This window comes from Domibacillus enclensis (assembly GCF_900156125.1).
Lineage (GTDB): Bacteria > Bacillota > Bacilli > Bacillales > Domibacillaceae > Domibacillus > Domibacillus enclensis.
Genome location: NZ_FTLX01000006.1, coordinates 230,686 through 288,356, shown reverse-complemented (window position 1 = coordinate 288,356; position 57,671 = coordinate 230,686). Strand labels below are relative to the sequence as shown.

Sequence of the window (57,671 nt, the reverse complement as noted above, 5' to 3'; positions counted from 1 at the left end):
GCCCCTGCCGCTTTTAACGAATCCGCATCTTCCTTGCGCAAATAGCCGACTTTTTCTAATGTCGAATCTTCGTGCGGGTTTCCGACACCGATGATGGCCATGTCCACCTGTGCTCCTTCTTCAAGAACACTTTTAATATCCACCATCTCCATAAAATGGTCCTTCATTTCCTCTGAATCAACAATCGCCGGCGCATACAGGTACGAGCAGGAGGCCTGTGTTTTTTTCGCAAGCTCGTACGCGAGATGGTTCGCATGAATATCAATGGAATCCCGCCCCATCCCGCCTTCAAGGGGCACAATATGCCATTCCGGCCGCTTTTCATACGGGAACTGCTTAACGAGTTCGGCCATTGTCGTGCCCCATGAAATCCCGAGTGTTTGCACATGCTTCGCTTTTTTCGCCGCATAGGACGCGCCCGCTGCGGCTACAGCTCTTTTCATTGAACCGCCATTCGCGTGCTTCTCCGGAACCACCACTGCTTCATCGAGGCCAAAAACCGTTTCCAGCTGTTGCTCCAGAGCCACTGTATGCACGGTTTCATCTTTAATAAAAATCTCGACAATGCCTGTATCCTTTGCCTGCTGAAGAAGGCGGGAGACAATCGGACGGGACAAGCCGATCTGCTTTGAAATTTGCGACTGCGTCCATTCATCATGGTAGTAAAGTGAAGCGGTTTTCACCATTAATCGATGTGCATCCTGCTGCCCCATGCCGTTTCCCCCTTTCTCCTTGGTCGGTCCTTCGGCGCAATTACGGTGGAATTGCGCCGTATCGTCAAGAATTGCGCCGAAAAATAGCTTGTTTTTACGCTTGTTTTCTCAGCTTATTCACCGAATGAACAGCTGCTTCAAAAAATGTTTCCGAAATGGTCGGATGTGGATGCACCATTTTTGCTGCTTCGTCGATGGTGCCTTCTAAATACATGAATGCGGATGCTTCAGAAATCATTTCCGTCACATGCGACCCGGCCATGACGACGCCAATGATCTCACCGTACTGGGCTTCATAGATGATTTTCGTAAAGCCGTCCGGTTCACCGGAAGCAAGCGCCTTGCCGCTGCCGGCAAAATCAAATTTCTCCACGCGCACATCAATTCCCTGTGCTTTCGCTTCCTCTTCCGTCAGACCAACACCAGCGATTTCAGGGAACGTGTAAATGCAGCGCGGCATCACTTTGTAATCCATCGCATCCACTACGCCCGACGCGTTATTTGCCGCAACGACGCCCTCTGCGCTGGCCGCATGAGCCAGCTGCCAGCCACCGATCACATCGCCAACAGCGTACACATTCGGCTGGCTCGTCTCCATTTTTTCATTCACTTGAATAAACGGACCATTCATCGATAGGCTCAGCTCATTAGTTGCCGACAGGTTCGGCCGGCGTCCGGTGCTGACGAGAAGGGTTTCTGCTTCAACAGTGAACTCGCTCCCTTTAGCATCCAGGCATACAACCGTTTTGAGGCCGTTTTGTTCACGGACCGACTGCACCTTTGATTTTGTATGAAGGGTAATGCCTTTTTTCTTGAGCACCTTCGCCAGCAGCTTGCCCGCCTCCGCATCCTCCGTTGGAATAATGCGGTCGGCCGCTTCCACAACCGTCACGTTCGTTTTGAGCGAAGAAAAAATGCAGGCAAACTCCATGCCGATCACACCGCCGCCGATAATGACGACCGATTTTGGAATCTCTGCGATATCAAAAATCGTATCGCTCGTATCAAATTGTACTTTGTCAAGCCCTGAAATCGGCGGAACCGCTGGTGTCGACCCTGTGGCCACAATGACACGGCCGGCCTGAATCGTTTCCTCTCCCGCCTCGGTTTTGACGCGCACACTCCCGTCCTCCTGTACCGAACCAAAGCCGTTGTAGACGTCAATTTTGCCTTGCTTCAGCAAAAAGGCGATCCCGCTGCGAAGCCGTTCGATCACATCATTTTTCCGTTTTTTCATTTTATCAAAGGACAATGTCAGCTCACCAGTTTCAATGCCCCAGTCCTTTGCTTTTTCAATGGATTCGATAATTTCCGCATGCTTCAGCAGTGTTTTGGACGGGATACAGCCGCGGTTCAAGCAGGTGCCGCCTAAAAAATCCGGCTCAATAAGCGCAGCTTTTTTCCCGAGCTCGGCCGCATGAAGCGCTGCCACGTAGCCGCCTGGTCCGCCGCCGATGACGACGATATCGTATGATGCTGTCATGTTCGTTTCGCCTCCTTAAACGAGCAGCTCGTATGGATTTTCCAGAATGTCTTTCAGTTCAGTCAGGAATGCCGCCGCTGGTGCCCCGTCAATAATCCGGTGGTCAAAGGACAGGCTAAGCGTCATCATCGGACGGATTTCAAGCGCCCCGTTTACGGCGACCGGCTTATCCTGCATCCGGCCAACGCCTAAAATCGCACTTTCCGGCTGGTTAATGACCGGCGTGAACATATCCACTGCATACATGCCGATGTTGCTGATGGTAAAGGTCGACCCCTTCATCTGATCCGGACGCAGCTTGTTGTTCCGTGCCAGCTGGCCGATCTCTTTGGCACCCTGTGTCAGCTCTGCCAGTCCCTTTGCCAGCACGTCCTTCACCACCGGCACCATCAGTCCGTCATTGACCGCGACAGCAAGTCCGAGGTGAACGTGGCCGTGCTGAACAATTTCGTCACCTTCAAGCGATACATTAATAGCCGGGTGACGAGAAAGAGCCGCAGCGGTTGCTTTCATCAAAATTTCGGTATACGACAAGCGGAAGCCGGTTTGCTTTTCGACCACCGGCAAAAGCGCTGCGCGCAGCTCCTTCACCTTTGTCATATCGATTTCGCTCGTCATCGTCACGTGAGGAGCCGTCTGCTTGCTTTGCACCATACGCTCGGCGATGACTTTGCGCATGCCGGACATTTTTTTGCGTGTGGAGATGACAGAGGCTGGATCTGTTGTGCGCTTCACGGAAATCACGTCCTGCTTGACGATTTTTCCGTTGGCCCCGCTTCCCTGCACGTTCGATAGATCCACTTGTTCACCTTCCGCGATTTTGCGGGCGAGCGGTGTCGCTTTTGCTTCGGCTGGGCGGCTTGATGTATGAGCGGCAACATCCTTTTTATGCACACGTCCATTTGGCCCGCTTCCCTGCACCTCCTGAAGCGTTATGTTTTCCGTGCGGGCAAGCTGCCGGGCGGCTGGTGTGGCACGTATTTTTTCCCCTTCAGCGGCGGATACTGTTGGTGCCTGCGCTGGTGAAGCTTCCTGAACAGGTTTTTCTTCCTCCTGTTCCGCACCAGACACCCCTGGCGGCTCTTCCGGTACCGCTTCCCCTTCAGTCCCGATGTAGCCGATCACGTGATTGACCGGCACCTGGTCGTCTTCTCCAAAGTATTTTTTTAAAAGAATGCCTTCATCATAAGATTCAACTTCAATATTGATCTTGTCGGTCATAATTTCAAAAAGCGGTTCGCCGATCTCGACGCTGTCTCCCTCTTCCTTGAACCATTGAAGGAGGGTGCCGGCTTCCATCGTGCTGCTCAGCTTTGGCATGAAAATTTCGTTTGGCATCGTGTCTCCCTCCTTCTTATTTGTTTTGAACGGTTTCTTTCACAGCGGCAATAATATCCGGCACTTGAGGTGTTGCAGCTTTTTCAAGCGTCGGGTTGTATGGAATCGGCACAGCGAGTCCCCCGAGGCGCTTTATTGGCGCGTCCAGGTAATCGAATGCTTCACTTTCCGCAATCATGCTGGCAATTTCGCCACCGATGCCGCCGCGCTTAACGGCTTCATGCGCCACGATGAGACGGCCCGTTTTCTTGACCGAGTTGATGATCGCTTCTTCATCAAGTGGCACGATCGTCCGCGGGTCGATCACTTCCACACTGATGCCTTCTTTTTCAAGCTCTGCCGCTGCTTCAAGCGCTTTATGCACCATGAGCGCTGTTGCGACAAGCGTCACATCTGTCCCTTCTCGCTTTATGTCCGCTTTGCCAAGTGGAATCGAGTATTGCTCTTCCGGCACCTGATCAGATGTTTTATACAGTAACTTATGTTCATAAAAAACAACTGGATTGTCGTCATCCATTGCCGCTTTTAATAAGCCCTTTACGTCATACGCTGTGGATGGCTGTACAACTTTTAATCCTGGAATATGCGCCATCCAGGCCTCTAAGCTTTGCGAGTGCTGAGCAGCTGCACCTGTGCCTGAGCCGGACGGGGTCCGGAGTACCATTGGCACCTTTCCTTTGCCGCCGAACATGTAGCGGGTTTTCGCTGCCTGATTAACCATTTGATCCATCGCAATCGTAATGAAGTCGGAAAATTGAAGCTCCAAAATCGGCCGCATGCCAGTCAGCGCCGCACCTACAGCTGCACCGGAAATAGCAGCTTCTGAAATCGGTGTATTGCGCACCCGCTCCGGTCCGAATTCCTCGATCATGCCACGGGTGACACCGAACGCCCCGCCGTACACACCGATATCTTCTCCAAGAATAAACACGTCCTCATTTTGGCGCATTTCCTGACTCATCGCTTCCCGTACCGCTTCTAAATACGTAATCTCTCTTTTTGTCATCGTTTTCACCCCTCCTGTTTTTACGCGTACACGTCTTCTTCTAACGTATCAATCGACGGCTCCGGACTCGCTTCCGCAAACTGGACTGCTTCTTCAATCTCCTGCTTGGCCTGCTCCTGCAAGACCTTCGCTTCGTCTTCGGTCAATACACCTGCTTCAAGCAGCGTTTCCTTGAATCGTTTAATGCCGTCCTTGGCTCTCCACTCGTTTTCTTCCTCACGCGTACGGTACTTTTTCGCATCTGACTTGGAGTGGCCCTTCCAGCGGTATGTTTTCATTTCAATCAGTGTCGGTCCTTTGCCCGCGCGTGCGTACTGAACCGCTTCGTCCACTTCATTCATAATCTCGACCATGTCACAGCCGTCGACGATCTTGCCCGGGATGCCGTATGCCGCCGCCCGGTCCGCAATGTGTTCAACACGCGTCATATCCTTGACCGGCCCGCTCATGCCGTACTGATTGTTTTCACAAATAAACACAACCGGCAGATCCCAAATTGCCGCCAAATTCACCGCTTCATGAAAGCTTCCTTCGTTTGACGCGCCGTCCCCGAAAAAGCAAAGCACCACATACTGTTCCTTTTTCATTTTCGACGTCAATGCCGCGCCAACCGCCAGCGGAATGCCGCCTCCGACGATTCCGTTTGCGCCGAGGTTGCCTTTTTCCACATCGGCAATGTGCATCGAGCCGCCTTTTCCTTTGCAGTAACCGGTTTCACGGCCAAACAGCTCGGCCATCATTTTGTTGACGTCGCCTTCTTTGGAAATACAGTGGCCATGGCCGCGGTGTGTGCTGACAATTTTGTCCTTTGGCTCCAGAACCGCGATCGATCCCGCAGCGGAGGCTTCCTGTCCAACGCAAAGGTGCGTTGTTCCATGAATAAGTCCTTTCGCAAAAAACTGATCGACCTTTTCATCAAAGTAGCGGATCAGCCACATTTCTTTATATAAATCCTTCAGCTTTTCATCCGTGATTGAGGTGGGCAGGCTTAATTTTGTTACCATGATTTTTCCTCCCTTTACTTTTGTTCTTATATGTTACATTTGTAAATATCATAATATGGTCCCTCTATTTCGTCAAGCAAATCCTCATTAATTTTTCAGATAATTAAAAGCGGTTACACGACATTTCAATTGTTCAATGTGCTGGCATTTGCTAGTATATAAGAGGAAAATAAAATGCGAAGGGGATTTTTATGAGCCAAAAAATTATTTTCTTTGATATAGACGGCACGTTGTACGACCACGAAAAACAGCTGCCTGCTTCCACCCGCCAGGCGATTCAGGATCTGAAAGAACTCGGTTATGAGGTGGCGATTGCAACAGGACGCGCACCATTTATGTTCGAGGGGTTGCGTGAGGAACTGGGCATTGAAACATTTGTGAGCTACAATGGACAGTACGTTGTATTTAAAGGTGAGCCTCTTTACCGAAATCCGCTGAACAAAGAAGCCCTGCTCCGCTTAACGGACATTGCGGTTGAGCATAATCATCCGGTTGTGTTCATGGATCACGAAGATATGAAGGCCAATACGCCGGAGCATGAGCATGTAACAGCAGGTATTGATTCCCTGAAAATTAACTACTTCCCGGATCATGACCCAACGTATCATGAAGGACGCGAGCTGTATCAGTCACTTCTTTTCTGCCAGGACCCTGAAGATAAAGAATATGAAAAGCAATTTCCTGAATTCGACTTTGTCCGCTGGCATCCGTATTCTGTCGATATCGTTCCGGCAGGCGGCTCAAAAGCGAAGGGCATTGAAAAAATCATCGAAAAGCTGGATATCGCACCCGAGGATATTTATGCGTTTGGCGACGGCTTAAATGACGTGGAAATGCTGAAGACGGTTGTGAACAGCGTAGCGATGGGCGACGGACATGAGGATGCACGGAATGCCGCCAAGCATGTGACCTCTAATGTGCACGAGGATGGCATTTTAAACGGCTTGAAAATGGTCGGCTTGTTGAAATAAAGCACAAAGCGGCTTCCCGCAAATGGGAAGCCGCTTCTTTTTGTTCAGCCGCCGGATGACCGGATTAAGTGCAAAAACGACCGGATTCGCCGAGCCGATGACCGGAATCCACCTATTCCGGTCATTCATAATGTGTTTCCGGTCTTCTGGGCAATTTTCCGGTCATCCGCGACGGTTTTCCGGTCATTCCAGATGCTACCTCGCTACGCCTTCACGGCGGATTGATTCGCTGCCCGTACTTTGCGAATGTTTACACGGACTAGCAGCGAAATCACCAGTGCCACCACAAAAGCGGCTGTAAAGATATACAGCGTCAGTGAGTAGCTGTTCGTTGCTTCCCGGATGTTCGATGCAACAATAGGCCCAACGAGCCCAGCTGCAGCCCAGGCTGTTAAAATATAGCCGTGAATCGCCCCGAGCTGCTTTGTGCCGAATAAATCCCCAATGTATGCCGGAATAGACGCGAAGCCGCCGCCATAGCAAGACAGGATAATAAACACAACGAGTTGAAAAAGAAGGGCATTTGTTAAATTCGGCAGCAGCATAAACGCGACAATTTGAATGGCAAAAAATGCTGTATATACATTCGGCCGGCCGATATAATCCGAAATCGATGCCCAGCCAATCCGGCCAAATCCGTTAAACAAACCCATAATCCCTACCATTGTTGCTGCTGCAGCCGCTGAAAGACCAGCAATATCCTGGGCCATTGGCGACGCAACCGAGATGACGGCAATGCCGCATGTGACATTAATGAACAACATTGACCAGAGCGCCCAAAAGCGGACGGTTTTCACCGCTTCATTGGCAGTCAGTTCAGACAAATCGGTTTTTCTCGTTTCTTTGCCCGTTTGATCTTCCTTCATGCCTGCCGGCAGCCAGCCTTTTGGTGGCGGAGCCAAGTACAGGGAGGAAAGAATCATGACCACAAAATAAATCGCGCCCAGTAAATAAAACGTATTGCTGATGCCAATGCTGTTAATTAAACGGGCAATAATCGGGCTTGCAATAAGCGACGCAAACCCGAACCCCATAATAGCAAGACCTGTCGCAAGTCCGCGCCGGTCAGGAAACCACTTGACCAGCGACGAAACGGGCGTGATATAGCCGATCCCAAGCCCAATGCCTCCCATGGCTCCGTAAAAGAAATAAAGCAAATACAAGGAATCAATGCTATTGGCAAAGCCTGACCCGATCATCCCGAGACCGAAAAATACCGAAGCAATCAAGCCGGCTTTTCGCGGTCCGTGCTTTTCAACGAAATGGCCCATAAAAGCCGCTGACAGTCCGAGAAAGAAAATCGCAATACTGAATGTGAGCGAGATTTCGGTTAATCCCCATCCGTGCTCCTCGTTTAACGGATTCGTGAACACACTCCATGAATAAACGGAGCCAATGGATAAATGAATGCCCACTGCTGCTGCGGCAATGAGCCACCGGTTTTTACCTTTTTCCATACGCTTATACCCCTTTCGTTTGGCAACCGAGTTGACCGACAAGAGGGAATCCCCCTCGTTACCGGCTTATTTTTCTAGAAATGAGTGCAGCGCCTGCAAGACCCGCTGCGATCATCCACCCTTTCCCATTCCCCTTTGTGATCGATGGTGTCTGACTGACTTTAGAAGCAATCTTGATCACGCCGTTTAGCGTGTTTACGAGCGGACCCAATTCGGCTGCATTCAGCTTTCCAAGTGTGCCAACCATAAGCAGGCCATTTTTCAAAATAGCGGCTGCCTCCGGCTTGTCGACAGCCTTCACGAGTACATCCAGCACACGGTCTCCCTCGCTGAACAAGCTGGACGCCATCTCCAGGCCGCCCCGCTTATCCACTTCCGTCAACAGCTGCAAAAAGGAAGCGAGCGCCTCCTTGTTTTCAATCAGGATCGTTTCGATTTCCTCCAGATCTCGGCGGCGCTGCTCTTCTTCACTTAATTGAAGACGGTGAATGGTTGTGGTTGCTTTAGCCACGACGGTTCGCCCCTTTCTTGACAAGATCACCTGGGAAAATATAATCGGCACGTGCCCATTTTTTCTGAACCTGTACACCGATCTGCGGCTGCGGATTCCCATTGCGGGAGTTGATGCGCGGCAGCGGGCTGTCGCCTTTTGCTTTTAAGATTTCCATTTTAGCGCTTGTTTCCTTGTATGCCGGCGTATCCGTGTCCTTGTCCGCATAACTGCTCGTTAAATAGTTGATCGCACCCTCACCCGAGTCATTCATCGGCAAGTACACTTCCTTGCCTTTTACCCGGTCTGTGACCAGACACGATACTTTCACACTGCCGTACGGCGACGTTAACCGGACAAGCGTGCCGTCTTCAAGACCGCGCTCGGCTGCAAGCTCCGGTGAAACCTCCAAAAAGACGTTCGGTGTTTTCGAGGTAATGCCTTTTGATTTATACGTCATGTTGCCTTCATGGAAATGCTCCAGCAAGCGGCCGTTGTTGACGTGAAGATCATATTCCTCGTCATATTCAAGCGGCTTTGTCCAGTCAACCGGGAACAATCTCGCTTTCCCATCCGGGAACGGAAATTCGTCAAGAAACAGCAGCGGTGTATCGGTTCCATCTGCCGCCACCGGCCATTGCAGGCTGTTGTATCCTTCCAGCCGTTCATACGTTACGCCGGCATAAAGCGGCATTAAGCTTGCGGCCTCTGCCATAATCTCACCCGGATGATGGTACGTCCAGCCGGCACCAAGACGGTTGGCGATGTCCATAATAATCTGCCAGTCCGGCTTTGAATCGCCCTTTGGTTCAAACACCTGATACAGCCGCTGAATCCGGCGCTCTGTGTTCGTGAATGTCCCTTCTTTTTCAAATGACGGGGCAGCTGGCAGCACAACGTCGGCGTACTGAGCCGTTTTGGATAAGAAAATATCCTGCACCACGAAGAAATCGAGCTTCTCAAACGCTTCATGTACATAGTTTAAATTGGAATCGACCATCCCCATGTCTTCCCCTTTTAAGTACATGACCTTCACATCACCTGCATGGATGCCGGACACCATTTCGTGGTTGTTCATGCCAGGCTTTGCCGGAATGGTTACGCCCCAGCCCTTTTCATATTTAGCACGAACGGCGTCGTCTGCCACTTTTTCATAGCCCGGAAAACGGTCCGGCATACTGCCAAAGTCACTCGCACCCTGCACGTTGTTATGACCCCGAAGCGGATAGCTGCCCGCCCCCGGCTTACCGTAGTTTCCGGTAATGAGAAGAAGGTTGGAAATGGCGGTGCTCGTATCGCTGCCGCCTAAATGCTGTGTAACACCCATTGCCCATAGCACGCTCGTTGTAGGGGATTCATGAATGGCGTTCGCCACCTGAATCATCGTTTCTTTCGGAAGGCCTGTCACCTGCTCTGCGTAGTCCATCGTATACTTGTCCAGGCTTTTTACATACTCATCAAGTCCGTTAACACGGTTCATTAGAAACGCCTCGTCCGCCCAGCCTTGATCCACGATGTACTTCGTTACAGCAGACAGCCAGACAAGATCGGTTCCTGACTTCGGCTGAATAAACAGGTCCGCGCGCTCTGCCATCTCATGCTTTCGCAAATCCGAGACGATCAGCTTTTGTCCGTTTAGCTTGTGCGACCGCTTCACTCTCGTCGCTAAAACCGGATGAGACTCTGACGTGTTGGATCCTACGACGATGATCAGCCCTGCCTGCTCGATATCTGTAATCGATCCGGAGTCGCCGCCGTGTCCGACCGTACGGAACAAGCCCATCGTCGCCGGTGTCTGGCAATAGCGCGAGCAGTTGTCGATATTATTCGTCCCAATCACTCCTCGGGCGAGCTTTTGCATTAAATACGATTCTTCGTTTGTGCATTTGGAGGACGAAATAAACGCCATCGAATCCGGTCCGTAGGTGTCCTTTGCCTGCTTGAATTTCCCTTCAATCAAGGCAAGCGCCTCTTCCCATTCCGCTTCACGGAACACATCACCTTCACGAATCAGCGGCTTCGTCAAACGCTCTTCACTGTTGACAAAATCCCAGCCGAACTTTCCTTTGACGCAGGTGGAAATGCCATTGGCCGGTGCTTCCATTTGCGGCTCGACCTTTAAAATTTTCCGGTCCTTCGTCCATACGTCGAAGCTGCAGCCGACGCCGCAATACGTGCAGACGGTTTTTGTTTTTTTAATACGCGACTCCCGCATTGCCGCTTCCACATCTGACACCGCTAAAATCGAACTGTAACCGGTTTCAACATTTTTTGTCAGTTCAATCATCGGTCGAAGTGTCGGCTTTTGAATACCGGTTAAAAATCCAGCTTCGCCTTCCATTCCTTTTTCCATCATCGCATTACACGGACAAACTGTTGAGCAATGACCGCATGATACACATGATGATTCGTTGATCGCAGAGTTTTTATCCCAAATCACACGCGGACGTTTTAAGCTCCAGTCGATCGATAGCGTTTCCGTCACCTGCACATCCTGGCACGCCTCCACGCAGCGCCCGCACAAAATGCATTGATCCGGATCATACCGGTAAAACGGATTCGACTGATCGATTTCATGCGGCTTCGGTTCAAACGGCTCGCTTTGGTGTTCGATTTGCATCTGCTTGACCGTGTTATGTACTTCACAGCGGCCGTTATTGTAGTCACACACTGTACAGTAAAGCTCATGATTGTACAGAATCCGGTCCATTGCAATGTCCTGTGCTTTTTTTACATCCGGTGAGACAGCATCTATGACATCACCCTCCCGAATGGTCGTTGAACAGGACCGGACAAATTCTCCATTCACCTGCACAATACACGTATCACATGTTTCAATTGCGCCAAGCGCCGGATGATAGCACACACTCGGAATGTCAATCGCCTGTTCCTTTAATGCCTGCATCACCGACACGTCACCCGGAATGCTCATCTTTCGCCCATTCACTTGAATCCCCACGTATTCCGTCAACGCAAAAACTCCTCTCTATTTTTCCTTCGTCAGCCAGTCAACACACGCCTGTATGCGAACCTTCCTAGAATACCCTTTTTCTTCTTTAAAAAAACAAAAAAGGACAGCGCTCAAAAAGCTTATGGATATAAGCTTTTTAAACGCTGTCTAATGCCTCTGCATCGCTTGCAGAAGCGCCAAACACCATTAGTATGATGGATAAAAGAAAAACAGGCCATGCCTTACCTTCATCTCGTCTGGCATTTTCATGTAAGCGCTACCTATTTTATCAGAATAGCATCGTTAAGGCAACATAATCCGCTCTGGCACCGTGTAAATATTCATGGATTCATTGCGGATAAATCCGACGGTTGTGATGCCCAGCTCTTCCGCAGACTGAAGCGCAAATTCAGTCGGAGCTGATTTCGACAGGACAATCTCACAGCCGATCTTCGCCGCCTTTAACAATATTTCCGAGGAAATACGTCCGCTGAATACGAGAATTTTCCCTCTTGTGGAAAGTCCGTTTTTTAAGCAGTAGCCATACAGCTTATCGAGCGCATTATGCCGGCCGATGTCCATTCTGCTCAATAGAATACCGGACTCATCCCCGAGCGCCGCGTTATGAACACCTCCTGTTTGTTTAAAAACAGCCGCTTCTTTTTGCAGGTTTTCCATCAGTGAAAAACAAAGCGCCGGTGTCGCCTGAATATGGATATCGTGCAGCTTCTTTGCGGTCAGCGCATCATTTGCAAACACAAAGCCTTGCCTGCTCATGCCGCAGCACGACGTAATGTACCGTTTGTTTTGCAGCTGTTGAAAAAGAGGATTCATCCGTTGCAGCTCTACATGGACAAAGCCGGAATCGTCCACTCGCAATCGATGAATGTCTTTGTAGCGGCGAATGACGCCCTCTGATGCTAAATAGCCGATCACCATGTCTTCTATGTAATCCGGCGAGCACACCATTGTCACAAACTCTTCGCCGTTTATTTTCACCGTAACCGGCTGCTCGGTGACAATCGTATCGGCTATCGTTTCCGCCTGTCCGTTTTGAAAGCGGATAATCGTCCTTTCCCGCTGTATGTCCTTCAACGCCTCTTTCCCCCTTTAAACAATCGGCCGGTCAAATACAAACACCGACACAGCCATATCTTCTTCTACTTTAATATCTGAAAACAAATGAACAAATTTTGCTCCGACGATTTCTTCCAGCCCATCAGGCGGCGCTTTCGCATATACATCCTGAATGAGCCTCGTCCTGGCGGCGTGAACCATTTCTTTTCCTTCGTCCGTGCCCGCAATAAATTTTTCAGTCGGTGTTAAATTGCCATACAGTGTCGTGACCGCCATATTCTGAACAAACACCGTTTCCATCCGCTCTGGCCCTTTGCCAAACAGCTGCTTTCTCAGCTTTCGAATGACGTCATTAAACCGGTTCACCTGTGCTGACATCCCCATCGCCCCCTTAACTCTTGCATTGTACCACTTTTGTTCTGTCCAAAAACATTTTTTGGTACAATGAGGAAGCAAGCGATCTTTGGAAGGAGCGGGTACATATGAACAAAACAGTTGGGTTTATCGGAACAGGCGTTATGGGCAAAAGCATGGCCGGACATTTAATGAACGCCGGCTACCCGGTCGTCGTGTACAACCGGACAAAAGCCAAAGCAGAAGACCTGCTGGATGCGGGTGCGGTCTGGAAGGAAACACCGGCAGAGGTTGCGAAGGCAGCAGACGTCATCATTACGATCGTTGGCTATCCAAGTGATGTGGAAGCGGTTTACTTGAAGGACGACGGCATCCTTGCTAATGCAAAGCCGGGCTCTTATGCCATTGATATGACAACCTCCAGCCCGATGTTAGCGAAAAAGCTGTACGAAGAAGGAAAAAAGAAAAACGTGCATGTTTTAGATGCACCGGTCTCCGGCGGTGATGTCGGAGCGAAAAACGGAACTTTGACGATTATGGCAGGCGGCGCGGAAGCAGACTTCAATGAGATTAAGCCGATTCTTGACGTAATGGGTGGAAATGTCATCCGGCAAGGAGAAGCCGGTGCCGGCCAACATACAAAAATGTGCAACCAGATCGCCATCGCCTCGAACATGATGGGCGTAGCAGAAGCGATTGTATACGCCGAGCAAGCAGGGCTTGATCCGGAGCGTGTGCTCGACAGCATCGGTAGCGGAGCCGCGGGCAGCTGGTCGCTTTCAAACCTTGCTCCTCGTATGATCAAGGGAGACTTTGAGCCGGGCTTTTACATCAAGCACTTTATTAAAGATATGAACATTGCGATTGAATCAGCCGAAGCGATGGGTATGAACACACCAGGCCTGACGCTGGCCAAATCGCTGTATGACCAGCTGTCTGAACAAGGGCATGATGACAAAGGGACACAAGCGATTTATTTGCTGTTAAAGGGAAACAATAACTAAAAAAAGCGCCGGAATCCCGCAGACGATCCTCGGGTATTCCGGCGCTCACTCTTTTTTCCCGAGATTATGAAAGAACCAATTCCCGGATCACATGGGCAACACCATGCTCATTGTTGGATTTCGTATGATAATCCGCTGCTTCCTTCACCATCGGAATGGCATTTTCCATTGCCACACCGCAGCCCGCAAACTGAATCATCGACAGATCGTTGCCGTTATCACCAATCGTCATCACTTCCTCGCGCTGAATGCCGAGCTTTTCTGACAACCGCTTCACCGCATTTCCCTTGCTTACTTCTCTATGCAAAATTTCTAAATAAAATGGTGCACTTTTCACCATCATGTACCGGTCGTTAATCTCGGCTGGAATCGACGCAATCGCCCGGTCTAACCGCTCCGGCTCATCAATAAACATCACCTTTGGCATCGCAATATCCTGTGGCACTTCATCGAACGTCGTATGGCGGAACGGAATTTTCGTAATAAACGCTTCATGCACCGTGTACGGGCTGATTAATTTGTTCGTTGTATACAAGTATTCCGTGTCGAAGAAATGCATCGGCGTATCGAGCGTCCGGCTTAAATCATGAAGCGATCGAAAATCGTCGTACCCGAGTGACTGCTTGAACACGACTTCGTCAGAGTGCGTATTCTGCACAATTGCCCCATTATACGCAATGACAAAATCCTCTTCGTCTTCAAGGCGCAAGTCTTTTAAGTAACGGCGCACTCCTGCGAGCGGACGCCCTGTACAAAGGACCACCTTGACCCCTTGATCCCGCGCATCATCAAGCGCACTGCGCACCTCAGCTGTTACTTCGTGATGATCATTTAAAAGCGTCCCATCCATATCAATGGCAATTAACTTATACATTTTCTGCACTCCTGTCTGAATAGTCTTCCTTTATGGTAAACGAACCGTGCCACAGCGGCAAACACACGGCGGTTATGGCAAATTTACGCCGCGTGATGAGACATACAGTTTGTACCACTCATCGCGGCTCATTTCCACCTTCATTGCTTTCGCAGATGAACGAATCCGGTCAGGGCTCGTTGTTCCGATGACCGGCTGAATGTTGGCCGGATGCCGCATGAGCCAGGCCAGTACGATCGCTTCTGTTGTTGTTCTTTTTTCCTCGGCCAGTTCTTTTACGAGGCGGGCTGTCTGCTGCACCGGCTCCGGCTGCCCGTCAAGCGGCGCTCCGGAAAACAATCCTTTCGCCAATGGACTCCACGCCTGAATTTGAATGTTTTCCATCTGGCAAAACTGGAGCGTGCCTTCTGGAAAAACGGTGTCACGAAACGCCTCTTGATTCACATGAACACCCGACTCCAAAAAGCCGGTTTTCAACAGGCTCAGCTCCAGCTGATTCACCACAAGCCGGTCACTGAGCGCACGCTGCAAGAACGTGATCTGTCCTGCACTCATATTTGACACACCGAAATAGCGCACCTTGCCCGACGACTTCAGCGCATGAAACGCCTCCGCCACCTCGTCCGGCTCCATCAGTGCATCCGGTCTATGTAAAAGAAGCGTATCCAAATGATCAACGCCGAGACGGGACAAAATCCCATCCACTCCGGCTAAAATATACGACTTGGAAAAATTGTAGCGCGTCGGCAGCCCCGCTTCTTTGTCCGGAAACGTAATGCCTGTTTTTGACTGAATCAAAATTTCATCCCGCAAAGAAGGACGTTCCTTCAGTACACGCCCGAACACTTCCTCCGCTTTTCCATACGCGTAAATGTCCGCATGATCAAACATGTTAATGCCGGATTCAATCGCCGCATCAACCGCCCAGTGCATTCGCTTCACCTGTTCTTCCGAGATAGCATCACGGCTCCAGCCGCCCCCAAATCCCATACAGCCAAGAACAAGCTGGCTTGCGTTTAGCCCATGTTTATTCAAAGGTATCGTTTTCATCTAATCTTTCTCCTTTCGTATAAAGAGTGCGGAAACAGCCCTCCACTTTCTTTCTATCGTACCACTGAACACATATAGAAATCACGCTCATTGTTTGTCCTGAACGCGAAAAAGCACCGGACGCCCCGGTGCTGAACTTCATGATTGATAATTAACCTGCCACTCGATGCCATACTTGTCGCGCACCTGCCCGTACAGCTTGCTCCAGAATGTTTCCTGCAGCGGCATCGCTACTTCGCCGCCTTCAGACAGTCCTTCGAAATAAGAGGTGAGCTTTTGTTCATCCGCACTGACAATCGTGAGCGTAATCGTGCTCCCCTGCTGAAAGGGCATACCGGGAAACGTATCTGAAAACATAAGCGTAGTGCCTTCTACTTCCATGTTGGCATGCATAATTCGATTCTTCACTTCTTCCGGCACCGGATGATCGGGGTGCGGCGGCATTTCACCAAACGTTTGACGCTTTGCTGGTTCTGCTTGAAACACCCGCTCATAAAAATCCAATACGTCGCCACAGTTTCCATCAAAAACAAAATACGGTTGAATCGCCATCTAATATCCCTCCTGTTTTCACAAAACCAAACTGACGTTCTTTACCCATCGTACCAAACGTTTGTTTCTATTTCAATCCTTTCCCTCAAACAAATTCGCTCTTCCTCTTTTTTCATTCGCAGCTATCCCTGCAAAATCCTGCTTCCTCCTCCGAAATAGTTGGAACATTCAAAAAATATGTAAGAAATGCTCACAACTATTCAGACAGCTGTTTTCTTATGCTTTATGATAAACACAAGATCCAAAATCCAAACACAAGGGGGCTTTCAACATGAAATTTCTTCAATCTGTATATGGCTTTTTGGCAAACGGAACAGCAGACAGCGAATCTGCCTACCACCTGACTGATTCATTTACAGGCATCGAGTCCTACTGGGCGCCGCCGGCTGAATAATTGTGTTGCTTTACCCATTTTAATTCCCTCTCCCTTTCGAAAGACCGCTCCTTTAATGGAACGGTCTTTTTTTGTGTTTTAACGCATATTTCCTTGTTTTTGAAGCGCCTCGATCGTCGGAATGTCTGCCGGTGCCCACGTCAAATCTGAAAGCTGCTCCCGCTTTACCCATTTCAGCTCGGCATGTTCCTTTGCTTCAGGCGCTCCGTTTACAATGTTCGCTTCATACGTGAGCAGATGAACGATAACGGCCTCATACTCATACACCACATCTTTTATTTGACCCCCTACCGACACTTCACAACCAAGCTCTTCCTGGATTTCTCTTTTTAAGCTTTGCTCCGGCGTTTCACCAGCTTCGATTTTACCGCCAGGAAACTCCCACAAGTTCGGCAGCGTCATATCAGGAGAGCGGAGCGCACATAAAATGCTGCGATCCTCCCGTTCCATGACTGCACCGACGACATGCACCGTTTTTTTCATTTAATTGACTCCTTCTGTTAAATAATGATAAAGCGAATGCTCGATTGGTTTTTCCATCACCATGTTCATCGTCACGACCGGAATATCTTTGTCCTCTTTGTTTTTCATCGTTGTTTGTTCAACCGACTTCTGATCCGGCAGCGCTTTTCCTAAATAATAAAAATCCGTTCCTTCATCATCATCCTTTTTCACAAAAATATGAATGTCGAGACCCGTTTGCTCCGCTTGAATGATTTGCTGCACTTCGCCTGACTGCAGGGTCCGTTTACTTCTCGTAAACCATTTTAACAGCTCCTGACTCATCAGTTCATCTCCATAATTCACACTGGATTCAATTTCTTCATTTTTATGATACGTGATAAAAATTGGACATGTCCCATGCTTCGGTTTATAGCCGTAAATAGTCGAGCTTTCATCGCTGCTCCAGTTCAGCAGCCGGCAAACGTCCTTGCGGGAGTATTTTTCATATAACGTTAATGCTTCCGCGCAGTTGTACCGTTTGCTTCTTTCCAATGATGTTTGAACAACATCTGTAACAAGCACGTAGAAAAATGGATATTTACCTAATGCCTTTCTCACTTCTGGCGACAACCTGTAATAACCGTTTTCCTCCAGAACGATTGGCTCATTTCCGTACTTCATTTTGGTTGCCTGATTGAAAAAAGAAAGTGTCACTACCCCTTTCATCGAATCCATCGTTTGAGCATCTGTTCGGCAATGATGAGCCGTTAAGACATGCTCAAAATCCTTCTGGCTGATGCTCTCTCGCCCAAGCAGTTCCGCCAGCAGCAAACTTTCGTGAATCCTTTTTCCATTCAACACTTCAAGAGACAGCATGGTAAGTACCTGCTGCTCATATTGGCCCAGTTCTAATGGTTTTTCTTTCATCGCCAGCAAAAAGTGATAATACGACTGATATTTCTCCGCAATCACGACCGGATCAATCGAATGATTTACCGCAAAATCGTACAACAACGGCTCCCGTCCAATTTTATTTTTCACATTCAAATAGGCTTCTTTTAGTATTTTCGCTGTGTTTAACGAGCTGTTATTGATCGCTTCGAAAATCTTCTTACGAGCAATCTCTTCAAAATTAACGGTCGATGCACCGGTAATATAACTTGTTTCCGCTGTTTTTCGCCGGATGTTATCCTTGTTTTGTGACTGATCGCCAGACAAAGCAACCGGAATCATATAATTGTTTTTATAGTTGCCGATAAAGTCGATAATGGTGACAAACTCCTTGGATTCATGCTTGCGAAGACCGCGGCCGAGCTGCTGAATAAAAATAATACTGGACTGTGTCTGCCTGAGCATGACAACCTGGTTCACACAAGGAATATCAATGCCTTCGTTGAAAATATCTACTGTTAAAATGTAATCAAGCTCGCCATTTTCAAGCTCCTCGACCTTCCTTATCCGAACATCCTGCGCGTCGTCACCTGTTAGTGCTGCAGTCCGGTAGCCGCGCTCATTCAGCTGCCTGGACAGCTCTCTAGCTTCATCTTTTCGACTGCAAAACATAAGCCCTTGTACCTCTTTACCTGAAAAGCCGTAATACTTGATTTTATCCACGATGTGATCGATCCGGCTTTCTGAAACGAGCTGTGTGAACGTCGTTGCTTCGTCAATAATTTCCCCGTTAATCTGCAAATCGGTCACACCAAAGTAATGAAACGGACAAAGCATATCTTCTTCCAACGCTTCCTGCAGGCGGATTTCATACGCAATCGTATAGTCGAACAATTCATATATATTAAATACGTCTGTCCGCTCAGGCGTTGCGGTCATGCCCATTAAAAAGCGCGGCGCAAAGTGCTTCATTACCCGTAAATACGACGCTGCCCCGGCTTTATGCACCTCATCAACGACTATATATTCAAACGTATCCGGCGGGAGCTGATCCAGCATTTCTTTTTTCGAAAGCGTTTGAATAGTTGCAAACATGTAACGGGCATCTAGTTGCCTGGATGATCCGGACAAAATCCCGAAGTCCTCGTCTGCCCCGCCTAAGATAAGCTGATAATCCTTCATCGCCTTTTGCAAAATCTGCTCGCGGTGCACAACAAACAGCATTCTCTTCGGACGGAAAGCCCGGACATCAAAGGCGGATAAGTACGTTTTTCCAGTTCCCGTAGCGGAAATAACGAGTGCTTTCTCTTTTCCTTGCTCGCGTACTTCTTTAATTTGAGCAAGTGCCGCTTCCTGCATTTTATTCGGCTCAATTTGCAGCGCATGTTGAAGCGGGTTGGCGACATAATTCGTCGGCGGGTCAATCACCTGCTGCATTGCCCGCTGCTCTTGTGTCGCGCTGTACGTCACTTCATACCGGTCAATCCAATCCTCTGTTAAAGAAACAGACTTGTCCCACATATCCTCAAACTGATCTTTAACATGATGAACAATTTCTCCATTTTCATGCGATGTCAGCTTCACATTCCATTCATAATTCACCTTTAACGCATGCGCCGTTAAGTTAGAACTCCCGACGATTAAAGAGAAGGAGCCGCCGTGATCAAAGATGTAGCCCTTCGCGTGAAACCCTTTTACATCCGTCATCCGCACGTCAACGTTTTCAATTTTCAGCAACTCTTTAAAGACCTTCGGCTGGTTAAAATTCAAAAAGGTCGACGTTAAAATCCGTCCATTTATTCCTTTTTTCTTTAAGTCTAGCAATTTTGACTTAAGTGTCGCCAGTCCGCTTTCCGTGATAAATGCAACAGAAAAAAGAAATGCGTGACATTTATTCAATTCTTCCAAAAGTGTATTTAAAACAGCTTTGTTTTGTCGAGAATGATTCAGCAACAGCTCTGGCTTGAAGTTGCCCGGTTTTGCTTCGTACTGGTTAATGAACCCCTTATGCAGAGAGCCCTGCAGGTTTTCAATGAAATTTTCCATTCTATCACCACATTTATGTATTTTCATTTATTGTACTTCTTCCTCGTCCTGGATGCTGTCGAAAAATGTCGGAAAAGTGATATCAAATGGAAATTTACTGATTTATTGCTTTTTTCGCATTCTGGCAGCTCGTGTTATGGTTGCCATGTCCCCTTACACCCCTGAAAGGATGATCCTCATGACAAAGCTGCTGAAACGTGTTTCCCTCGATAAACTGATGGACCTGAAAATTGATTTTGCCTTTAAAGCACTGTTTGGAAATGAGAAAAACAAAGAGATTACCGTTGTTTTTTTAAACGCCATTTTGCAAAAAGCCGGTCGTGATCCGATTCAATCGATTTCTTTCTTGAACATTGAGTTTTCCGGAGAGTACAAGCACGACAAATCCTCCCGTCTTGACATTCTTGCGATCACGGACAAAAAAGAGCAGGTGAACATTGAAATTCAGTTTTCTAACGAGTATGATATGGTCAAACGAACGATTTATTATTGGTCACGAATTTATGCCGCACCGATGAAAAAAGGGATGAGCTACCGTCAGCTGCAGCCCGTTATTTCCATTAACATTTTGAACTTTCCTTTACTAAAAACGAAGAAGTTTCATACCATTTTCCATCTAAAGGAGCAGGAAGAGCTGTTTCCTCTTACCGACGTGATGGAATTGCATTTTATTGAAATGTCGAAGCTCATTCAAGATTGGAAGGAAAACAAGCTGGACCCATGGAGTGATGTGCTGGCCAGATGGCTGCTGATGCTTGGTATTGTAGATCAGCGCGATCAAACCGTCTACGAAAAAATCTACCTGGAACTGGAGGAGATTGCCATGAAGGATGAAACGCTGAAATCTGCCTTTAATCGCTGGGATGAGCTTAGCGCCACTCAAGAAGAACGGTTGGAGTACGAAGCCCGGCTAAAAGATTTGCTGGATAAGGAATCGGTCGTTATAGAAGCCGAACTTCGCAAACAGGAAGTGCGAGCGGAAATGGAGGCACGCAACCAAGAATTGCGGGCGGAAATGGAAGCACGTAACCAAGAAATGCAAGCGGAAATGCAAGCGCGCAATCAAGAAATGCAAGCGGAAATGCAAGCGCGTAACCAAAAAGCACTTGCTGAGGCAGAGGCACGCAACCAAGAAGCACTTGCGAAAGCAAAAGCGGAAGCGGAAGCCACTAAACAAAAAGCCGTCCAACAAATGAACGAGCAATTTGCCCTAAAGCTTCTTGAGCGCGGCACGAACATTGAAACAACCAGTGAGTTAACGGGGCTTCCTCTCCAAGCTATAGAGGCGCTGAATAGAAAAAGGTCATAGTTTTCTGAGAAAAAGCCGTCACCTGATAAAGTGACGGCTTCTTTCTATTACATTCGTTTCTTCATGGCATCTGTCACGCTATCCGCGTTGAACCCGGGACCCCCAAGCTTCACAAACTTCGTGATTTGGCAAAGAGACACAACCACCTCTGTCACATACGGAATAAGCATCGGCACGGAAACCTGCTCCAGCACCACAACGTCACATGTTACTTTTTTTATGTGACCGAACACGGGTGAGCTGTCGCCCGTTGTGTAGATCAAAACCCATTCGCAGCGGTGAAGGCGCTCCTTTAGTCCTTCGATACAGCTGTTGTCGCATTTTTTGCCTGGATTGAAGTCTGCCCGCTTTGTGCAGCCGCAATCATCTTTGTACATATACATTCACCTCCATTCTTATTCATACAATATGAAACCGTTCGAACAAAGGAACGGCGTGAGGCTTATGCTTTTTCTAAGAACGGCCGTCTATTATAATGAAAGGAACGGAGGGGATCGGGATGGATTTAGCGATGTTTAAATTTACGGAAGGACGCGAGCCAATCGGAACGGTTCGGTCGTGGGCTGAGAATATACAGCTGCTTTCAGAATCAGCCCAGCAAGACCTCGGCGTCCTCACTGCTCCAACAGCAGCCTCGATGTTCATGAGAAGATATGGCTTATTTATCACAGGCCATCTGGCTGTTTTCGCTGCCGAACGGAAAGTGTGGACAGGCTCTGCTGCGGAAGTGGAGATTGTCATCGGTGAAGGAGAGCCGTGGCCGATTCTGTTTCAATTAAGCCATGACCGGTGGGAAGTGTGCGGAGATGAGGGGATAGAAAAATTGCTGGAACGTCTTGTTGATCCAGTCGTTTCGCTGATGGCGAAAAATGCCCGGCTGCCCGCAGTTATTTCCCGGGAAAACTTTTTCGGCTACATGCTGTGGATGTATGTCCACGTTATAAAGGATACACGCGATTTGTCGCTTTTGCCCCAATATGAACGATTTCTGCAAAAGCAGTCGCCAGAAGATGCGATGGCAAACTTTAAACGGCTCACGTGCTGCCTGTACAAAGAAGTGCCCGGCTTCGATAAATGTCCTTACTGTCCACTGTTAATGGAAAAGCAATGTGAAACCGCGAAAAGCTTGGAAGCAGAATGATCGCATCGGCTGATCTCTCCATGTATGGCGCAATTCCTGCAGATACGTTGCAATTAAGTGATGATTGCGCCGTAAACATGGGATTTGCGCCCTAAACGAAAGAATTGCGCCAAACGCCTGGAATTTGCCTGTTAACGAAAATTACGATCAACCATCAACACAAAAAAAGGATAGCCCGCTATGGGACTATCCTCTTCTCTCCTTACTGTCCTGCTTTTTTCGCTTTTCTCGCTTCCACAATCGGCAGCGCTGTAATAAACGTTCCCGCTACAATCAGCCACGTAAAAGCAAGAGCGGCCCAGCCTTTAAAGAACGTAAGGCTGTACTCATAGCCTGTTAAAAACATGACGCCCGGCCAAAGAATGATCAACACAACCGTCAAGCTAAGCGCCCAGCGTGTACACGTTCTGGCATCTTTCAACAGCTGCTTCTCATCCATCGTACGCCACTCCTTTCTTCACTCTGAGTTTCTCTTCCTCTTCTTCACCCCCATGCTCATCAAAGCTCTTAAACTTGTCCTTCAATGAATCAAAATCAAAGTCGCGGTTCGCTGCCAGGCTATGCCCGATCACGATGGCACCGCTGACGATAAAGACCGTCGAGTTGCCGATCAGCATCGACATTAAGTCCCCTAGTGATTCAACACCGATAAAGCCGAAGTTCACATACGCGGTTGTCATCCACGCTGTCAGCCCGCCAATCATGCCGAACAACGCACCATAAAAGGCGCCTGTACTTGTTGTCTTTTTCCACATAAGTCCGAGTGATACTGGAATAACCGCTCCACTTACAAAAATACCCATTGCCATGTAAACAAAGCCGAGACTAATACCCATGTAAAATAACAAAACCGAAATCAAGCCCATCGCCAGGCCAAAGCTAAGCGTTACTTTTCGCGACACAGCCAAAATCTTCTGGCTCGATGCTTTCGGATTGACGCTTTTTAAATAAATATCAGTCACGATAATGTTTGTAATCGCCGTCAGCTCAGCGGCACCTGTCGACATAACTGCCATAAACAGCATCGCCAGGAACAAAATCGAGCCGGCTGTACCGAGAAGCTCTGCTGCCATTAACGGGGCAACCGCATCCGGTGTCGGAACAGCGATGCCAAGACCGGCTGCACTCACACCGAGGAAGGTCGCAATCGCAAACGGAATGGAGAACCAGGCGATGCCTCCATAAATATACGCCTTGGATGCCGCGCTGTCAGTACTTGCAATGGCACGCTGCCAGTAGGCTTGATCCACAAAAACCGTTCCGAAATTTCCGATAATATTAATCATGCCGAACATTAAGCCCGGGATGGATGCCATCGTCAGCATGGAAGCCGAATCGCCCATATTTTGCAGGCCATCATACACAGATGTCATACCGAACTTAAAATAAACCGCTGCGGCAAAAATCGCCAAAATAATAAAGATCATGACGGTATTCAAATAATCAGCGACAAATGACGCTTTCAAGCCGCCGATCATCGTGTAAATCGTAAACGTAATTGGAATCAGGAAAGCTGCTATAAAAATATTCATGCCCGTTAATGAGTTCAAAGCAATTGCCCCGCCCAGAATGACCATCGCTGTCACGATAATATTAGTCATAAGCGCAAAGAACATCATCAACCGGTGATTCTTTTTATCAAAGCGCTGTGATATAAACTCAAGAAATGTATGCGCATTTGGTGCTTTACGTTTCAAGTGAATCGCCACAATCGCAAACAGCAAAATTTGAATCGTCGCTCCCGCTGCATACCAGTAAGGACCGCTGATCCCATATTGATAGCCTGTTGCCGAAGACATCATAAGTGTAGCTGCCCACGTCCAAGCCGCAATGATCGAGGCACTGGCAAGCCCCGTCCCTACACTTCTTCCCGCTGTACTAAACTGCTCTGCGGTCATCGCTGTACCGCGGCGGCGCTGCATTACAATGGTCAGCCCCGTGAAAAACACGCCAAAAATAAGTAAAATCGCATATCCAACAATTGGTGTCATCCTGTCATCTCCCCATCTACCTGACACGGTAATGTTATATTAAGTAACATAAATAAGAACATGATTACCTTATCATGGAGATATTACCAGCACAATGACTTCGTTAGATAATCTGACAATCATTTTTTGTCTCATTAAAAAAAGCCTTGAAAAATTGCCTTCAAGACTTCTACTCAATCGTCCATCTTATTTAAAATATCCCGGATAATTTTTCTTCAACGATTCCCGGTCAACAGAAGCCATCATTAAGTGCTCTTTCATTAAGCTTTCGGCGCTCTCTGCGTTCTGTTGTTTGATCGCTTCTACAATGCTGGTATGCTGTTCAAAGATGACACCCCAGTTTAAATCGGTCGCCAGCCGAAGCATACGAGCCCGGTTAAAGTGGCTGTTCATTTGCTGAATCACAAGCCACACGTTCATTTTGCGGCAGCCTTCAAAAATGGTTCTGTGAAATTCCTGATCCAGTTCAAACATTCTCTTGTAATCTTTCTGTTCAATACAGAGCCGCTGCATGCTTAGATTCAGATCAAGTGCAAAGAGGTGATCCTGATCTAGCTTTTCACAGGCGATGCGCACCACCGCGCGCTCTAGATGCTCCCGCATAAATCTTGCTTCCTCGACCATGTTCAAGTCAATAAGTGAGACAAATGTGCCTTTTTGCGGATAAATATCAAGCAGCCCTTCCTGAGCCAGTCGAAGAAAGCTTTCTCGTACAGGCGTACGGCTCACATTGAACTCAATTGACATTTCCTTTTCCGAAATGCTTGTACCTGGTGTAAGCTGCAAATTTAAAATGCGCGTTTTAAGCAGGTGATACACTTGTTCCTTTGTAGATAATGCTGAATGCCCCCTTGAAACATGCGTGTCCACTCCAATCCCCCCCTCTGCGCCTTATCCCCTATACCGTTACCTGCCGTTTGGATAGATCATCATCTTCAATGTATTTTGCTTATCATGAATCGATTTTTCAAATGCTTCTTCCGCCTGCTCCAGTTCATATGAATCCGTAATCATCCGTTCAATATTCACTTTGCCCGATGATAATAGTTCAATGGCTTTTGGGTAGGTGTGATGATAACGGAACACCCCCTTTACATCAATTTCCTTGTTAATGATTTGAGCAATGTTCAGCGGAGATTCATCTTCCGGAGACATTCCGACAATAACCGCTCTGCCGCCCCGGCGGACTGCAGCGATCATGCTTTTCAATGCAGCAGGGCTTCCCGCTGTTTCGATTGCTACATCGACGCCTCTACGTTTTGTATATTCCATTATTTTATCATCAACTGAATCAGTCCGGATATTAATTACATGGGTGGCGCCCATTTCTTTTGCTTTCTCAAGCCTTGAGTCTTCAAGGTCCACGCCGATAATAACTCCTGCACCGTGAAGCTTGGCCGCAGCTGCTGTCATGAGCCCGATCGGTCCCATCCCTAGTATCAGAACCGTTTCCCCCTCTTGAAGGTTTCCGCGACTGACCGCGTGCAGTCCAACAGAAAACGGTTCTATTAAAGCTGCCGTTTCATAGCTCATCTGGTCCGGAATCGGAAAAACAAGATCGGAGCGCATGACGACATATTCACAAAAAGCGCCGTCGTATGGAGGTGTTGCTAAAAATTCCACCTTTTCACATAAGTTATAACGTCCATTCTGACAATGCTCACATTTACCGCACGTAGCACCCGGTTCAATCGTGACGCGCTGTCCTTGCTGCAAATGCACAACACCTTTGCCCGCTTTCACAATTTCCCCCGATGCTTCATGGCCGAGAATAATCGGTTTTTCAACGATAAAGTCTCCGATCTTTCCGTGTTCATAATAATGGATATCCGAGCCGCATAATCCAACGGCTTTCACTTGGATCAGCACTTCGTTTTCTCCAGGCTCCGGGATCTCGAGTTGTTTCAGCACCAGCTTTTTCGGTTCCTCCAGCACAATTGCTCTCATATTCTCCACCTCCTTTAATAAATCGTCCGTTTTTGTTTGTCTTCAATGCCGGATTTCCGGTAAAAATACGTATTGATCCTATCGCGCCACTGCTTGGAATGTTCTGCCTGTTCTTCGAGCCTTTTGAGTACAGCATCAAAGCGCTGTGGATCAATGCGGTCCTTTAATGAGCACCACGTTTCCACAAGATTTGCCGCTTCGTCCGCTCCTTCAAAATGTGTATTATATATATGCTGAATAACCGTTTCTCCCGACTTCAGTACATGCGTGTAAGGAACGTGGTGGAAAAAGAGAAGCAAATTATCTGGACACGTATCAATTGAATTATAGTAGCGTTCATTCTCTTTGAAATACTGACTGGTATAGCCTGTACCTGATTCGATCGTGCGGTCCACACCAATTCCATTACAGTCTGCAAAGTGGTACGTCCCCCAGACAGAGTATTCATAGCCATCCACATTCGGTCCGTAATGGTGCTCCGGGTTGACCATCCAGCCAACACCGAGAGGCGCCGTATAACTTTCATAAATCGGCCAGGAATCATGCAGCATATGTGAGATCACCTGCTGCATGGATTCATCCGGTCCAAAGGTTTGGGAAATCCATTCTTTCGCAATGTCTTCTGAGGAAAGCTCCGGATTCCAGGTAAGGCGTCCGTATCCATAGAAATTCGCTTGAGCCAGCGTATGGCCTGTCCAGTTTTCATCGTTCCCAATATTCGAAACCGCCGCTATTCCGCTGTGTTTATATTCGTACATCGACCCGTCCACAACCTGCTTAACTGCCGATCCTTTCCCTTTTGCATACGTATCAAAGTTCAACACTTCTTTCCATTGCGGCACTAGATAGCAAAGGTGCCGCTGCTGTCCCGTATATTCCTGCGTCACCTGAAATTCTATTACCTGGTTGGTCTTCGGCATTGCTCCAAACAGCGGTGTAACCGGCTCTCTCACCTGGAAATCCATCGGTCCGTTTTTAATTTGCAAAATGACATTATCTAAAAACTGACCGTCCAGCGGCTCAAAGTGGTCATAGGCAGCACGTGCACGGTCTGTTTTGCGATCACGCCAGTCCTGCATGCAGTTATAAACGAAGCAGCGCCAGATTACAAGACCGCCAAAGGGTGCTAACGCTTCTGCCAGCATATTCGAGCCGTCTGCATGGTTTCGTCCATATGTAAAAGGGCCGGGACGGTGTTCCGAATCCGCTTTCACAACAAACCCGCCGAAATCCGGAATATACGTATAGACTTCCTCCGCTTTATTCTTCCACCACTGTCTCACGCTTTCCTCCAGCGGGTCTGCCGTTTTTAAGTCGCCTAACTCAATCGGACTGGCAAAATTCACACTTAAAAATAAACGGATGCCGTACTGCCTAAAGATGTCAGCTATTTTGGCCACATCTGGCAAAAGAACAGAGGTGATCATATCGGTTTCAATTTTATGCACATTCACGTTATTAATCGACACACCGTTAATCCCTACCGAAGCAAGAAGACGGGCATAATCCTGAATACGGCCAAGGTCTTTCGTAAACTCGTTATTTTCATAAAAAATAGAGGCGCCTGCATAGCCCCGCTCAATGCTTCCGTCAATGTTGTCCCACTGATTGATCATCCGGAGCGGATTAGCCGGATTTTGAATTCCCTCTATTTTCGCTAGCGGCTCTCCTGTCTGCATTCCTCGAAGCAGATGAAACGCACCGTATAAAAGGCCTTTATCCGTTTTTCCGGTAATAAGGAGGCGAGACCCTTCTTTTTTGATTTCAAATCCTTCGTCCGTTAAATAATCAGCTGACTCCGCTATGGACAGCAATACGCCCGCTTCTGGTTTTTCATGCTTTACTTCCGCATGAATACCCAGCATAGACTCAAAGGCCATTTTCAATTCAGCTGCTGCTGCATCTGCAGCCGGTGAGTCCAATTGCTTGCTAATCACCTTTGCAATAACCGAATATTCTTCCTTGCGCTGCTGATTCACGACAGCATCATACTGGAGCCAGCATTTGTAGGACTTGCTTGTTTGAACTGTTTGAATGGTATTCATTCGATCATCTCCTTCATTCTATTAGACGCCTGCATAAGACATAAAGCCGCCATCCACAGGAACAATAATGCCTGTCACGAAACCACTTGCTGTGTCATCTGCCAGCCATAGGAGTGAGCCGAGTAAATCTTCCGGCTTGCCCAGTCGTCTCATTGGCGTATGCGACACAATCTTTTCCATCCGTTCTGTATAGCTTCCGTCTTCTTTCAAAAGAAGGCCGCGATTTTGCTCGGTCAGAAAAAATCCGGGTGCAATCGCATTTACACGTATGCCGCTTTCAGCCATATGCACAGCCATCCATTGAGTAAAATTATTAATCGCTGCTTTTGCTGCACTGTATGCCGGTACTTTAGTCATCGGGCTTGGTGCGCTCATGGAAGAAATGTTAATAATCGAGCCGCCGTTTTCAATCATTCGTTTTGAGAAAATTTGCGTCGGAATCAGCGTCCCGATAAAGTTCAAATCCATGACAAACTCAAAGCCTTCGGGTGTCATATCAAAAAATGTCACAATATCTTCTTTTTTCAAATCGCTTTTTTCAAATGTTTCTTTCGTTGTGATCCCTTTCGGGTGATTGCCTCCCGCCCCATTAATTAAAAGATCACATGCACCAAATTCCTCAAACACTCGTTTTTCCGCTTGTTCGACACTTTCTTTATCAAGCACATCACACTGGATGGCTATCGCTGTTCCGCCGGCTCGCTGAATATCCTCTGCTGTTTTAACCGCTTTCTCGTATGTGCGGTTTAATATCGCGATATTCATCCCCTGGCGGCCTAATTCTCTTGCCATGCTGCCGCACAAAACACCGCCCCCTCCAGTAATAACTGCCGTTTTATTTTGCAGCGCCGGATGAATAGCTAACATATTGCTTCTCCTCCTTTTCCTTTTCCAGGCTATCCCATATCCCTAATATATACATAATTCCGAGTGCACGATCATATAAGCCATAGCCCGGACGAGCTTTTTCTCCCCAGATCATCCGGCCATGGTCCGGACGGAAATACCCATCAAATCCTGTATCATGGAGCGCTTTTACAACGGCGTAAATATCAATAGATCCGTCTTCACTCCGGTGAGAGCTTTCATAAAAGTCGCCATTGTCTTCGATTTTCACATTGCGGATATGCGCGAAGGCTATCTTGTTTTTTTCAGCAAAAAAGCGGGTAATCTCAGGAATATTGTTTGCTGGATTAGCACCGAGAGAGCCCGAACAAAGTGTTATTGCATTGGAAGGACTGTCAACGATCTGAACAATTCTTTCCAGCTGTTCTTTGCTTGTTACAATACGCGGCAGCCCAAAGATCGGCCAGGGCGGATCATCCGGATGAATCGCCATTCGAACATTAAATTCTTCGGCTACGGGTATGATTTTCTCCAGGAAGTAGCGCAGGTTTTCAAAAAGATGCTCCTCTGTTATGTTCTGGTACTGTTCAAATAAGCGTTTAATGGTTTTCATCCGTTCAGGTTCCCATCCCGGCAAGGAAAAGACTTTTGCTTCTTCTCCCATCATGTCAATCAGAACTTGCGTATCAACTTGTTCCACTTTCGCTTTTTCATATGCCATGACCGTTGAACCATCCGGAAGTTCTTTGGCCAGATGGGAGCGTGTCCAGTCAAAAACCGGCATAAAGTTATAGCAGATCACTTTCACCCCAGCTTCAGACAGGTTCCGGATCGTTTCCTGATACGCTTCAATGTAGCGGTCGCGCGTGGGCAGTCCGAGCTTAATATCCTCATGTACATTTACGCTTTCAACCACATCAAACGCCATGCCTTCCTGCTCGATTTCCTTTTTGAGTGCCAGCACCCGGTCAAGCGGCCACACTTCCCCAGCAGGAAGATCATGAAGCGCTCCAACAACACTGTACATGCCGGGAATTTGACGGATTTGTTTTAAAGTAACACTGTCGTCATCCTGTCCGAACCAGCGAAACGTTACCTTCATATTGGTTTGCTCCTTTATTAAGAATCACTTGTAAATAGGTGCAAGTGCCATATTAATATGGCACTTGACTTTCTACATTTTCTTTAAAATCACTACATCCTTAGCAGCGACTTCAATGGTTTCGCCGCTGCCGTTGTACTGTCTGTCATCCAGTAACGACCTGTAGACACCGTCTAAAACCGCTTTTCTTGCTTTTTGTGCATGATTTAAAATAAAAACGTACTGCTCTTCGTCTTTAAAACGGCTTCGAATTTCAATGCCTTCCTCTGCATTAATTGGATTCTGAATAGCCAGATCCTCTAGAATCTTTCCGAATAATTGTTTTAAAAAGCCCGCTTCCACTTGTGCGCCTATATACCAGGCTTCTCCTGCTTCAAAGTGGTTTTTTGTAACAGCTGGCATGCCTTTATAAAAGTCATCACCATAAACGGCAACCGCTTCTGCTTCCTTGGCTTGAATCAAGTCAAAGATTGTATCGCAGCTGTAAGTGCCTTCCCAGCCATCAGCGATTAGTTCGATATAATTTTTGTCATCGGGATGCAGTGTATCCGTTTCATCAATGCGAATGCCCATCAGCTTTTTCAAAAGGCCCGGTCTTTCGCTTAAAATGGCATTATCGTTCTCATCGACAATCCCGCTTAAATACGTTGTCAGGAAGGTTCCGCCTTTTTGGACAAATTGTTCAATTCGCTGGTCAAAATTATTTTTCATCATATGAAGAAGCGGCGCAATCACCAGCTTATAGGAAGAAAAATCATCATCCACACTGATCAAATCAATATCTACGTTGTAATGAAACAGCGCTTTATAGTAATCAATCATTGTTTTTTGATAGCTGATATAGCGAGACGGTCCGTCCGATATTTCAACGGCCCACCAGCTGTCCCAATCAAACACGATGGCAATTCGAGCCTTGGATTCTGCACCTGTGAAGGCGTCGCCGATTTTAGCTAATTCCTGACCAAGCTTCGCCGTTTCAATGCAGACACGTGTATCGGTTTTACCGGAGTGATCAAGCACCGCCCCGTGATATTTCTCAGAAGCTCCTTTTGACTGCCTCATTTGGAAAAACAGAACCGAATCTGATCCGTGAGCAACCGCCTGGTAACTCCAAAGACGCATCACGCCCGGGCGCTTGACCGCATTAAAATCGCGGCAGGCCGTTGTGCTCGGTGTCTGCTCCATCAGCCAGAACGGCTTTCCTTTCTTTAAGCCGCGCATCAGATCATGTGTTAACGCCATGCGGGCTTCAGACTGCATATCAGGAGGATAGTTATCCCAGGAAATAAAATCGAGATGCTCTGCCCATTTAAAATAATCAAGCGGTCTGTACATGCCCATAAAGTTCGTTGTAACCGGAATAGCTGGAGTAGCTTTTTTCAGCACTTCTTTTTCTGCGATAAAATTATTCAGAATGCTGTCGGAATTAAATCTCATATAATCAAGAGTGATGCCTTGAAAGGCTGTAACGTTTTCACGGCCGTAGTGCTCACTTAGTGCATTTGGCGCTACGATTTCTTCCCAGTCGTAAAAAATATGTGACCAGAACTTTGTGTTCCACGCTTCATTCAGCTTATCGAGCGTGCCGTACTTTTTCTTGAGCCAAACACGGAATGCTGCTTCACAGTGCTCACAGTAGCAAGAGCCGCCGTATTCATTGTTAATGTGCCAGGCAATGATATTTTCATAGTCGCCATAGCGCTCCGCCATTTTTTCCGCCATTTTTTTCGAAAAGCGTTTATATGCCGGGCTGTTCGGACAAGAATTGTGGCGTATGCCGAACTTATGCTTTCGTCCTTCGAAATCAACACGGGTAACATCAGGAAACTGGTGTGCCATCCATGGCGGATGTGCGGCCGTCCCTGTCGCCATACAAACATTCTTGCCTTCTTTTCGAGCTCGTTCCATGATTTCATCCATTTCGGTGAAATCATATGTATCTTCGCTTTTTTGAATGAGCGCCCACGAGAAAACACCGAGCGTTAGTGTGTCAATTTCCGCTTCCTTAAAATAGTTGTAATCCTCTGTCCATACTTGCTCCGGCCATTGCTCCGGGTTGTAATCTCCACCAAAATAAATTTTATTCATGAGATCGCTGCCTTTCTTTTATAATTATTGGTTTCTTGAGGCTGTACGAAGTTCTTCTCAATATCTTTTAACATAGGCTGCGACTGCTTCATAATGAAGAAAGCTAGCAGACTGAAAAGAAACAGCAGCAGAAAATCGGTTGTAACGGATAAAAAAACGGCAGCTGCCATAAATAAACCTACATTGGCAAGCGTTGTTTTCCACTTTTTCAAAATATAAAATACAGAAATTTTAAATAAATCTCGCTTTCGAAATGAAAATCTTGAATTAATGATCAATGCATTTAATGAAACCAATACCCAAATGGCCAAAAACACGAGAAGAATAGCTGAAAACGCTACGTTTACAAGTGAAGCTGATTGGCGCATATACACGATATCAATTACTAAAATAAACAATACTGTCAAAATAGAAGCCCAAATGAGCAGCGTTTGCTTCAGGTTGGATTTATAGCCATACGCAAAATCATGAACGGGTGACAGATCGCCTGTACGCGCTAATTTATCCATCGAATAAAGCAGCGCACTGATTGCGGGGCCAGCTGGAATTAAAGCCAGGTAGTACAGCAGACTGTTTGAAACAGACTGGATCAACGTCATAAAGAAAAACAGAAAAACAACATTGGCTGCCGCAAAGAAGAAATTCGTCACCATGAAGTTGTATATATAATTAGAGAAGATATAAAGAATGCCTTCACCAAACTCTTTTCGCTGCTCCATGCTCGCACCTCTTTCATCATTTTATAAAACTATATCCATTGAAATAAAGGTCTCGATGCAGCAAAGTGAACAGGAATAGCAGGAAAAGCAGATGAAAGAAGCTCTGCTACGTCACTCATTCCCGGCTCTTCACTTTCACTATGCCCAATAAACATCAGCGCTTTGTTTCGCTTTTGGTAAACCGCATCTCTCACGTATTCTGGCGCTTCCCATTCAGGTCCTTCTCCTGCGATAATCACTTCGACTTCTTTTGTTCCCATTAGCGGGATCACCGTCTGGCCGCCGCCCCGGTATCCTGCAAGCAAGCCAATACGTGAACACGTCATCGATGCATCCCCCGTGATACGAACAAAAGGAATGGAAAGTTTTTCTTTCACACGGTTGGCTATTTCTTGGACTGTCGCTTCCGGAATTGAAACAATTGTGGATGTTTTGTTTTTTTCTAAAACAAATTCTTCCCAGCCCAGTTTTTTCACTAGACCGTTTGTGATAGCATCCGGCTCATAACGATGCGGATGATCGTGAAAACGGTAAATGGCCATTCCTGAATCGTTGATCAACCTGCTCTTTTCCTTACATACAGGATCTTGGCGCTGTTTGCCGTCGTCTCGGTGATGACTGTAAAAAGAACCTTCATGTGAAATAATCAAGTTGGCTCCTTTTTGAATCGCCTGGTCGATAACCTCGTGCGAAGCAATAAACGTAACGACGATCCCTGTTACTTTCGTTTGACCGCTTCCAGACAGCAGTCCATCAACGGTTTCCTCCAGATGGACAGAACGAGTTAACCTTTTGATCACATCATCTACAAGTACATTTTTCATTTTCCAGCCCCACTTTAATGCTGAAATGAAGTCAGGATTCCGTTTATCGTTAAGCGGAATCCTGCCCTTCCTATTTCAGGCCGTTTTTACTTGCTGTCCTGATAAGCCTTATTTGAAACATCCAAGTAATCCTGTAAGCCCTGCGCTTCCAATTCCTGAACGAACGCATCAAACTCCTCCAGGCTGCGCTCCCCTAAAATAAATTTGAATGTATTCTGATCGGTATGGTCTTTAAGCGGTGTGCTTAGCAGCGTAACACGCTCTCTGTCTTCCGGTGCATATGGAATGGCCGGTTCAGCCGGAATAACCGTTCTTGTACTTGCCATATCTTCCTGGAATGCAATTTCTTCCTCACTCATCATTGAGCGCAATAAATCAGTCGTTCCACCGTAAGCAAAGACACCGCCCGAGAAGCCATAATCGACGCGAAGATCTTTTGTCCCTGCCGGATTCAGACCAATGTAATTCACATCTTCAGCAAGCTTGCGTTTGCCATCTTCTTTCGTAAATGTTTCACCTTCAACGCCCCACTTTGCAAACTCCTGTCCTTCGTCACTGTAGTACAGCCAGTCAACAAATTGCAGTATGGCATCGAAATTTTCGCTATCCGCTGCTTTGGACGAAATCATGACACCATTTTCCAATCTTGATCCAGACATCACTTGTCCTGCCGGGCCGCCGGGTACGGTAATTTTGGCAATTGAATAATTTCCTTCACCAAGCGTTTTATCCATATCATTCCGGTACTGGACAACAGTTTGTGAGTTTCCGTTAATCATGAACGATTTTCCTGTCACGAATTTCTGGACAGCCTGATCGTCCTCCTGCGTAAAGCTTTCTTTATCGAGCAATCCTTCTTCTACAAGCTGGTTGAAGTAGGTCAGCAAATCTTTGTATTCATCTGTTGTAGCCGAATAGATAAACTCATCTGACGACTCGTCAAATGTTAATCCATTCCCGAAGCCCCAGCCCGCTTTTGTGCCGAATGCTGTTGCTGCTAAATTGAGTGTACTGTTAAATTTATAAGCATCTGAAAGTGGAGTTGATTCTGGATAAAGCTCTTTCAGCTGCTGCATCGCTCCTTGAAGCTCCTCCCATGTTTTCGGGATGGCAATATTATGCTTTTCAAAAAGATCTGTTCTGACAAGTAATGTCCAATCCGGCCATACATTTTCGTGAAGACCCGGGAGCAGGTAGTATTTCCCATCGTTCTGACGAAGCGACTCAATTTCCTCCTCAAGCTCCCATTTCTCTACTTTTTCTTGGAAATGGGGCATCTTGTCCACGTAATCGCTTACAGGCAAAATAGCTCCAGATGAAACAAATGGCTGCTCTTCGCCCGGATATGTTTTAGGAATTAACAAAGGTGCATCTCCCGAACTGACGAGCAGACTTCGCTTTTGTGCGTAATCACTGTAAGGAACGATCGTTGGTTCTAGCTCTACGTTCGTTCTTTCCTCAATTTCTTTCCAAAGAAGCCAGTCTTTGTTGTACGGATAATTTGGCTGATCCAGGTACAGAATAGGAAGTGTAATATCCTCTGTCGCTTGGAAAGTATCCCCTACCGCATAGCCGTCCATAGCTCCTTTTGTTGTATCCTCTGCCCCTTCAGATGAACTGCCCCCATTTCCGCATCCTGCCAAAACTGTTGCCAGTGCTGTTGCTGCTCCCAATGTTTTAAACCGTTTTTTCATTTTTCTCTCCCCTTTGTTTGAGCATTAATTATGGAAAAAGACAGTGTCTTTTTGTCATCTTACTTAACGGATCCAAGCATAACTCCTGAAACAAAATAACGCTGAACGAACGGGTAAATCGTCAAGATTGGTAGTATTGTCAGCACCATGGTAACCGATTTGATATTTGCAGCAATTTGAGTCAGGTTATCTGCTGATGTTGCACCCGCCGCCATACTTCCTGAAGCACCTGCAATCATATTCCGAAGGTAAATCGTTACCGGAAACAATTCCTTTTCATCTAAGTAAAGAAACGCGGTAAACCAGGAATTCCAATAAGCAACGGCGTAAAAAAGCACCATCGTGGCCATTACCGCTTTACTCAGAGGCAATATGATTTTCCATAAAATACCGTACGTGCCCAAGCCATCGATAGAGGCCGCTTCCTCCAGCTCTTCGGGTACATTCTCAAAAAACGCTTTCATAATCAGCATATTATAAATGCTGATCACGCCCGGCAGAACAATTGCCCACATGGAGTTGTCGAGACCCAGCGTGTTAATGAGCACGTAGTTCGGAATTAAGCCTCCGTTGAAAAACATCGTAAATACTGCGAACATGATGAAAAAATTTCGTCCGACGAGTCGTTTCTTTGAAAGCGCATAAGCAAACATTGTCGTCACAACCATCGAGAGTGCGGTCCCTACCACTGTGTAAACGATCGTGTTTTTGTAATTGATCCAGAACATCCGGTCTGACATGATCATTTTGTATGTTTCCACATTAAAGCCTTTTGGAATGATATTTACTTCTCCGGCGTTAATATAGGATTCACTGCTGAAAGACTGCGCCACAACGTTTAAAAATGGATAAAGTGTCAAGAACACAATAAGGGACAAGACAAACACATTAAAGACTTTGAATACTTTATACTGAACGGATTCCTGCATAACGGCTCCCCCTTACCATAAACTTGTTTCTGTTAATTTTTTCGAAATAAAGTTGGCAGACAAAACGAGAATTAACCCGATAATTGATTCGAACAAGCCAATGGCTGTTGCGTAGCTGAAATTATTTGATTCTAAACCGATACGATACAAGTAAGTCGAAATCACATCAGCTGTTTCGTAGTTCAGCGGATTATATAATAGAAGGATTTTTTCAAACCCAACCGCCATAAAGCTGCCGATATTCAGTACGAGCAAAACAACAATGGTTGGCAGCATACCTGGCAGCGTTATATAAAGTGTTTGCTTCCAGCGATTTGCTCCATCAATTCTCGCTGCTTCATACAGGCTTTCATCAATGGTGGTCAATGCGGCCAGATACAAGATCGCTCCCCAGCCCATTCCCTGCCAAACTTCAGAGGTAATGTAAATTGTTCTGAACCAATCCGCCTGCTGAATAAAATTTATTTTGTCTCCTGTAAAAAACTCAACGAGCGTATTGATTGATCCATTGATGGCTGTTAACTGCAGGACCATACCTGCTACGATAACGATGGACAAGAAATGAGGCAGGTAAGAGGCCGTCTGCACAAACTTCTTAAAACGCTTAGCTTTAACTTCGTTCAGCAGCAGCGCGAAGATAATCGGCATTGGAAAGGTGATTAATAGAGTAAGACCGCCGAGAATCAGTGTATTGCTGAACACCCGCCAAAACGTCGGATCATTTATGAACATATTAATATAATAGAATCCAACCCATTCTTCTCCGAAAATGCTGCCGCCTGGTACAAACTTGCGAAAGGCAATAATATTTCCGGCCATTGGCAAATACTTGAATATGAGCAAATATATGATCGGAATGATCAGCAGCGTATACAGCTGCCAGTCTTTGCGAATAAGCGCCATGTTTTTAGCCCATTTGCTTTGCGTCAAAGAATTCCGTTTTTCAGCACCTTCCATTTTTCCTGTCTGCTCCATCGTAACCCTCCTTAGTCGTTCGTTTCATCAGCCTTCTGTTTGTATGAGAAATAGTCGAAGTCAGCAGGCTTTCGGCTGCCTGTCATGTCAATTGCACACATGCCCACAAACGCACCTGTAAAAAAACCGCCTTGATCAACGTAGTCATCTGAAAGTTTAATCGAGTCAAATTGTCTTTCAATACCTTGCCACTCACGTCCATCAAAGGAGTATTCAAAATAGAAAACTGTTTTTTGTACGTTCACTCGCAAATAAATCGCTTTCACTTCATCCGGCACCTGGATTTCCGAGCCGTGAATCGGCCGGTCCGCTTTGAACTGGTCGCATGTCATGATGTCAATGATCTTTCCTTTTTCTTCATGCCATGTCACATGGACAAATACCCAGTTGCGAATGTTGTAATAGCACGTCAGCCCGGCCATTTGCTGAAACGTGTCTGGCTCGAACTCGACCTTCGTTTCTGCCTCAAAGGAAAAGTGCTGCCAGCGCCTTGCCACATGGGCTTGTGTAAACTGCGAGTGAAGCGATTCCCGGCCGTACAAACGGAGGTGGCTGTCCCGATCTGTTAAAGAGCCGATTTCTTCATTAAACGGAATGCGCAGCGTTTGAAAGTGATGATTTAATTGGGCTGTACGGAAATCATCCTTCTCTGGAAAATCCGCCTCCCACTTCACTTCCGGCAGGTCTGGCGCTTCCACTTCAACGGATGGACTGTTGCCGCCGACCACGTACGGCCAGCCGTCCCGCCATTCCAGCTTTTGAATCGCTGTTTCTCTTCCAAGCGGACAGAAGCCTCTTTCCTCCAGCAGCTTTTTGCCTGGTCTTTTTAATGGACGCCCCATTAAATGCGCCAGGTACCAGTCCCCGTTCTGCGTTTGAACGATCGATGCATGCCCCGCTTTTTGAAGCGGATTGTGCAGATCATGCCAGGAAGTAAGCAGTGGGTTTTGCGGATGAACCTCGTACGGGCCTGTTAAGCTTTTCGACCGTGCTATCGTGGCGGCGTGCTCAAATTTGGTTCCGCCTTCTGCGGTTAAGAGATAATACCAGCCGTCGATCTTATACAGATGCGGCGCTTCCGTTAAGCCAATCTCGGTCCCTTTAAACATGACGTCTGCCTTGCCCACGAGCTTTTTCTCCGCATGGCTGTATTCCTGAATCGAAATGCCGTAAAAGCGATGATTGTGCACCCGCTGATCCCACACCATGTTTAACAAATATTTTTTCCCGTCTTCATCATGAAACAGGGAAGGGTCAAAGCCGGAGCTGTTTAAATAAACCGGCTCGCTCCACTCGCCGTCAATCGTGTCGCAAGTAACAAGATAATTGTGCCCGTCCTTCCATACATCGCCCTCCGCCACTTTGACATCGGAGTAGATCAGCCAGAATTGCCCCTCTGCATAGCTCAGGCAAGGCGCCCACACTCCGCCGGAATCCGGATTTCCCTTCATATCCAGCTGGGATACCCGGTTCAGCGGCTGGCTGACGAGGTGCCAGTTTTTCAAGTCCTTGGAGTGATGAATTTGAACACCAGGAAACCATTCAAACGTGGAGACGGCAATGTAATAATCATCGCCTACCCTGCAAATACTTGGATCTGGATTAAAACCTGTTAAAACTGGATTTTGAATCATCCTTCTGCTCCTCCTTTATCCTTTCACGGAACCAGCCGCGATGCCTTCCACAATTCGATTGCTTAAAAACAAAAACGCAATTAAAATCGGGATGATGCTGATCATCAGTGTGGCACCAATGGCCCCCCACTCTGTCATGTACTGGCCAATGAAATTTTGAATACCGACTGTCAGCGTTTTATACTGGTCCGAGCTAATAAACGTATTAATAAACACAAATTCATTCCAGTTGTAAATCATGTTAATAATGGCGGTTGTCGAGACGACCGGCAGCGTCATCGGCAATGTGACCTGGAAAAACAAACGGTGAATGGAGCAGCCGTCCATAATGGCCGCTTCTTCCACTTCTTTCGGCAATGTGTAATAAAAGCCGAGCAAAATCATAATCGTCAGCGGCAAATTAAACGCCGTATACGTCAGCACCACAGACAGTGGATGATCAATTAAGTTAAGCTTCAAGAAAAAGTCGAAAAGCGGAATCAGCGTGGAATGAACAGGAATCATCAATCCGACCATGAACAGGCCAAGCACCGGCTTGCTCAACTTCCACTTCATCCGGGTAATAGCGAATGTCACAAAACTGGCCAGCAGAACCGTCATTACAACCGCTGTCACTGTGATCCATATACTATTGAAAAAGTACAGGCCGATATTTCCGTCGGTCCAGACCCGTGTATAGTTTTCCCACTTCGGATCCGTCGGAAGCGAAAACGGCGATTCATTAAACACTTCCTGATTGTCTTTTAAAGAAAAGAAAAACAGCCAGATGAGCGGATAAATTTGCAATACGGCAATGAGGCCCAAAATGGCATAAAGGACACCATATCCGAGTTTGGAAAAAGCGCTGTTCTTTCGTTTTGCTTCATGCTTTGTATTCGCTTGCGCAATCGTACTCATATGCTCCGCTCCTTTTTAATATTGAATTTCTTCTTTCGTTGCCGTCAGCTTGCGAATGAGCCACGTAACAACTAAACAGATCAGCAGCAGGAAAAATCCGATGGCGCTTCCATAACCGAAGTCATAGCTGCCGAACGCTTTTTGATACATATAAGAGGCAATGACTTCACTGGAACCGTTTGGACCGCCGCCGGTCATGACATAAATCAAGTCAAAATATTTCAATGAGCCGACAATAGCCAGCACAATCGTCACTTTAATGACGCCGGCGATCAATGGAATTTTAATTTTCCAGGCAATTTGAAGCGGAGTGGCTCCGTCAATCCGGGCAGCTTCAATCAATGATTCCGGAATGTTCTTCAAGGCAGCATAATAAATTAAAATATAAAAGCCCGCATATTGCCAAATAATCGCCACAAAAATAGCCGGAAGAACGAGACTTGGCTCTGCTAACCATGCCGGCGGGTTGTCGATGCCAATGCTTTGCAGAAAGCTGTTTACCATGCCGTTTGAGGGGTGGTAAATTTTGGACCAAAGCTGGGCGATCGCGACGGAAGACAGCAGCATCGGAATGAGGTAAATCTTCCGAAGTGTATTTGCCCCTTTAATTTTGCTCGTTAAAATAAGGGAGATTCCGAGGTAGCCAATTAAACTGACCGCTGAAAAAAGAGCCAATAAAAACGAGTGGTACGCACTCCCCCAAAAGTCTGCGTCCTGGATCAGCTTCGTATAATTTTCAAGACCGATAAACGTCATTTCTCCGATGCCATCCCACTTCATTAATCCGTAATAGCCGGTGAGAACGATGGGGACATAAATCAGTGTGAGAATGAGCAGCAGGGCTGGGAGGACATAAAGGGAAATAACGAATTTGTTCGACATCACTTTATCCATTCTTTTTTCATCTCCTTTTCCTTCTTTTTTGAGAAGAAAGCGGGGTCACCCCCGCTTTTTCTTTACTCCTCTGCCTTCAGTACTTCTTCATGCTCTTTCGCAAACTGCTCAGGCGAAATCTCTTTTCCGAATAACGACTGAATTAAGTTCAAGTGCTCCTGCGCAACAGCTGCACTCATTTGAACGTCTGCATAAAGCGTAATGTTGCTTGCAGCATTCAGTTCATTCAACACGTCAATATACATTTGAGGCAATTCAATTGAAGCAGTGTCTACTTTCGTTGCTGGAATAACACCAGCGCCTGTTACAGAGCGCTCGCCCCATTTTTCGACGAAGAATTTGACGAATTCTTTTGCTTCTTCTTTTACCTCTGAGTTTTCCGAAACGAAAAGGCCAACGCCTGGACCACCAACAAAGCTATTAATGTCCCCTTTGCCGCCATTTACTGCCGGGAATTTAAAGAAGCCGATTGAATCTCTGAATTCCTGTGGTACATCTTCGTTTGTTGTGTAGTTTGGCAGTTCCCATGAGCCCATCAAGTACATTGCTGCTTGATTGTTCATAAACGGCCCTTTTGCTTCATCATTTGAAAGTCCATTAAATCCTTTTACAAAAGCATCCATGTCAACGAGTGACTGAATTTCCTCAGCCGCCTGGACTAAAGCTGGATCCTCGAATGTACCTTCACGGTTAATCGCATCCGTGATCACTTGCGGTCCGCCGATCCGATCCGCCAGGTACATGTACCACATGGAACCTGTCCAGCGGTCTTTGTTGCCGAGCGTAATCGGTGTAACACCGTTTTCCGATAACGTTTTCACAATTGCTTGAAACTCTTCATATGTTTCTGGCACATCAAGATTGTATTCTTCAAAAATTTGTTTGTTGTAAAAAACCGGTGCAATGTTCAGCTCCAAAGGCAAACCGTACGTTGTTTCGTCCACCGCATAGGCTTCTGTTGTACCGGAAACAAATGAATCCGGCTCAATGAGGTCATCAAGCGGTGCGAACATATTGCCTTTTACATAGGGGTCCATAAAGCCCGCTGCCCACGTCATGCCGACATCAGGAAGCTCATTTGATGCAGACAACACCTTTAACTTTTCTTTATATTGCTCATTGCTTAAAATCTCTGTTTCAACTTTTACTCCCTGGTTCGCTGCTTCAAATTCCGTAATAATGTCTTTTACGATTAAATTGTGCTGCTTGGAGCTTCCTTCAGGCCATAGATGCATGAATTTCACGACTTTATCATCGCTGTTGGCGGCCTCTCCTCCGCCTTCCTCTGAACCAGAACAGCCTGCCAAAAGCAGTACAATGCTAAGCATAAAAACAAACATAGGTGCAAACGCTTTCTTTTTCAACAAAATAAATACCCCCTCTTTTTGCGATAGATGATGACTACACTTCAAATAGTATCATCTAAGCCGAGAGCGGGTAAGGTAACAGAATTCAGCAAAAATTCTCTTTTTTTAAGATAAGCGCTTACTTTACTTTTTTGTATTTACTTGGCGTAATTCCTTCAAATTCTTTGAAGATTTTAATAAAGTATTTAGAGGTGCTGTAGCCGACGCGCTCCGCCACTTCCTCAATGGAAAGGTTTGTTTTAATCAGCAGGCTTTTCGCTTCTTGCAGGCGTGCGCGTGTCACGTACTCGCTGAAAGTCATGTTAGCCTGCTCTTTAAACAGCATACTGAAATAGTTTGGGTTTAAATGAACATGCTCAGCCACTTCCTTTAAGCTCAGCGGATGTTCAATATGCTGATCGATATAGTGCATTGCCTGCTTAACCGGTCCGGCGGCAAGCGTCTTTTCCTGTACATCCATCAGCCTGGCATCGGCAATCCGGGTGATCGTCTTTACTTTTGTCCGTTCTTCCTCGATTTGAAGAGCTTCTTCTACCGCTTCAATGAGCATGCGCTTGCTTGCAGGCTTCAGTAAATAATTCACGACCCCGAGCCGCAGTGCTTCCTGCGCATAGTCAAATTCTGAATAAGCTGACAGGACAACCGCCACCAGACTTTGCTGTTCCGCCTTCAGTGACCGCAACAACTCAAGACCATCCATTTCAGGCATTGAAATGTCCGTTACCAGCAAGTGAATCCGATACTGCTTCGCATAATCAAGAGCTTCCCGTCCATTTTCAGCGCTTAAAATGGAAAATCGCCCTTCTGACCAGCTCTCCAATGTTTTCGTAATGCCTCGTCTCGTATTTGGCTCGTCATCAACTAACAGAATTGTCTTTTTGTACAAGCTGCTCCCCCTCTTTCACTGGCAGTTCAAACGTACATACTGTGCCTTGTCCGTAAATGCTCGATATGCGTAAATTCGCTTCTGTATGTGCTGGATAATACAACTGAAGACGCTTGTTTACGTTAATCATGGCAATGCCATTTCCTTTTAGCGATTCCATCGTTTCGGTTTGAATCGCTTCCATCACTTTTTTCACCTGCTCCGCTTTCATTCCCATCCCGTTGTCTGCGACCGTCACATGAATAAAGGCATCCACTGCTTTTAAATCAACGGACACATGGCCGTTTCCAGTTTTCTTTGCTACACCGTGAATTAAGGCGTTTTCTACGAGCGGCTGAATTAACAGCTTCGGCATTCTGACATGCAACAGAGGCTCAGGCACATTTATTTCCCAGGAAAAGCGGCTGCCAATCCGCAGCTTCATCAGCTGCATATACCGTTCGATGTGCTGGATTTCCTGATTCACCGTCACCCATTCGTCTGTTTCAATTGTATAACGGAACAGTTCCGACATGGCAATAACCTGTTCTGCCAGCTCCTCATCCTTTTCCTCTAGCGCCCAGTAAAGCGCGTTTAATGTATTAAACAAAAAGTGAGGATTGATTTGCGACTGGAGCGCTTTTAATTCCGTTTTGCTCCGGAGCAGCTCCTTTTCGTAAACGACTTGAATTAAGTGATTAATTTCCCCCGCCATTTGATTGTACGTTTTGTTTAATTCGTTAATCTCAATCGTGGATGAGCTGAGAGGCTGCAAAGAAAGCTTGCCTTTTCTTCCTCTTTTCATCGTACGCATTAATTGAAAGATCGGCTTCGTTACGACAGTAGACATAAAGTACGATAAAACGAAAAATAACAGGAATCCAATAAAGCCTGAGATCAAAACGGCCGAACGGACCACTGACATCCCTTCCATCACGATCGTTTCGGGTGTAAAAACCATCAGCCGCCACCCCGTTAAAGCGGAGTACTGCTCTGCCTCCATGTACCCTTCTTTTTTATCGGGGACAATCGTTAACGCTGTGGACGTATCGGTATAATTTGATGAAATAATTTGTTCGGTTTGGTCCAACAGCACCATATAGCCTTTTGTTTGCGTTGACTTTTCCACAAGCTGAAAATAATTTTTAGCGACTTTGATGAGTAAATATCCGCCGCCTTCAAACGAATCATTCAGCAGGTTGACCCGGCGAATGGCCAAATAATCATACGGACTGCTTGAATCTTCGCCAATCCAGACAAGGCTGCCTTTGTTTTCATCCGCCTTCTGCTTCCAGTTTGACTTCAATACAGCACCTGTCCCGCTCCGCCCGAGTGGAATGATTTGCTTGTCCTCATTTGTGTAAAGCTCCACGGACGTAATGCCATTCGAGTAAGCTAGCAGTTCATTCATATGCTGGATCAGCTGCTGGCGCTCTTGAAACAAAACCGGAACCCCGTCCTGCTCATTTTCCAGCACCTGCTGCACCATCGTATTAGTGGCGGCCTGTTTACTGATTAAATTAATTTGATCGTACAGCGAATCAATCCGGCCGGCTGCCTCCACCGCTGTCTGCTTCATCTGCGCTTCAGCATTGTCCTTGATTAAATCCGAGACGAGCTGGAACGTGACAAGCCCGACGAACAGGAGCACAATGCTCATCACGGCAACAAACAGGATCAATATTTGATTTCGAAGCGTGTTATACCGCTCAAAAAATCGCTTTTTCATTTTATTCCCCCGCTTGATAGTTTATCCGAACAACAAACTGTAAAAAGAAATTCTTCCATCAGCGAATGATAAAGGAAGGCTCTCAATAGATAACGCTTACATAAAATCGGTTATGAAAAGCCTTTTCTTGCAGTCGTTTGGAATACATTATATAGAGAGATTGTTTTGAATTCAAAGCTTTATTGAAAAAAGCCAAACTTTTTGTCTGGCTTTTTTCTTTTATGTTTATTTTGCAGCATGGTTTGCCGTTCTCCTGCGCTTGCGAATCAGTTCTTCCAGCGCCCCTGACCCCATCAGCACACCGGGTACGATGAGAAGCAGCCCGAGCCAGTGGTAATAATAAATCGGTTCACCGAGAATAACTGCAGAGCCGACAATGGAAAAAAACGTGTTTAAGTTTAAGAAAATCGCCGCTTCCGCCGGGCCAATTTTTGTAATTGTATTATTGTAAACGAGGTGGCCGATGGCTGTTGCACCAACGGCAGACAAAATAAAAACGACAACCATCATCATATTGACGTTTCGCAGCGAAGAAAGCCCGGCCGGCTCCATGAAGAAGCTGGCGATTAACAAGCCGAATGAACCGAACAGCTGCATATAGCCTGTTAAAAGCAGCGGGTCCATGTCGCGTGCAGCCCGGCTGACGAGAATAAAGCTGAAGGCCTGTGCCGAAATGGATAAAAAGATGTACAGGTCTCCAATAACAAACCCGCTTAACCCGGCGCCGCCGCCGAGTACGGTGACAAGAACGCCGGCCGTCCCGGTAATAAAACCAAGCACGCGGATTACGGAAATGCCCCGTCTGAAGATCAGGACCGCCATTAAGGCGGTTAAAATCGGACCGAGCCCGAGGATGATGCCAGTATGGACGGCGCTTGTTCCAGCGGCACCAAGCCCTAAAAATAAATGATGAAAAAAGACGTTAAACAGGCCGCCGCCTAAAATAAATTTCCAGTGGTAAATGGCCGGCCAGTGCACCTTGCCCATTTTCCACAGAATGAGAAAAACAACGAGCGACGCTGTGAAAATACGAAAAGCGGTAATGGTCACCGGTTCAAATGCCGTCACCAGTATTTTGATCAGCGGCACATTAAAGCCCCAGATCATCATGACCAGGATCAGCAGTAAATATGGTTTTACTTTTTGCAAAATGCCCCTTCTTTCTTTGCCTGTTACTTTGAAGCAGGCACTTTTCTTCTGAGAATCAGCTGGTAAAGGACGTCGGATAAAATCAAGCCGAGTGCAATCGAGCCTGAAATCATAAATGCCTTGGCAGCCAAATTGATCGCTGTGTTGTAATCATTTTGGACAAAGGAGCGCATCGCCCGGTACGCAGTGCCTCCCGGGACGAGCGGAATAATGCCGGCGATCGTAAAAATAATAACTGGCGTTTTATACACTCGTGCATATATATGGCCAATCAACGCAATGGTAAACGCCGCCGCAACTGTTGAAAGCAGCGGATCGACTTGATTTTCAGATAAAAAATAATAGACCATCCAGCCGGCCATGCCGACGGTTCCACATTTAAGCAGCAGGCTTTTCGGCACGTTAAACATAATCCCGAAGCTTGCCGCCGCTAAAAAGCTGAACAGCATATTGGTTATAATGGTCACGCCTGCACCTCCCTGTTAAATAAGCGTCATGACAACCGCGATGCCGGTTCCGATGGCGAGCGCCGTCAAAAGTGCTTCTGCTCCTTTGGCCAGACCGGATATAAAATGACCCGCCATCAAATCACGGACGGCGTTCGTAATGAGCAAGCCCGGCACTAGCGGAATGAGCGTGCCCACGATGATCCGGTCCAGGTCGCTGCCAAAGCCGAGCGAAAAAAGAAAGTACGCCGTTGCACCACCAGCCAGCGCCGCAATAAATTCCGAGAAAAACATCGTTGGCACAATATCTGCCACTTTCAGCACAAGAAAGTAAGCGAGAGCGCCAGCCAGCATCGCCGGGAGGACATTGTCCCATGATCCCTTCAGCAAAATAACAAAACAGCCGCTCGTTGAAGCCGCCGCTGCAATTTGAATGAGAAATGAAAAAAACATCGGTGCTTTTTGAATCGACTTCAGCTCCTTATAAGCGGCTGAAATGGTCAATTCTCCTGCGCTGATCCGCCTTGAAATGGCGTTTACTGCGCTCACCTTATATAAATCCGTGGTCCGGCTGGAAATTCTCATTAATTTCGTTTTTGTCGGCTCATCGGTTTCAATGGAAAACATAATGCCCGTCGGCGTCACAAAGCTGTGTGACTCCTCAATGCCATACGACAGGGCGATCCGCATCATTGTGTCTTCCACCCGGTACGTTTCCGCGCCGCTTTCTAGCATAATCTTCCCCGCAAGCAGGCTGACGTCCATGATGTCATACTGCTTTTCCATCAACGCATCCATCCGAATCACCCCATTCCTTCTCAATGCCCCCATTATAGCCCTTTCTCTCTGCAAAAAAAAGCCCGCCGGTTTAATGGCGGGCAAAGCATTTTGTTAGATCACCCGTTTAGACGGTGCCTTTCGGGCAGAGCCTTTGCGAATGATGCCGAACGGCTTGCCAACCGGCAGGAATTCACGTCCGAAGTGTTTGTTTAATACCGCTGCAGCTGCTCCGTAAAACGAGAACAAAGAAATGAGCAGCTCGGAATACGCGGCCAGCTGATGCATGGCGTGCTCCATGATGCCGAGCGAACTTAGTGACAGCCCGATAAACAAGAAGTCGATCAAAAAGAAAATGATAAACAATACTTTATTAGTTTCCAGTGCACCGATCGTCATAAATACAGTGAAAATAAGATAGCCAATGAACGCAAAGCCGAGCTGATGCATATCGGCATTGGACTGCAGAATTTGGCCAAACACGCCCAGGTTCATCAGCCAGGACATGCTGACGCCCATCCAGAAAAGGCCGTACGCCGCAAAGGCCGTTGCACCAAATGTATTATTCAGCTTGGCATCCAGAATCGACGCATAAAACTGAGCGATGCCGCCCAGGAAAATCGCCCACGGAATGACTAATGACAAGCCTTCCGTCCATCCAAGCTTTTGAGACGAGGCAACCAGTGTGACCATCGCCAAACCAAACAAGCCAATCGCCGACGGATCAGCCGTTACTACTTTTACTTCTTTTGTTTCGTTCATACGTTCCTCCAGCTCTATTTTTAACCGACTAGTCGGTTTTTTCAGATAATTTGTTTCTATTCCTAAAAAAACAACATGATGTATTGTACACGAAATAAATCAATCCGACTATAGAAATAACTGGAAATCCGTCTGTTTTGTCTTGAAAAAGTTTGATATGATGAGGAGAAGAGATTCATTGGAGATGGAGATGAAACCTTTTTGGACTTATTAATGATTGTTCTGCCGGCTTTTCTTATTTTTTTCACCGGGTACATCGGACAGAAGTGGATCGGGTTCGATATTCGATCGATTTCAATGGCGGCTCTTTACTTAATGTCACCTTTTTTGGCGTTTAGAACCTTTTATGCAAATGAATTGACCATGGAATATGTATACATAATAGCTTTCTGTCTTATTTTATCTTTTTCTTTAATCGTCATTGTTCTAATCACCGGTTTATTGATGAAAGCGACCCGCCAAAAAATGGCGGCAATGATTCTCGGCGGCGTGTTTATGAACAGCGGCAACTACGGCGCACCGGTTGTCCTGTTCGCTTTTGGCGCTGCAGGATTTGATTATGCGGTTATTATTATGGTGTTTCAGGCCTTTTTAATGAATACAATCGGCTTGTTTGCTGCGTCATTCGGCGGCGAAGAAGAAACGACACTGAAGCAGTCGCTGCAGCGGGTGATCCGGATGCCGGTGCTGCATGGCGCGATTCTCGGTGTCGTCCTGCAGCTGCTGCACATTAACATCCCGCCTACCTTTATGGACGCGATCAGCCTTGTCGCCGATGCATCGATCCCGACTGTCATGATTGTGCTTGGCATGCAGCTGGCGGTAATCGCGACAAAACGAGTCGCGTACAAATATGTGAATGCCGTCGCGGTCATCCGCATGGCTGTTTCTCCGCTTCTTGCCGTTGTGATCGTTTCGTTTCTTCCAGTCAATGACCTGCTGCGGGACGTCATGATTTTACTGGCGGCGATGCCGGCTGCAGCGAACACGACAATGTTTGCGATTCAATTCGGCACAGAGCCGGACCTCGTTTCGTTTACAACATTGATTACGACGATTTTGAGCATTTTAACGATTCCGCTCGTGCTGTTTTTTCTCGGCGTTTAATCAATCGGCTTTCATAAACGTGACCGTCCGGGCCGCTGCGTCGTACAGCACCCATTCACGCGAGCCCCAGACGGCGCCCGCGTTAATAGCATAACGCTTTTTCTTTAACACAACCGGTTTTCCGTATTCAAACGGCAGCCGGTTCTTTTTTCGGTATAGCGCTGCTTCATGACTGTGGCCGAAAAACAGGAGTGGCGGATCGATTTTCGGTACAAGAGGCAGCCAGTCCGCCGTCCACTTCCATTGATGGCCGTGAATGAGGACTGCCCCATCAATGATCATTTTCTCCGGCAGCTTGCTGAACTCATTTGTTCCGGTTACCTTCATAATTCGTTCTTCCTGATTGCCCCGCACAGACGGAAACGTCAACAGCTGATCAAACGCTTCCGACCGGATGGCGGCTTTTTCCACCGGGCAGTTCCGCATCGTTTCGGCCTTGCGCTTGCCGACGGTACATTCATACAGGTCACCGAGACCGATAATGTCCGCACCCGGGGCGCAGCGGTGGATATGATGCAGAACCGCCTTTGTATCTTCTATACTTGAATGCAAATCACCAAGCAGCGCATATTTCATAAAGCGGCTCTCCTTTTAAACAAATTCAAAATTGCATGATTCATCCTCTTTCTGCAAACTAAAGAAAAGAGGTGGTTTCGTATGCATACACTTATCATCGGCGGCGGCATCGGCGGATTAACAGCCGCCGCGCTGTTGGCGAAAACCAGACATGACGTGACCGTCGTAGAGGCTTCAACAGAGTGGGGCGGCTGTGCCGGGAAGTTTCAGCGCCGCGATACGCTGTTTCCCGTCGGTGCCACACTGGGCATGGGATTTGAACAGGGCGGCCTCCATGACCGGGTGCTCCGGCTGCTCGGCAAGCAGGTGCCGGTACGCCTGCTGGATGACGTGATGACGCTTCATTTTCCAGGACAGACGATGACGTATTTTCGCGACCGGCGCAAGCATCTCGACTCCATCTGTGGGCATTTTCCGGATGCAGCAGACCGGATCCGCTCTTTCTATGATGAACTATGGAAAACAGCTGCTGTGATCCGGACGTTGATGAAGCCGCTGCCTGCCCTGCCGCCGAAGACTACCCGGGAGTGGGCTTATTTAGCTGCTTTTCTTCGGCCACCTCACATGAAGCTTGCGCCTTTTGCCCGCCTGACCCTTTTCGACCGGCTACAGGCACATGGCCTCGAGCAGGAAACGGCGTTTATTCAGCTGCTGGACGGCCAGCTGATTGACAGCATGCAGACCACTTCCTGTGACGTTTCTTATTTAATGGCGGCAACCGCACTTGATATTTATCATGAGGGCGCGTACTACGTGGACGGCGGCTTGTACCGTGCAGCCGAAACACTAGCCGAATCGATTCGTGAAAACGGCGGCACACTGAAGAAAAACCGCCGCATTGTGTCCATTAAAAAAGACCGCTGCTGGGTCGCTAAAGATCACCGCGGCAACGAGTATCGAGCAGAGCATATTGTGTTTAACGGCGCCATTCAGCTGCTTCCCTCTCTTATAGAAGGACTGTCCGGACGGCACCGGAAAATGGCAGACGTTCCGACATGGGTGACACACACACTTTATTTCACACTGGATGACGCTCACATTCCGGCTTCATTTCCGCTTTTTCAGCAAATCTCCGCTCATTCAATGAGTGAGGGAGGTCATCTCTTTATGTCGATCTCCGCTAAAGATGACCGGCTTCGGGCAGCGGCAGGCAAGCGGACAATGACCGTTTCCACCCATTCTGCACCAGAACACTGGCAATCAAAGGAGCAGTATGATGCTTACAAAACGGAGCTCACGGAAAAGATGCTGTCATTAATTGAAACCGTTTATCCGGATTTCCGCCAGGCGATTCTGGCGATGGAAACCGGTGCACCTAAAGCGTGGGAGCGGTATACGCTGCGGCCAAATGGATTTGTCGGCGGCTTTCCACAAACGGCTCATCACGCCTTATTCGGATCCCTATCCCACCGCTCCGGCCTGCCGAACTTGTGGCTGTGCGGGGATTCGATTTTTCCAGGCGGCGGCACGATCGGGGCAACCGCCAGCGGCATTCATTGCGCGCGTTCCATTGCACCCGGTCTTTTCAGCCTTTAATCAGCCCTGCCGGTTTAATTCCTGTCTCGACGTGACGCGGTGAATATGAACGGTCAAATACACCTTTTCATCTGTTGAAATCGGCCAGTTGAACGTTTTCTCCACATAAGATGCAACTTTTTCGCTGCAGGCAAAGGCATCCGGATAGCGCGACTGAACCTGTGTAAACATAAAGTCATCACCAGGAACGCTGTCTGTCTTTTCCCGGCGGACAAGGCGAATGGCAAAAAAGCGAAGATGGGTTAGAAAACGCTCATAATTAATCGAAGTTTCATCAATTTCCATTTTATAATGATATTTCACAATATTTAACGTATCATTGACGACTTTGACAATTTGAACGGCTGAATCCAGCCCTTCGCCGGAGACCCGGCTGTTCACGAGGTGAAGCGCGATCGATGCTGCTTCATCCTCTTCCATCCGGATGCCGGCTTCTTCTTCAATAATATCCAGTGCCTTTAAGCCAATTTGAAATTCTTCCTTATAATACTTTTTAATTTCCCAGATCAGGGCGTTGCGAAGAACCATTCCTTGCTTATGGCGCGTCACTGCGAAGCTGATATGGTCCATGAGCGCGACATACACATAATCATCCATGCCTGATCCAAGGCTTTTTTTCGCCATTGAAATGATTCTGTCTGCGATGGTCAAGTATTCTTCTGGCACTTCCCGGAGCAGTTCGCCGATTTTATCTGATACGCCGTGATTATCGAGAACAAACGTTTTTTCAATTTTACTTGATTCTATCGTTTCCCCCGCTTTTTTTTGAAAAGCAAGGCCTCTTCCCATGACGACCATTTCTTGTCCTGCTTCATTTTGTGTCAGCACAACATTATTGTTAAAAACCTTTTTGATTTCCATCGGATCTTCCTACACCTCCGCCTTATTGGAAACAAAAAAACCTGAATTTGCCCACGGGTAAAAAACACCCAGCACAAATTCAGGTTTTGCCTGCTTACCAGTAACAACCCTGATTCACGTTCGCTTGTAAACGGTTACTACTTTTTTACCATACTCAGTCCTCACTGTCAACACCCGTACAGTCATCTTCCTGGCACCATTCTGTTTTTTCAGCAGAGACTTTTTCATCCGCTGCTACTTTTTCAAGAATCTGTGTAAACGACTCGACTGACTGAGCGCCGGACACCGCATATTTATCATTAAAAACGAAAAACGGCACTCCTTCCACGCCAATCTCACGCGCTTCCTCCTGGTCAGCCCGGACACTGTCGCTGTATTTCCGACTATCTAATACGGCTTGTGCCTCTTCTTTGGACAGCCCGGCTTCTTCTGCCCAATGAACGAGCAGCGTTTGATCGGCTACATGGTCAGAATCAGTGAAATACGCCTTCAGCACTCGTTCTGTAAATTCGTTCATTTTGCCTTTTTCCTTTGCCAAATGCGACAGACGGTGCGCATCGTGCGTATTGGCGGAAATAATGGTATCCATATGAAAGACGAGACCGGCCTCCTTCGCCTGAGCTGCCAGCTGATCGTTCATCGCCTTTGCTTTGTCACGGGTCATGCCGTATTTTTTCGCCAACAGTGTATGAATATCTTCCTCTGCCTTAAACGGAGCATTTGCGTCCAGCTCAAAGCTGCGGAACTCCACTTGAACCTTTTCACCAAATGCGGATGCTGCCTGTTCAAACCGCCGCTTGCCGATGTAGCAAAACGGGCAGGCAAAATCGGACCAGATTTCTACTTTCATTTTTCCCCACTCCTTCTTTTCTTTAAGAGTAGGAGGAAAATGTGTGTCCTGCAACTATTCTGCCTGCGCTATTCAGCGATCCGGTACAGCTTGTCGTCACCTTCTGCCGGGTTGCCACGCCCGTCGGTATTATTCGTCACGAAGTACAGGCTGTCCCCGTCGGAAAACACATCGCGGATGCGTCCGTAGCCTTCGATTTCCTTCGTCACATCGCCTGTTTCGGGATCGATTTTCAAGACAGCTTCACCGCGCAGGGACGCAGCATACAACTCACCCTGATGCCAGACCATGCCGGACGGTGCCCACGTTTCATCAGCGCCGGACGTGGCAAGCGGCGCTGTAAGCCCTTCTGCTTCCTCGGTTCCTTCGATATCAGGCCAGCCGTAATTGCGGCCTTCTTCAATCACATTAATTTCATCGTTTGCCGACTGTCCATGCTCGGATGCGTACATTGTTCCAGCTTCTGACCAGGCGATGCCTTGCGGGTTGCGGTGGCCAAGGCTGAAGATTGACATCTCACCGGCTTCATCCATCCGCACGATTTTCCCGTTGAAAGAATCCGGGTCCTGAGCAATCTCCGGGTCTGAGGCATCACCAATCGTTGCGTACAGTGCGTCATCCGGCCCGATCTCCAGCCGGCCGCCGTGGTGAACATTTCCGGACGGAATGCCGTCCAGGACCGTTTCTGTTTCGCGCCAATAGTCCCCATTCAGCTCCAGCGTCACAATCCGGTTAACAGGCTCACCCTCTTGATCGTACGTGTAATAAGCATACGCCTCGCTGGATTGGTCAAAGTCCGGCTTCAGTACAAAGCCGAGCAATCCTGCTTCCGCCGCATCGGATAACGGCTCCTCCAGGCGAACCGACTGATGCTCGACCTCGCCATTCTCTATTTCGGCAATCGTTCCGGGCCGTTCGGAAATATAAAAGGTGTCTTCATGCTGCTCGATGGACCACGGAACGTCCAGGTTTTCTGCTTCTGACTGAATTCGCTCGCTTTCCGGCTGCTCCGGCTCCTGAACACCGCAGCCCGTCAGCAATAACAGTCCTGCCAGCCATTTTTTCGCCATCGTGTCAGTCCTTTCGTTTGTAATGAATGGAGACAATATCACCGATTTTTTCAACGTCAACCAGCGTGAAGGCTGCTTCTGATCCTGGCGGGAACAGCGGGATGCCGCCGCCCAATACTTTCGGAATAACCGCGATGTATACCTCGTCCAGCAAGTTGTGTGCAAGGCATTCCTTGACGACCTGACCGCCGCCGACAACCCAGACCGTGCCGTCCATTTTTGCTAAAATGGCGGGGAGCGGTTCATCTGTAAACACTACTTGCTCAGTTTTGCCCTTCATCGTGTGCGAAAGGACCACGCATTTTTTCCCCGAGTACGGGAAGTCATCCGTCAACTCAAGCACTTTTTCGTACGTGCCGCGACCCATCAGGAGAGAATCAACCGTTTCATAAAAAGCGAGATAGCCATTGTCCGTGCCGTCTCCATGTACATCGTCCAGCCAGTCGACTGATCCGTCTTTTCTGGCAATATATCCATCCAGGCTTGCTGCAATATAAAGCACACTTCTGCCCATATCCATCATCCTCTCTGTCTGTCAGTATGGTGTTCCTCTCCAGGCCAAAGCCGCTTTAAACGAATGGTACAATCGATTTCTTATGGCTTTATTATATCGAAGAAGCGCTTGCACCGACAGCTAGACCCACTGTCCGGAGCACATTAACGCATCTGTGGAAAAAAGAAAAGCCGGACAACTGCGACGGTTCGCATAGTTGTTCGGCTGTGTCTTCCATTCAATGAGTTCTTTCTTCCTTCCGTGCTTTTTCAGCATTCAGCAAACCACCGAGCAAGATCACGACCGCTGTTAAATAAAACCAGAGAACGAGAACGATGATCCCCGACAGCTGGCCGTAGAGCCGTGTATAGCTGAAGGCGGACGCATATGTGCCAAACAGCCAGGAAACAACCTGCCAGCCGAGTGCGGCAAATATAGCCCCCGGCAGCACAAAGCGAACGGTTTGGCGTTCGTTCGGCAGAATTTTATAAAAAGCAATAAAAAACAGAAGCAAAAACAGCGAGCCGATTCCCCACTGGGCAGCCGGCCAAATATCAAGCCATCCCGACCAGTGCTCAATCGTGTCAGACTGAGCCACGATCCAGCGCAGCACTTTTTCGAGCAGAGGAATGACGAGAGATAGCGGCACCATAATCATAAAGATCAACGTCACACCGAAATCGCGCAGCAGCCCTTTCCAGAAAGGCAGATCACGCTCAATTCCGTTTGCGTCATTTAACGACCGCCCGAGCGACTGCACCGCCATGGACGACAGCCAGAACGTGGACACGAGGCTGAGGGATAGCACCTGTCCTTTCCCGGCAGACAACACGGCATTCACATTTTCTTCGATCAAATCAAACGATTCGCCCGGCGCATAGGGCCGTGCGAAATCCAGAATGGCCTGCTGATCAATCGGGAAAAAGCTGATTAATGAAAGCATAAAAATGATAAATGGAATGGCCGATAGGAGCAGGTAATAAGCAGTCTGCGCTGCCTGGTCATAAAATCGCTCCCCGAAAAAGCGGACCAGCATTTGTTTCGTTATCTTCATCTGTTCACCCCTATACTGTTTTTCCCGCTTTGCTCGACAATTAAGCATTTGACAGCACACACGTTACATATATGCACGGTTTGTGTTTCATTTCCACTGACGGCTGATATTTTCTGATTATCGCTGATAACTAGGGCGCTAACGCCGGTAAAATAGGATATCGGCGATGCCCTGCTCTATATCAGCGATTCGGGGGATTTATCGGCGCTAGCTTTGTTTTATCAGCGCTATTTCAACTATACCGGCGTTCGCCCGGCCACTAGCAGCACAAAAAAAGACTCTTCCGCAATGGAAGAGCCCTCATTCAAGCAAAATTACGCCCAAATATCGCCTTTTGCACCTTGAGAAATAAAGCCGGCATTGGCTTCATCTGTATCAATGTGCATTTCAAGCGCGTAACTGTCTGATACACGGATGACTACGTTACGGAATGCAACAGGACGATCGCCGCCCACTTCAACTGTCACGATCTGGCCGTTTTCAACGTTGAATTCTTTTGCATCAGCTGTTGTCATGTGAACGTGTGCCTGTGCAATAATCAAGCCTTCTTCAAGCTCAATTGTGCCGGCAGGTCCAGTGATCGTAACCGCTTCTGATCCTTTAATGTCACCTGATTCGCGAAGCGGCGGGCGAACGCCCAGCTTCATTGCGTCGGTCCAGCTTACTTCTACTTGTGTAGCAGGACGGCACGGTCCGAGAACACGAACGCGGGCGATTTCACTTTTTTTGCCGGCAATTGTGACGGTTTCTTCCGCCGCAAATTGGCCTGGCTGAGACAGGTCAGCGCGCTTCGTCAGCTCGTGTCCTGCTCCGAATAAAATTTCTAAATGTTCCTGAGACAAATGCACGTGGCGTGCGGAAACAGCAACAGGGATTGTTCCATGATTTGTTAAAGACATCTATCTTCCAGCCTTTCTGGTCATAAAGATTTCATACGGCTTTATTTTACACTATTTCATTGTGAAAATACGAACAATATGCTTTTAATTATGACTTTTTTCTAACAGAACGAGATCAACGCCTGATTCCGGTGAAAAAGTGTCCATTTCTTCAAATCCAAACTTTTTATATAAATTACGCGCCGGCTCATTTTTTGCACCGGTGGTCACCTTTACGTCACGCCCCTCCGATTCCTCCTGAAGAAAATACGTGATCAGCCGGGATGCGATTCCTTCATGGAAATGACCGGGATGAACAACGAGACGGTGGATAAACGCGGTGCCGTTTTCATCCTTGAACGAAAGAAACCCGCATAATTCTCCGTCTGTTAAAAAGCCGATAAACGTTTCATCGCTTTTTTTAATCATCTCTACCGTATCAGACAAATGTGGAATCCCGTCAAAGCCGATCAATGACGCCTCCACTTTATAAGCGGGAATCTGCAGCGCCAGTATTTCTGCTGCCGTCGCTTCTTCCCTGTGATGCAGCCGTTCAATCATCGCAAAGCCCCCCTTTAACCATGTTCGTACACCGATTATACACGTTTTCATTTAAAATTTCAGAATTTACTTTCTTTTCTCCAACTCGTGAAAATTGTCACAAACCATTCAAAATCTCTTCCTATTTAATCTAGATTTCTCGCTTTAAACGTTGTAAATTTACAGTTAGATAAAGTTTGTGAATAATTTCACAATAAAGTATATTTTCACTGTGTGAATAGGAGAAAGGGGATTTAGCAAGTGGATGAGCTGTTCTTAGCAAGACTTCAATTCGGATCAACGACTATTTTTCATTTTTTATTTGTGCCGCTTTCCATCGGGCTCGTGTTTTTAGTCGCACTCATGGAAACCCATTACGTGTTAAAAGGAGACGAGCGATACAAAAAGCTGGCCAAGTTCTGGGGGCATTTGTTTTTAATTAACTTCGCCGTCGGGGTCGTCACCGGCATTATTCAAG

General features: G+C 47.3%; 55 protein-coding genes (2 of these 55 only partly in view). 8 read left to right on the top strand and 47 right to left on the bottom strand.

Translation table 11 applies throughout. The features are described 5' to 3' along the window. The 5 genes from BW952_RS13945 to pdhA all read right to left on the bottom strand — a co-directional run. On the bottom strand, positions 1–713 hold the 5' portion of the coding sequence (locus tag BW952_RS13945; RefSeq protein ID WP_045849049.1) for a sugar-binding transcriptional regulator. It extends 232 nt beyond the left edge of the window; only the first 713 of its 945 coding nucleotides appear in the window; its start codon is at positions 711–713; its stop codon lies off the left edge, out of view. A gap of 94 nt (positions 714–807) precedes the next feature. Next, positions 808–2,196, bottom strand: coding sequence for a dihydrolipoyl dehydrogenase (lpdA, locus tag BW952_RS13940; protein WP_045849048.1), 1,389 nt, complete (start codon positions 2,194–2,196; stop codon positions 808–810). 15 nt (positions 2,197–2,211) lie between these two features. Then, positions 2,212–3,534: a dihydrolipoamide acetyltransferase family protein gene (locus BW952_RS13935; RefSeq protein ID WP_045849047.1), complete on the bottom strand. Its 1,323-nt coding sequence runs from the start codon at positions 3,532–3,534 to the stop codon at positions 2,212–2,214. A 16-nt stretch (positions 3,535–3,550) separates the two neighbouring features. Then, positions 3,551–4,540 (bottom strand): alpha-ketoacid dehydrogenase subunit beta, encoded by a 990-nt coding sequence (locus BW952_RS13930; RefSeq protein ID WP_045849046.1) that lies wholly within the window; start codon positions 4,538–4,540, stop codon positions 3,551–3,553. Positions 4,541–4,560: 20 nt separating this feature from the next. Then, positions 4,561–5,544 (bottom strand): pyruvate dehydrogenase (acetyl-transferring) E1 component subunit alpha, encoded by a 984-nt coding sequence (gene pdhA / locus BW952_RS13925; RefSeq protein ID WP_045849045.1) that lies wholly within the window; start codon positions 5,542–5,544, stop codon positions 4,561–4,563. Positions 5,545–5,735: 191 nt separating this feature from the next. On the opposite strand from pdhA, the gene BW952_RS13920 reads away from it, so the two are divergent. After that, positions 5,736–6,515, top strand: coding sequence for a Cof-type HAD-IIB family hydrolase (locus BW952_RS13920; RefSeq protein ID WP_045849044.1), 780 nt, complete (start codon positions 5,736–5,738; stop codon positions 6,513–6,515). A 203-nt stretch (positions 6,516–6,718) separates the two neighbouring features. Here BW952_RS13920 and BW952_RS13915 read toward each other — a convergent pair whose 3' ends face one another. From BW952_RS13915 to BW952_RS13895, 5 genes are all read right to left on the bottom strand, one after another. Beyond that, positions 6,719–7,972, bottom strand: a complete 1,254-nt coding sequence (locus BW952_RS13915) for an L-lactate MFS transporter (RefSeq protein ID WP_045849043.1) — start codon at positions 7,970–7,972, stop codon at positions 6,719–6,721. A 58-nt stretch (positions 7,973–8,030) separates the two neighbouring features. Then, complete coding sequence (locus tag BW952_RS13910; protein WP_052698314.1) at positions 8,031–8,483, bottom strand: DUF1641 domain-containing protein; 453 nt, start codon at positions 8,481–8,483, stop codon at positions 8,031–8,033. Next, positions 8,476–11,433 (bottom strand): formate dehydrogenase subunit alpha, encoded by a 2,958-nt coding sequence (gene fdhF, locus BW952_RS13905; RefSeq protein ID WP_076496324.1) that lies wholly within the window; start codon positions 11,431–11,433, stop codon positions 8,476–8,478. Before fdhF ends, BW952_RS13910 begins: the two co-directional genes overlap by 8 nt. Before the next feature lie 282 nt (positions 11,434–11,715). Next, on the bottom strand, positions 11,716–12,507 hold the full coding sequence (fdhD, locus tag BW952_RS13900; RefSeq protein ID WP_045849042.1) for a formate dehydrogenase accessory sulfurtransferase FdhD: 792 nt from the start codon (positions 12,505–12,507) through the stop codon (positions 11,716–11,718). A gap of 15 nt (positions 12,508–12,522) precedes the next feature. After that, entirely contained in the window at positions 12,523–12,867 is a 345-nt protein-coding gene (locus BW952_RS13895; protein WP_045849041.1) for a Na-translocating system protein MpsC family protein, read from the bottom strand. Positions 12,868–12,971: 104 nt separating this feature from the next. On the opposite strand from BW952_RS13895, the gene BW952_RS13890 reads away from it, so the two are divergent. After that, positions 12,972–13,847, top strand: a complete 876-nt coding sequence (locus tag BW952_RS13890) for an NAD(P)-dependent oxidoreductase (RefSeq protein WP_045849040.1) — start codon at positions 12,972–12,974, stop codon at positions 13,845–13,847. Positions 13,848–13,911: 64 nt separating this feature from the next. Here the strand turns inward: BW952_RS13890 and yidA are convergent, their stop codons facing one another. The 3 genes from yidA to BW952_RS13875 all read right to left on the bottom strand — a co-directional run bounded on the left by yidA (position 13,912) and on the right by BW952_RS13875 (position 16,323). After that, positions 13,912–14,721, bottom strand: coding sequence for a sugar-phosphatase (gene yidA, locus BW952_RS13885; RefSeq protein ID WP_045849039.1), 810 nt, complete (start codon positions 14,719–14,721; stop codon positions 13,912–13,914). 72 nt (positions 14,722–14,793) lie between these two features. Further along, positions 14,794–15,771 carry an aldo/keto reductase gene (locus tag BW952_RS13880; RefSeq protein WP_045849038.1) on the bottom strand — a complete coding sequence of 326 codons (978 nt, stop codon included), beginning with the start codon at positions 15,769–15,771 and terminating at the stop codon, positions 14,794–14,796. A gap of 138 nt (positions 15,772–15,909) precedes the next feature. After that, positions 15,910–16,323 (bottom strand): VOC family protein, encoded by a 414-nt coding sequence (locus BW952_RS13875; RefSeq protein WP_045849037.1) that lies wholly within the window; start codon positions 16,321–16,323, stop codon positions 15,910–15,912. Between the two features lie 271 nt (positions 16,324–16,594). On the opposite strand from BW952_RS13875, the gene BW952_RS19840 reads away from it, so the two are divergent. Continuing rightward, positions 16,595–16,717 carry a hypothetical protein gene (locus tag BW952_RS19840; protein WP_269430712.1) on the top strand — a complete coding sequence of 41 codons (123 nt, stop codon included), beginning with the start codon at positions 16,595–16,597 and terminating at the stop codon, positions 16,715–16,717. A 78-nt stretch (positions 16,718–16,795) separates the two neighbouring features. Here BW952_RS19840 and BW952_RS13870 read toward each other — a convergent pair whose 3' ends face one another. Continuing rightward, positions 16,796–17,200 (bottom strand): (deoxy)nucleoside triphosphate pyrophosphohydrolase, encoded by a 405-nt coding sequence (locus BW952_RS13870; protein WP_045849036.1) that lies wholly within the window; start codon positions 17,198–17,200, stop codon positions 16,796–16,798. Then, a complete protein-coding gene (locus tag BW952_RS13865) occupies positions 17,201–20,098 on the bottom strand; it encodes a DEAD/DEAH box helicase (protein ID WP_045849035.1) in 2,898 nt (965 codons plus the stop codon). 178 nt (positions 20,099–20,276) lie between these two features. Between BW952_RS13865 and BW952_RS13860 the strand changes: the two genes are divergently transcribed. Further along, positions 20,277–21,407, top strand: a complete 1,131-nt coding sequence (locus BW952_RS13860) for an Rpn family recombination-promoting nuclease/putative transposase (protein ID WP_052698313.1) — start codon at positions 20,277–20,279, stop codon at positions 21,405–21,407. Between the two features lie 47 nt (positions 21,408–21,454). Here BW952_RS13860 and BW952_RS13855 read toward each other — a convergent pair whose 3' ends face one another. Continuing rightward, positions 21,455–21,784 (bottom strand): hypothetical protein, encoded by a 330-nt coding sequence (locus BW952_RS13855; protein ID WP_045849034.1) that lies wholly within the window; start codon positions 21,782–21,784, stop codon positions 21,455–21,457. 122 nt (positions 21,785–21,906) lie between these two features. Between BW952_RS13855 and BW952_RS13850 the strand changes: the two genes are divergently transcribed. Beyond that, a complete protein-coding gene (locus BW952_RS13850; protein ID WP_045849033.1) occupies positions 21,907–22,548 on the top strand; it encodes a (2Fe-2S)-binding protein in 642 nt (213 codons plus the stop codon). 202 nt (positions 22,549–22,750) lie between these two features. Here the strand turns inward: BW952_RS13850 and BW952_RS13845 are convergent, their stop codons facing one another. The 23 genes from BW952_RS13845 to BW952_RS13735 all read right to left on the bottom strand — a co-directional run bounded on the left by BW952_RS13845 (position 22,751) and on the right by BW952_RS13735 (position 48,228). Further along, positions 22,751–22,987 (bottom strand): hypothetical protein, encoded by a 237-nt coding sequence (locus BW952_RS13845; RefSeq protein ID WP_045849032.1) that lies wholly within the window; start codon positions 22,985–22,987, stop codon positions 22,751–22,753. Beyond that, positions 22,980–24,539 (bottom strand): sodium:solute symporter family protein, encoded by a 1,560-nt coding sequence (locus BW952_RS13840; RefSeq protein WP_045849031.1) that lies wholly within the window; start codon positions 24,537–24,539, stop codon positions 22,980–22,982. The genes BW952_RS13845 and BW952_RS13840 overlap by 8 nt, the downstream gene beginning before the upstream one ends. 186 nt (positions 24,540–24,725) lie before the next feature. Next, positions 24,726–25,415: a GntR family transcriptional regulator gene (locus tag BW952_RS13835; protein ID WP_414735768.1), complete on the bottom strand. Its 690-nt coding sequence runs from the start codon at positions 25,413–25,415 to the stop codon at positions 24,726–24,728. Positions 25,416–25,445: 30 nt separating this feature from the next. Continuing rightward, positions 25,446–26,486, bottom strand: a complete 1,041-nt coding sequence (locus tag BW952_RS13830; protein ID WP_045849029.1) for an NAD(P)-dependent alcohol dehydrogenase — start codon at positions 26,484–26,486, stop codon at positions 25,446–25,448. Positions 26,487–26,500: 14 nt separating this feature from the next. Continuing rightward, entirely contained in the window at positions 26,501–28,531 is a 2,031-nt protein-coding gene (locus BW952_RS13825; RefSeq protein WP_045849028.1) for an alpha-glucuronidase family glycosyl hydrolase, read from the bottom strand. Between the two features lie 21 nt (positions 28,532–28,552). Beyond that, positions 28,553–29,398, bottom strand: coding sequence for an SDR family oxidoreductase (locus BW952_RS13820; RefSeq protein ID WP_045849027.1), 846 nt, complete (start codon positions 29,396–29,398; stop codon positions 28,553–28,555). Continuing rightward, entirely contained in the window at positions 29,367–30,479 is a 1,113-nt protein-coding gene (uxuA, locus tag BW952_RS13815) for a mannonate dehydratase (protein WP_045849026.1), read from the bottom strand. The genes BW952_RS13820 and uxuA overlap by 32 nt, the downstream gene beginning before the upstream one ends. Before the next feature lie 72 nt (positions 30,480–30,551). After that, positions 30,552–32,567 carry a beta-galactosidase gene (locus tag BW952_RS13810; RefSeq protein ID WP_045849025.1) on the bottom strand — a complete coding sequence of 672 codons (2,016 nt, stop codon included), beginning with the start codon at positions 32,565–32,567 and terminating at the stop codon, positions 30,552–30,554. Beyond that, positions 32,564–33,286, bottom strand: a complete 723-nt coding sequence (locus BW952_RS13805) for a YesL family protein (protein ID WP_045849024.1) — start codon at positions 33,284–33,286, stop codon at positions 32,564–32,566. The genes BW952_RS13810 and BW952_RS13805 overlap by 4 nt, the downstream gene beginning before the upstream one ends. A gap of 29 nt (positions 33,287–33,315) precedes the next feature. Then, positions 33,316–34,110: a Nif3-like dinuclear metal center hexameric protein gene (locus BW952_RS13800; RefSeq protein ID WP_045849023.1), complete on the bottom strand. Its 795-nt coding sequence runs from the start codon at positions 34,108–34,110 to the stop codon at positions 33,316–33,318. An 86-nt stretch (positions 34,111–34,196) separates the two neighbouring features. Then, on the bottom strand, positions 34,197–35,804 hold the full coding sequence (locus tag BW952_RS13795; RefSeq protein ID WP_045849022.1) for an ABC transporter substrate-binding protein: 1,608 nt from the start codon (positions 35,802–35,804) through the stop codon (positions 34,197–34,199). A 59-nt stretch (positions 35,805–35,863) separates the two neighbouring features. Beyond that, the gene (locus BW952_RS13790) at positions 35,864–36,733 is read right to left on the bottom strand and encodes a carbohydrate ABC transporter permease (RefSeq protein WP_045849021.1); all 870 of its coding nucleotides are present in this window, start codon (positions 36,731–36,733) and stop codon (positions 35,864–35,866) included. Positions 36,734–36,745: 12 nt separating this feature from the next. Continuing rightward, positions 36,746–37,690 carry an ABC transporter permease gene (locus BW952_RS13785; protein WP_045849058.1) on the bottom strand — a complete coding sequence of 315 codons (945 nt, stop codon included), beginning with the start codon at positions 37,688–37,690 and terminating at the stop codon, positions 36,746–36,748. Between the two features lie 29 nt (positions 37,691–37,719). Then, the gene (locus BW952_RS13780) at positions 37,720–39,342 is read right to left on the bottom strand and encodes a glycoside hydrolase family 43 protein (protein WP_076496323.1); all 1,623 of its coding nucleotides are present in this window, start codon (positions 39,340–39,342) and stop codon (positions 37,720–37,722) included. Between the two features lie 15 nt (positions 39,343–39,357). Further along, on the bottom strand, positions 39,358–40,239 hold the full coding sequence (locus tag BW952_RS13775; RefSeq protein WP_045849017.1) for a carbohydrate ABC transporter permease: 882 nt from the start codon (positions 40,237–40,239) through the stop codon (positions 39,358–39,360). 15 nt (positions 40,240–40,254) lie between these two features. Next, the gene (locus BW952_RS13770) at positions 40,255–41,133 is read right to left on the bottom strand and encodes a carbohydrate ABC transporter permease (protein ID WP_045849016.1); all 879 of its coding nucleotides are present in this window, start codon (positions 41,131–41,133) and stop codon (positions 40,255–40,257) included. A 62-nt stretch (positions 41,134–41,195) separates the two neighbouring features. Next, the gene (locus BW952_RS13765) at positions 41,196–42,497 is read right to left on the bottom strand and encodes an extracellular solute-binding protein (protein ID WP_045849057.1); all 1,302 of its coding nucleotides are present in this window, start codon (positions 42,495–42,497) and stop codon (positions 41,196–41,198) included. Between the two features lie 121 nt (positions 42,498–42,618). Further along, a complete protein-coding gene (locus BW952_RS13760; protein WP_045849015.1) occupies positions 42,619–43,386 on the bottom strand; it encodes a response regulator transcription factor in 768 nt (255 codons plus the stop codon). Then, complete coding sequence (locus BW952_RS13755) at positions 43,358–45,094, bottom strand: cache domain-containing sensor histidine kinase (protein WP_045849014.1); 1,737 nt, start codon at positions 45,092–45,094, stop codon at positions 43,358–43,360. Before BW952_RS13755 ends, BW952_RS13760 begins: the two co-directional genes overlap by 29 nt. Before the next feature lie 225 nt (positions 45,095–45,319). Continuing rightward, positions 45,320–46,243: a DMT family transporter gene (locus BW952_RS13750; protein WP_045849013.1), complete on the bottom strand. Its 924-nt coding sequence runs from the start codon at positions 46,241–46,243 to the stop codon at positions 45,320–45,322. A 23-nt stretch (positions 46,244–46,266) separates the two neighbouring features. Next, the gene (locus tag BW952_RS13745) at positions 46,267–46,710 is read right to left on the bottom strand and encodes a threonine/serine exporter family protein (RefSeq protein ID WP_045849012.1); all 444 of its coding nucleotides are present in this window, start codon (positions 46,708–46,710) and stop codon (positions 46,267–46,269) included. 15 nt (positions 46,711–46,725) lie between these two features. Next, entirely contained in the window at positions 46,726–47,487 is a 762-nt protein-coding gene (locus BW952_RS13740) for a threonine/serine exporter family protein (protein WP_045849056.1), read from the bottom strand. 93 nt (positions 47,488–47,580) lie between these two features. After that, entirely contained in the window at positions 47,581–48,228 is a 648-nt protein-coding gene (locus BW952_RS13735) for an acetate uptake transporter (protein ID WP_045849011.1), read from the bottom strand. Positions 48,229–48,429: 201 nt separating this feature from the next. On the opposite strand from BW952_RS13735, the gene BW952_RS13730 reads away from it, so the two are divergent. Next, the gene (locus tag BW952_RS13730; protein WP_045849010.1) at positions 48,430–49,335 is read left to right on the top strand and encodes an AEC family transporter; all 906 of its coding nucleotides are present in this window, start codon (positions 48,430–48,432) and stop codon (positions 49,333–49,335) included. Here the strand turns inward: BW952_RS13730 and BW952_RS13725 are convergent, their stop codons facing one another. Continuing rightward, entirely contained in the window at positions 49,336–49,911 is a 576-nt protein-coding gene (locus tag BW952_RS13725; protein ID WP_045849009.1) for a metallophosphoesterase family protein, read from the bottom strand. Positions 49,912–49,992: 81 nt separating this feature from the next. Here BW952_RS13725 and BW952_RS13720 point away from each other — a divergent pair, with 81 nt between their 5' ends. Further along, positions 49,993–51,447 carry a phytoene desaturase family protein gene (locus tag BW952_RS13720; protein ID WP_045849008.1) on the top strand — a complete coding sequence of 485 codons (1,455 nt, stop codon included), beginning with the start codon at positions 49,993–49,995 and terminating at the stop codon, positions 51,445–51,447. Here BW952_RS13720 and licT read toward each other — a convergent pair whose 3' ends face one another. The 7 genes from licT to BW952_RS13685 form a co-directional block, all read right to left on the bottom strand. Continuing rightward, complete coding sequence (gene licT, locus BW952_RS13715; RefSeq protein WP_045849007.1) at positions 51,448–52,308, bottom strand: BglG family transcription antiterminator LicT; 861 nt, start codon at positions 52,306–52,308, stop codon at positions 51,448–51,450. Between the two features lie 154 nt (positions 52,309–52,462). Next, entirely contained in the window at positions 52,463–53,158 is a 696-nt protein-coding gene (locus BW952_RS13710; protein ID WP_045849006.1) for a DsbA family oxidoreductase, read from the bottom strand. Positions 53,159–53,226: 68 nt separating this feature from the next. Next, positions 53,227–54,228, bottom strand: a complete 1,002-nt coding sequence (locus tag BW952_RS13705) for a PQQ-dependent sugar dehydrogenase (protein ID WP_045849005.1) — start codon at positions 54,226–54,228, stop codon at positions 53,227–53,229. 4 nt (positions 54,229–54,232) lie between these two features. Beyond that, entirely contained in the window at positions 54,233–54,742 is a 510-nt protein-coding gene (locus BW952_RS13700) for a dihydrofolate reductase family protein (protein WP_331428796.1), read from the bottom strand. 217 nt (positions 54,743–54,959) lie between these two features. Continuing rightward, the gene (locus BW952_RS13695; protein WP_045849003.1) at positions 54,960–55,775 is read right to left on the bottom strand and encodes a YihY/virulence factor BrkB family protein; all 816 of its coding nucleotides are present in this window, start codon (positions 55,773–55,775) and stop codon (positions 54,960–54,962) included. A 314-nt stretch (positions 55,776–56,089) separates the two neighbouring features. Beyond that, positions 56,090–56,674, bottom strand: coding sequence for a phosphate propanoyltransferase (pduL, locus tag BW952_RS13690; protein ID WP_045849002.1), 585 nt, complete (start codon positions 56,672–56,674; stop codon positions 56,090–56,092). A gap of 84 nt (positions 56,675–56,758) precedes the next feature. Further along, on the bottom strand, positions 56,759–57,214 hold the full coding sequence (locus tag BW952_RS13685; RefSeq protein ID WP_045849001.1) for a GNAT family N-acetyltransferase: 456 nt from the start codon (positions 57,212–57,214) through the stop codon (positions 56,759–56,761). A gap of 240 nt (positions 57,215–57,454) precedes the next feature. Between BW952_RS13685 and BW952_RS13680 the strand changes: the two genes are divergently transcribed. Further along, on the top strand, positions 57,455–57,671 hold the start of the coding sequence (locus BW952_RS13680; protein ID WP_045849000.1) for a cytochrome ubiquinol oxidase subunit I. The gene runs 1,178 nt beyond the window's last position; 217 of the gene's 1,395 nt are visible here — the first part of the coding sequence; it begins with the start codon at positions 57,455–57,457; its stop codon lies off the right edge, out of view.

What these genes read in the sequence shown, in the direction of transcription:
- BW952_RS13725 (WP_045849009.1), bottom strand. Translation starts at nt 49,911, where the DNA reads ATGAAATATGCGCTGCTTGGTGATTTGCATTCAAGTATAGAAGATACA.
- BW952_RS13850 (WP_045849033.1), top strand. Translation starts at nt 21,907, where the DNA reads ATGGATTTAGCGATGTTTAAATTTACGGAAGGACGCGAGCCAATCGGA.
- BW952_RS13855 (WP_045849034.1), bottom strand. Translation starts at nt 21,784, where the DNA reads ATGTACAAAGATGATTGCGGCTGCACAAAGCGGGCAGACTTCAATCCA.
- pduL (WP_045849002.1), bottom strand. Translation starts at nt 56,674, where the DNA reads ATGTCTTTAACAAATCATGGAACAATCCCTGTTGCTGTTTCCGCACGC.
- BW952_RS13865 (WP_045849035.1), bottom strand. Translation starts at nt 20,098, where the DNA reads ATGGAAAATTTCATTGAAAACCTGCAGGGCTCTCTGCATAAGGGGTTC.
- licT (WP_045849007.1), bottom strand. Translation starts at nt 52,308, where the DNA reads ATGGAAATCAAAAAGGTTTTTAACAATAATGTTGTGCTGACACAAAAT.
- BW952_RS13870 (WP_045849036.1), bottom strand. Translation starts at nt 17,200, where the DNA reads ATGAAAAAAACGGTGCATGTCGTCGGTGCAGTCATGGAACGGGAGGAT.
- pdhA (WP_045849045.1), bottom strand. Translation starts at nt 5,544, where the DNA reads ATGGTAACAAAATTAAGCCTGCCCACCTCAATCACGGATGAAAAGCTG.
- BW952_RS13695 (WP_045849003.1), bottom strand. Translation starts at nt 55,775, where the DNA reads ATGAAGATAACGAAACAAATGCTGGTCCGCTTTTTCGGGGAGCGATTT.
- BW952_RS13790 (WP_045849021.1), bottom strand. Translation starts at nt 36,733, where the DNA reads ATGCAGGAATCCGTTCAGTATAAAGTATTCAAAGTCTTTAATGTGTTT.
- BW952_RS13775 (WP_045849017.1), bottom strand. Translation starts at nt 40,239, where the DNA reads ATGAGTACGATTGCGCAAGCGAATACAAAGCATGAAGCAAAACGAAAG.
- BW952_RS13720 (WP_045849008.1), top strand. Translation starts at nt 49,993, where the DNA reads ATGCATACACTTATCATCGGCGGCGGCATCGGCGGATTAACAGCCGCC.
- BW952_RS13845 (WP_045849032.1), bottom strand. Translation starts at nt 22,987, where the DNA reads ATGGATGAGAAGCAGCTGTTGAAAGATGCCAGAACGTGTACACGCTGG.
- BW952_RS13860 (WP_052698313.1), top strand. Translation starts at nt 20,277, where the DNA reads ATGACAAAGCTGCTGAAACGTGTTTCCCTCGATAAACTGATGGACCTG.
- BW952_RS13895 (WP_045849041.1), bottom strand. Translation starts at nt 12,867, where the DNA reads ATGTCAGCACAGGTGAACCGGTTTAATGACGTCATTCGAAAGCTGAGA.
- BW952_RS13805 (WP_045849024.1), bottom strand. Translation starts at nt 33,286, where the DNA reads ATGGAGCAGCGAAAAGAGTTTGGTGAAGGCATTCTTTATATCTTCTCT.
- BW952_RS13685 (WP_045849001.1), bottom strand. Translation starts at nt 57,214, where the DNA reads ATGATTGAACGGCTGCATCACAGGGAAGAAGCGACGGCAGCAGAAATA.
- BW952_RS13810 (WP_045849025.1), bottom strand. Translation starts at nt 32,567, where the DNA reads ATGAATAAAATTTATTTTGGTGGAGATTACAACCCGGAGCAATGGCCG.
- uxuA (WP_045849026.1), bottom strand. Translation starts at nt 30,479, where the DNA reads ATGAAGGTAACGTTTCGCTGGTTCGGACAGGATGACGACAGTGTTACT.
- BW952_RS13740 (WP_045849056.1), bottom strand. Translation starts at nt 47,487, where the DNA reads ATGGATGCGTTGATGGAAAAGCAGTATGACATCATGGACGTCAGCCTG.
- BW952_RS13880 (WP_045849038.1), bottom strand. Translation starts at nt 15,771, where the DNA reads ATGAAAACGATACCTTTGAATAAACATGGGCTAAACGCAAGCCAGCTT.
- BW952_RS13795 (WP_045849022.1), bottom strand. Translation starts at nt 35,804, where the DNA reads ATGAAAAAACGGTTTAAAACATTGGGAGCAGCAACAGCACTGGCAACA.
- BW952_RS13820 (WP_045849027.1), bottom strand. Translation starts at nt 29,398, where the DNA reads ATGTTAGCTATTCATCCGGCGCTGCAAAATAAAACGGCAGTTATTACT.
- BW952_RS13705 (WP_045849005.1), bottom strand. Translation starts at nt 54,228, where the DNA reads ATGGCGAAAAAATGGCTGGCAGGACTGTTATTGCTGACGGGCTGCGGT.
- BW952_RS13875 (WP_045849037.1), bottom strand. Translation starts at nt 16,323, where the DNA reads ATGGCGATTCAACCGTATTTTGTTTTTGATGGAAACTGTGGCGACGTA.
- BW952_RS13930 (WP_045849046.1), bottom strand. Translation starts at nt 4,540, where the DNA reads ATGACAAAAAGAGAGATTACGTATTTAGAAGCGGTACGGGAAGCGATG.
- BW952_RS13700 (WP_331428796.1), bottom strand. Translation starts at nt 54,742, where the DNA reads ATGGGCAGAAGTGTGCTTTATATTGCAGCAAGCCTGGATGGATATATT.
- BW952_RS13710 (WP_045849006.1), bottom strand. Translation starts at nt 53,158, where the DNA reads ATGAAAGTAGAAATCTGGTCCGATTTTGCCTGCCCGTTTTGCTACATC.
- BW952_RS13920 (WP_045849044.1), top strand. Translation starts at nt 5,736, where the DNA reads ATGAGCCAAAAAATTATTTTCTTTGATATAGACGGCACGTTGTACGAC.
- yidA (WP_045849039.1), bottom strand. Translation starts at nt 14,721, where the DNA reads ATGTATAAGTTAATTGCCATTGATATGGATGGGACGCTTTTAAATGAT.
- BW952_RS13890 (WP_045849040.1), top strand. Translation starts at nt 12,972, where the DNA reads ATGAACAAAACAGTTGGGTTTATCGGAACAGGCGTTATGGGCAAAAGC.
- lpdA (WP_045849048.1), bottom strand. Translation starts at nt 2,196, where the DNA reads ATGACAGCATCATACGATATCGTCGTCATCGGCGGCGGACCAGGCGGC.
- BW952_RS13935 (WP_045849047.1), bottom strand. Translation starts at nt 3,534, where the DNA reads ATGCCAAACGAAATTTTCATGCCAAAGCTGAGCAGCACGATGGAAGCC.
- BW952_RS13840 (WP_045849031.1), bottom strand. Translation starts at nt 24,539, where the DNA reads ATGACACCAATTGTTGGATATGCGATTTTACTTATTTTTGGCGTGTTT.
- BW952_RS13780 (WP_076496323.1), bottom strand. Translation starts at nt 39,342, where the DNA reads ATGATTCAAAATCCAGTTTTAACAGGTTTTAATCCAGATCCAAGTATT.
- BW952_RS19840 (WP_269430712.1), top strand. Translation starts at nt 16,595, where the DNA reads ATGAAATTTCTTCAATCTGTATATGGCTTTTTGGCAAACGGAACAGCA.
- BW952_RS13770 (WP_045849016.1), bottom strand. Translation starts at nt 41,133, where the DNA reads ATGGATAAAGTGATGTCGAACAAATTCGTTATTTCCCTTTATGTCCTC.
- BW952_RS13825 (WP_045849028.1), bottom strand. Translation starts at nt 28,531, where the DNA reads ATGAATACCATTCAAACAGTTCAAACAAGCAAGTCCTACAAATGCTGG.
- BW952_RS13830 (WP_045849029.1), bottom strand. Translation starts at nt 26,486, where the DNA reads ATGAGAGCAATTGTGCTGGAGGAACCGAAAAAGCTGGTGCTGAAACAA.
- BW952_RS13735 (WP_045849011.1), bottom strand. Translation starts at nt 48,228, where the DNA reads ATGAACGAAACAAAAGAAGTAAAAGTAGTAACGGCTGATCCGTCGGCG.
- BW952_RS13915 (WP_045849043.1), bottom strand. Translation starts at nt 7,972, where the DNA reads ATGGAAAAAGGTAAAAACCGGTGGCTCATTGCCGCAGCAGCAGTGGGC.
- BW952_RS13755 (WP_045849014.1), bottom strand. Translation starts at nt 45,094, where the DNA reads ATGAAAAAGCGATTTTTTGAGCGGTATAACACGCTTCGAAATCAAATA.
- BW952_RS13800 (WP_045849023.1), bottom strand. Translation starts at nt 34,110, where the DNA reads ATGAAAAATGTACTTGTAGATGATGTGATCAAAAGGTTAACTCGTTCT.
- BW952_RS13785 (WP_045849058.1), bottom strand. Translation starts at nt 37,690, where the DNA reads ATGGAAGGTGCTGAAAAACGGAATTCTTTGACGCAAAGCAAATGGGCT.